This window comes from Bacillus sp. AFS040349 (assembly GCF_002577655.1).
In the GTDB taxonomy this organism is placed as follows: domain Bacteria; phylum Bacillota; class Bacilli; order Bacillales; family Bacillaceae; genus Metabacillus.
The window spans coordinates 1-45770 of sequence record NZ_NUMC01000019.1 but is presented as its reverse complement, the minus strand read 5'-3'; the positions used below and the strand labels follow the sequence as shown (position 1 = coordinate 45770).

Sequence of the window (45770 nt, the reverse complement as noted above, 5' to 3'; positions counted from 1 at the left end):
TATAGGGTACATTTTAATTGACAGTCTCCTTTTACATTATTATTCAGTTACTACCCCGCCTGGATTTTGATAAAGAGCTCGCGCTTCATCTGCTGAAATTGCTAATCCATCATAAACACGAACTTCATCCATAAATCCTTTAAAAGGAGTATCCCAATAGTTAACACCTAAACCGAATACTGCGTCTATTGAATTAAATACATTCGGGAAATTTCCACCTGTAAATTTTTCTTCTCCATTAATATAAAATATAGCATTCCCTTCTTTAACAGTAAAAGCTAGGTGACTCCACTCTCCTACTGGAATAGTTGTATCTGTCACAGCATCAAACCATTGGTCACCGTTATGTGCCCAAACCATCGTATTGCCCCAACCTGTTTTCGGAACAACGCTAATCCAATTATTTGATGTTTCCGCTCCAAAGAAAGAGGTTGTAAATTCAGTAATTTGTTCAGGCTTTAACCACAAGGACACAGAATAAGTGTCACCTGTAATTAATCCATCACCTAAACGCAGCCCTGAATTGCCATCAAATTTTGCAGCTTTACCTGCAACACCCTCTGCAAAAGTAATTTGTCCACCACTATTATCTAATCGATTTCCTGTAACAGATGCATGTCGATTATTAACTGTTTGATCTTCTAGCGTATCATTAAAATTGTAATAACCTGATAAACCACCTTCTTCTTCTGCAAGCACTGTAACAGAGATCGTTAAAGTATCTGTAGCATCACCAGATTCGATAGTCGCAGTTAAATCTACTATTGCATCTTCAGAATCAGAGCTTGGGCGTGTTACCACTCCATCTGCAGAGATCACCTCAGGATTAGACGATTTCCAAGTGATTTTCGCTCCTCTTGTTGCTTCTTTTGCTAGTGCTAAGTTGCTAATGACTGTTGTAGGTAAACTTGTGCTCAACTCTTGTTTGATGGCTTGAACTAATTCTTCATCAGTAGATTCCTCAGAATAACTTCCCCAAATCACGACTCCCTCATCAGACATTGCACTAATCGTCATAACCCAGCTTTGTGATGTAGGATCGTATTGACGTATAAATACGCCATCATACGTACCTTCTCCATCGATCTTTAATTGCGCTCTATACTTACCGTATAGTTTCCATTTTCCAGTTACAGCACCTGAAATAGTTCCATTTTTATTTAATTTAATCCAGCTTGACTCTGTTAATTCATTAGTGATTTCTTTTCCATGATTAATATATTTATAGTCACCAATCACATCTTTTCTAAAAACCTTTTCAATTGTTTCACCGGCATAGCGATATGGTGTTGGCACTGGCCATTTATCTTTATTTTTAAATGTTTGATGTACACGAACCTCATGCATCTCCCCTTGTTGTGGGAAGCGAGTATGAGTAACGATAAATTCTTTTCCTAATTCTTTATCGATTAGATATGAGTTATGTCCTGGAGATAAGTAACCTGTACCGATTCCGGTACCTGCTTCACCAAGATCTCTTTTAAATAAAAAGTTACCAATCATTTTATTTCCAATATCTTTATGATCATCATTTCCCGGGAAGTTTCCTACTCCAAGATCAAATGATTCAGGAAAAACAGCCGAGTTTCCTTTGGCATCAACATAAGGTCCATCTGGATTTTTTGATCTAAATTGTCTCATTTGATAACCGCCATCTGACGCTAAACCACCGTATGTGATATATAAGTAATAATAGCCTGTTTCCTTATCATATACAGCATAAGTTCCTTCAGCAGATCTTCCATAGCCTGATGCTATTTTTGTTCCGAAATATCGATCAATCATTCTTCCATCTTTTGTTTTTCCATCCTTACCAGGATACTTTGGCAAGCCTGTTTTTTTATCTAATTCTAAAATAAATGTCCCACCAGACCAAGATCCGTAGGTCATGTATAAATCACCATTTTTCCCTTCAAGGATATTGGCATCAATTGCATTCGTGTAGAGCTTATTATTGTACGTACCAGTTTCTGTAAACCAATTTGGATTTACTTCGTCAATAACACCATCTTCAATAAGATCTGAAAGATTTGTATTCTCCCAATGCTTATTCACTTCACTGTTTCGATCATAGGCCTCCATATTAGTAAAACCAGAATACATTATCGTATCAACATATTTAAATGGCCCTTCAATATTTTTTGATACGGCTATTCCTATGGCAGATCTAATATAAGTAGAAGATACACTATAATACATCATGTAAGCACCTTTCGAGCCATCTTCATTTACATAATGTTTATTCCAATAAATATCAGGAGCCCAAACTGCAAAGCCACCTCTGCTATCCGCATCATCTTCTCCAGCCCATTGAAATGACTCTGCTAGGTTTGCTGACAAATCGCCATACACCTTATTATTTGGAGTTGTGTATCCATTCGTAAAATTATCCCAATTGATTAAATCTGTTGATTTAGCTGCATCAATATGTGAGCCATACACATAGTAAGTGCCCGTTTTAGGATCTTTAATGATAGACGGATCATGTACTGAAGCATTTCTAAATTCAAGTGATTCACTATTGCTTTCTTTTTCATAGCCGAGGGTACTACTTGGTATGACTAATAACAAAAATAAAAAAACAGATAAAAATCTTTTAAGATTATTTTTCACCTTTTCTCCTCCTTTGTTCTCCATACAAAGCTCAGTATTCATTAGTGAGTATAAAATTATTAAAAGCATATACTGCACCACAAACTATACGTACAAGTTATTTTATTATCTATTACTCAACCTTACAATACCTCCCTTTCATTTATTATTTGTACTTACAACTTAGTATATAAAACGCTTACATCTATAACAATAATACTTATCTACTAATTCTTACCTACTTCTTTCTTGAGAAAATTAGGTGAATATTTACATTTATCTTACAATCCCTACAAATTTTAATTAAATATAATAATGTATTAACTATAAAAAGCTCTTTACTCTACACACAATAGAATTATTGATTTGTTAAATGAATCAATTTCATAATGTATCATTTGTTACCAAAAAACGTATGAATTTCACCTTTATTAGTATTTTTATCCGTGTATTGTTTATTAACAAGTTCCGGATGAAGAAAAATGTTCGTTTTTTGATTTAAGAGTTATTATTATGAAATTAACTCAAATAATTATCGAAAAATAATTTTACTAGTTAACCAGTACAGTAGGTCTAAAGTAACACATAAGACTTCATTGACGATTTGGTTTTTAATAAAAGTTAATCATAAAACCGCACCGTTTATGATGCAAACGGGTTCGGTTTCCGAATACAAAACCGAGAGTATAAATATGCGGAGTTTTTCCGGTTAAACTGAAAAATGAAACTCAGTTTGGGGATATAAGCGGAATTTTTCCGGTTTAGCACAGTAAAATGGTCCATTTGCCTCTTTTTCGATTAAATAGGCGAAATCTTTCCGTCTATTTAATCTATTTTTCATGCTATTTCCTCATTAAGAGGAATTTCTCCGCTTATTTCCTGACGATTCTTGAAGATTGGGAAAAGCTTAATCGGGTGCTTATCTTGGTATAAAAAATGCTTGGAGCATATATATCTCCAAGCATTTTTCTTTGCTGATTTACTTGCCAAATTGCTTTTTAATCTTAGTGTGAACTACTATATGAAAAGTAATGTAGCCGGTTATTATGATGCGGTAACCTTTTTACTTCTATTTAGTTATTAACAATGTGAGATGGAATCGTATGGTTCCCTACTTCTCCATTCTGAAGCTGCTGTTTTGCAAGTTTTCGATATAAATTATGATGTTCAACTAGCTCATGATGTGTGCCAACTCCTGTTATTCTTCCACCGTCTAACACAACGATTTGATCTGCGTCAACTACCGTTGAGATCCGATGTGCAATAACAAGTGTTGTTCTCCCCTTCATTAAATGCTGAAGAGCTTTTTGAACTAGGAGCTCTGAAGCACTGTCCAAGTTAGAAGTTGCTTCGTCTAATAAAAGAATCTTTGGACCACGTATTAAAGCTCGAGCAATCGCAATTCGTTGCCTTTGCCCACCAGATAATTTGATCCCTCGCTCCCCTACCTCGGTATTAAATCCTCCTGGAAGGCGGGAAATAAATTCTGAAGCATTGGCAAGTTCTGCTGCTGTTTTCATTTCTTCCTCAGAAACTTCTCTTTCCATACCGTATATAATATTTTCTCGAATTGTTCCTGACATCAATGGGCTTTCCTGAGATACATAGCTAAATTGACTACGCCATGATTTCAAATTAAAATCTTTTATATTTGTATTTCCAAATAAGATTTCCCCTGAGTTTGGAAGATAAAATCTTTCGAGTAAGGCAAATAATGTTGTTTTTCCACTTCCACTTGGACCAACAAATGCTGTTGTTTTTCCAGTAGGAATCGATAAAGTCATGTTGTTTAGAATAGAGTTGTCTTTTTTATATCCAAAGGTTACTCCTTTGAATTGGATATCTTGAGAAGGATTTGTTACATGAAGGTGTTCAGCATGTGATTCTTTATCAGAGGCCAAAATCTGCTGAACTCGCTCAGCTCCTCCCATCGCCTTTTGAAAGGCAGTAAAGAAGCCTGCCATTTGGCTAAAGGGGACAACAATTTGAAACATATAAATGATGATGGCAACCAGAGATCCGGCTGATAAAGCACCAGATGCGACACGAACACCACCATAGCCAATTAATAAGACGAGAACAAGCATCATCGTAAAAGACATTAAAGGAGTAATGATAGCAAGAATTCGCGCTTCCTTTAAGCCATATTGAAATAAATGATCGATGCGCTTATTTCCATTTGTTTGTTCTGTTGTTTCTGCTAGAAAGGCTTTAACAAGACGAATATCAGATAATACTCTCCCTAAGTTAGCAGAAAACCCTGCCATCTCATCTTGAGTTAGCTTGGAAACTTTATACATTTTTTGTCCAAGCGGCATGATGATCGCTATCGACACTGGAACAGCAATAAGCATAATTAATGTCATCTTCCAATCTATTATAATAAGAATGACAATAGAGCCAATGATCGTAATTAATCCAGTAATAAAGGTTATCAAATGCTGAGTAATTAACGTTTTAATTGTATTGGTATCCTGTGTAATCCGACTCATTGTATCTCCCGATTCATGTTGATCAAAATAAGGAATCGGAGAATGAAGCACATGCTGCCAAAGTCTTTTTCTAATAGAGGCGACAATAGATTCTCCTAAGTACGTCATAAAATAATAGGAAAAGCCAGATGAAACAGTTTGCACAACAAAAGCAAAACCTAACAAAAGGATAACTGATAATTCTAAGGCTGATTGTGAGAGCTGATCCACCAGTGACTTTGTAAATAAAGGAACAACTAGCCCAGCCCCTGTCTCGAGTAAGCTAAGAATAACAGCCACACATAATATTTTGACAGGTGGCTTCGAATCTTTAATTAAAAGCCAGAAAGTACGAATATGATCTCCTTTAGGAAGGTTCTTTTGTTCCGTTTCCATAACTTACATTCACACCTTTCTTTTTTAAATAAACATCAAAAGCCTTTGCCATCCATTCTTCCTCTTCGCTTGAGAATGGTGAATGAAACAGCCATCTATCATCTTCCACTTCTTTATCTGAAATCTCTTGAACAAACCCAAGATCATCACCTGTTAAATCTTTCACAAGATACATCATTTCATCAATCAGTTCTTGAACTTGACTATCCTCTGGAACAAGATTAGTTAATTTTTTTAACTCCGTTGATATTTCTACCCACTTTTTTTCTAGTTCCAACTGTTTGCTCTCAGGAACACTATATATTTCATCTACTAATTCTTCATCTATATAACCTTTTAGCCATTCTTTCTGCTCATTTTCCATTTGAACCGTATTGATGAGTGTTATAAAGATAGATGGGTCAATTTCCTTATGATCTTCTACAATATGAAGAGCACGATCTAATGCCTTAATCACATTTTCAATTTGTTCTTTCTTTTGAATCATCTCTTTTCTTTGAAAAGTAAGAGTATCCTTCAAGTCCCAAGTTTCTTTTTGGAAAAATCCCTTAATTTGCTCTAATGAATAACCTAAAAATTTAAGTGTAACAATTCTTTGTAAAGTAACAAAGTCTTTATTTGTATAGTAGCGTCTTCCCTTTTCTGTTACATATGAAGGCTTTAATAGACCAAGTTCATCATAATAGTGTAAAGTGCGGATTGTTGTTGCTGTTTTCTTAGAAAATTCACCTATGGAATATTTCTCCTCCATGAATGATCCCTCCCTTTAAGATTCTATAATCATCATAAAACCTCACGTAACGTGAGAAGCAAGTGAAAAATGCATGATCTTTTTTTTCATAACTTCATATTACATACTTTAAAATCGTAAATATATCCTATAGGAACAAGCAACTTTTTTCCTATTTACGAATAGACTTTGTAATATACATCTATTTTTTTACCAAAAAAAGGAAATAAAACACAACCACCCTTTATCAACTAGTTAAGCACAACAACAGGACGGGGGGAATGTATGTTTTTTAATAAAGGAAAGTCTAAAAGTAGGAAAAAATTCATATTCCAAGATACTACTGGAAAACGATGGAGGAAAATTTGGTTAGCCTTACTGATTTTACTGATGTTCTTTTCCTCGATACTCTCAATTATCGGCTTTAGTTTATTTAATAACCCAGCACTTCCTCAGGTTCATCTTGAGAAGAGCTCTAGCATTCAGCCAGTTAATGAACCTTTTAAGGAAACCAAAAAAGAATTCCAACTCCCCGATAGGAATCAACAGCAGCCTTACAAGATATTAAAAGAGGAAATATATGGATTTTATTTAGTTGGGGATAAGGTAAGTGAACAATCTTTTAAGAATAACATTGATTCCCTTGGAGTATTGGTTCCAAACTGGTATTGGCTGGATTCCGATAAAACTCTCAGCGTAGAAGATGAAGAAGAGATTATTGATTTAGCACGTGAACATAAGGTAAAGATAATGCCTACTTTTTCTTTAGCGAAGGATACAGATGAGGCTGTTCTGAATGAGCTACTCAACACAGAGAATACTCGTACAGTTTTAATAAACTCACTTTTTCAAAAGATTAGAGAAAACCAATTTACAGGGATCAATATTGATCTTAAAGAAATAAGTGTAGATAATACAAATTCGTTTACGATGTTTATGACCGAATTATATCAGAAATTTCATACCAGTGATCTTCAAGTCATGATAACAGTATCTCCTGAAAATGATGCCTATGATTATAGTAAACTTGCCGCTACTGCAGATCGAATTATAGTGAAGTTCTTTAAGCAGCTACATGAATTGAAGCAACCAGAACCTGTTGCACCCATTGATTGGTTTCAACAAAAACTAGAGCAATTGCCTATTCCTTCCGAGAAGTTAATCGTATCTTTAAGCAATGAAGGATATGAATGGGATATGGAGAGAAAGGCACTCGTTAACTGTTTGATGTTTCACGAGGTGATGGAGGCTGCTAACTCTTCAAATCTTAAAGCTCAATGGGACTCAAACAGCATGAATCCTTATATTAGATTTACAAAGAATAATGTCCCTCATACAATTTGGTTTTTAGACGCTGCTACTTCTTACAATCAAATAAAAGTTGCGTTAACACATGATGTAAAAGGAATTGCAATTGATCAGCTAGGATATGAAGATCCCGGCTTATGGAAATATGTTAGTAATACATTTACCATGGAATCAACTTCAGTAAATTTAGAGAATATTGAAAATCCAATACCGGTTATGACGAAAGGAAACGGAGAAATTATTCGCCTATCAGGTATTTCTCAAGAAGGAAAACGAAAGATCACATTAGATTCTGACGGTTTTATTAGCAATGAAGTTTATCACAAATATCCACTTCTACATTACATTGAAAAATACGGAGGATCTCCGGATAAAAAGATCGTTTTGTCCTTTGATGATGGTCCAGACCCAGCTTTCACACCAAAAATTTTAGATATATTAAGCAAAGAACAAGTTCGTGCTTCCTTTTTTATTGTAGGTCAAAAGGCCGCGCTTTACCCTGATATTCTTCAGCGTATTCATCGAGAGGGACATGAAATTGGTAATCATACCTTCAGTCACTCAGATATAACAGAAGATAGCCCAAAAATGCTGCAGGCAGAACTAAATTCAACGCAGCGGTTAATTCAACAAATAACCGGCCACTCTACAACTCTTTATCGACCACCTTATACAATAGATCTTGAGTCTGATAGCACCGAAGAGTTAGTGCCCTACTTACAATCTCAAGAAATGGGCTACACAATGGTAGGGGCCTATATTGATCCAAAAGATTGGAACGTAACTTCAAGCAAAGACATTCTAAATAACACACTAGATCATCTATCTGATGGTCATATCGTCCTGCTGCACGATTCAGGGGGAGATCGATCAGCTACGGTCGAAGCACTTCCAGAAATCATTAAAGCATTAAAAGATAAAGGTTATACGTTTGTTACTTCAGCAGATCTTATAAATAAAAGCAGACTAGAAATGATGCCTAAAGTAGAAGAAGAACCATTTCCATACGTATTCTTTTATAAAATTGCTAACACAATTTATATTTGGATCGTTCATATTTGTACAGTTATTTTTATGCTCGGCATTATTTTAGGTATATTGCGTTTACTGATTCTATTCCTTTTCAGCCTTAAACATAGCAAAAATCATTCACTTTCTAAAACCTCGCCAGGATATCAACCTTACGTCAGTATTGTCATCCCCGCATATAACGAAGAAACCGTTATTGAAAAAACCCTACAATCCATTCTTAGGAGCCATTATCCCTACTTTGAAATCATTGTTGTTAATGACGGATCAAAAGATAAAACATCTGAAATCGTTTGGAAAATAGCAAGGAAAAGTTCTAGACCTTTACATCAAATGTTAAAGCCAAATGAAGGTAAAACGGCAGCAATTAACCATGGAGTTTTAAAGGCCAGAGGAGAAATTATCGTGATGTTGGATGCTGATACATCAATTACTCCAGATACTATTTCTTTACTTGTTAACCATTTCAGCGAGAAAAAAGTGGCAGGCGTTTCTGGAAATGTACGAATCGGCAATATACGAAATCTTATCACTCTTTGGCAGCATGTAGAATATGTAACAGGATTTAATCTTGAAAAAAGAGCGTTTCATGAATTAAATTGTATAACTGTCGTTCCAGGAGCAATAGGTGCCTTCCGTAAAAGCGCCATTATTAAAGCAGGCTTTTTTGCTGGAGATACCTTGGCAGAAGACACAGATATTACGTTGAAATTACTCAGAATGGGTTATCGCATTCATTATGAGCCTGAAGCACTTGGATATACAGAAGCACCAGAAACTATTAGGAGTTTCATAAAACAGCGATTTAGATGGTGTTATGGAATATTTCAATGCTTATGGAAGCATTCAGGAGCTCTTTTTAATCCAAAACAAAAAGGACTTGGATTCATCGGACTTCCTTATATGTGGTCACAATATGCATTCCAATCGTTAACACCTCTTATTGATATTGTTTTCTTAATCGGCCTGTTCGGTGATACGCCAAGAATTGTCACTTATTATATCCTATTTTTCCTAGTCGATCTTCTCGTTACATTTTACGCATTTCGACTAGAAAAATTGAGTACAAAACCGCTTTTACTACTTGTTTTACAACGTATCGTTTACCGTCATTTATTAACTTATGCAGTATGGAAAGCATTAGCCTTTGCTGCAAAAGGAGTTTTAATTGGCTGGAATAAACTGAAACGCTCAGGGAATGTTCTACTACCCTAATCTCCTCGATTACAAAGCTATAAATGGTTAGAGAAATCTTGAGTTTTTAATTTAGCCCAAGGTTTCCTGCCATTTAGAAAGGAAGGTAAAGTGTGAGGAAAAAACTGGTCTTAATACAGTTTTCCCGGGCAATTGTTCCGATCCTTGTTATGCTTTTTCATGTATCAGCAAACATGAAAGGATATTGGGACTATAATGTACTAGGTTTAGCATCTCTCCCTATTTCTGGAGGCGTAAATTATTTCTTTGCTTTATCTGGTTTCATGCTTTTTTATATTTATCAGGAAAAGCTTGGACAGCCTAGTCAGTTACAATCCTATCTAATAAACAGATTTATTAGAATTTATCCATTGTATTGGATCCTAACATGCATCGCTATACCAGTGCTTATATTTTTTCCATTCCTCGGTCTTGGTAACGAGATAAACTACGATTCTATCGTTCATTCTTTTCTCCTTATACCACACCCTGAAGGAATGGAGCCTATACTTGATATTGCCTGGTCATTAGTTTATACAATTTATTTTTATATAATCTTCGCCTTATTATTTCTCAAAAACCAAGTTATCTCCAAAGTTATTTTATTTGTTTGGACTTTAGTAACACTTGGATTTTTAACGAATATTTTCTGGTCAGAAGATTCAATCTTTTATTTCCTTTTTTATGAATATAACCTTATTTTTATAGCAGGGATGTTTTGTGCATATTTAGTAAAAAGTACCACATTAAATTTACAGCTTGCCATAACAATTGCTGGAGTTGGTTTTCTTATTTTTCCATTAACATGGCTTAATGAGGTCCATAAAATTATAAACCTAAGCTTTGATGTTAGCACTGGTTTAGCATCAGCCTTAATCATTTTTGGCCTCGCCTCAATTGATCTTCAAAAAGATATCACCTTACCAAGATTTTTTAACTATTTAGGCAATGCGTCATTATCAATCTATTTAGCTCACAACCTGCCGTTAAATACTTTTTCCCATCTTTTCTATAAGATAGGATTGTTTGAGAAAATCGGTGGAGTAGCTACAACGATCATTCTCTTAGTAATGATTACATGTGTTGGATGCTTGGTTCATTCATATATTGAAAAACCTCTTGTTAAACATTTAAAAAGCCGTTTTTAATTGAAGTGTTTTTTCCTCAAAAATTAACTATGAAATAGAAAAGACAGGTATCCCTATTACCTGTCTTTTCTGACGATGTAATTATTATTTTAAATTTAAACCATTACCCGCGCGCCCATTTAGTAATAGCTTCTATATCCTCAGGCTTCGTTCTACAACAACCACCTATAATTTTCGCACCTGCATCAAACCAACGTTGAGTACTATAGGAAAATTGATTTGTAGATGATGTTTCATTCCATGTCTTGCTCATTGCATCATATTCCTCACCTGAATTAGGGTAAACAATAATTGGTTTAGAGGTTCTACCCTTTATTTCTTTAATTAGTGAGTCAATGAAGTTTGGAGATGAACAATTTATACCAATTGCCGCTACTTGCTCCTCTCCATCTAGCTCTTTTGCACAGTCAGTTATTTTATCTCCATTACTAATGTGTTTTTCATCCTTTGCACTAAAACTAATCCAAGCATAAACCCCTGGAAATTCCTTTAGTACTCTAATAATGGCTTTGGCCTCTAGAAGACATGGAATTGTTTCACAGGCAAGGATATCAGCACCTGCTTCTACCAAGATTTTAATTCTTCCTCTATGAAAGACAACCAATTCTTCTTCGCCTAATTCGTAATCCCCTCGATATTCGGAGCCATCTGCAAGAAATGCCCCATACGGACCAACAGAAGCGGCCACTAACGGCTTTGGTCGGTTTGAGGGCTGATTAACTTCTTCCCAAAACTCATCGCGAGCCTTCGTTGCAATTTGAACAGACTTTTTAATTAATTTGATTGCCTCTTCCTCAGTTAAGCCTCTTTCTATATATCCTTCAACTGTGGCTTGGTAACTTGCCGTTATGGCACAATCTGCACCTGCTTTAAAGTAATCAGTATGAACCTGTTTTATTAACTCTGGATTTTCTAATAATATCTTGGCTGACCATAAGCGATCATTTAAATTACACCCATAATTCTCGAGCTCTGTTGCCATAGCCCCATCAATAATCATAATTGGAAAATCACTTAAAATCTGTTCAATTGGGTTCATTTCATTCTTTTCCTTCCTATAGTAAAGCTACAAGAAGGAATCACATCATTACTTCTTTAATACTTTACTTAAAAATTTCTTCGTTCTTTCAACGCTAGGATTGCTGAAAATTTGTTCTGCTGTTCCCTCTTCAAGGATTGTTCCATCTTCCATAAAAACAACTCGGTCAGAAATCTCACGTGCGAAATTAAGCTCGTGTGTTACAATCAGCATTGTATTCCCTTCATTTGCAACAGCTTTTATCACTGATAAAACTTCATCAACTAGCTCTGGATCAAGAGAGGAGGTTGGCTCATCAAATAATAACACTTCTGGATTAAGTGCAAGTGCTCTTGCAATCCCTACCCTTTGCTGTTGTCCTCCTGAAAGCTGTGCTGGATAATGATTTAATCGATCTTTCAAGCCAACCTTTTCAAGAAGATCTTTTCCTATTTTATTAGCTTCAACTGGATTCATACGCTTTACACTTGTTAAGCCAATCATGACATTTTGTAGCACAGTTAAATTCTTAAATAAATTATACTGTTGAAAGACCATTCCTGTTGATGTTCTTAAAGCAAGAACATCTGCCTTGTTTGCTGACTCAACATCTACTCTCGTACCATTAATTTCAACAATTCCACTAGTAGGAGTCTCCAGGAAGTTTATACAACGTAATAGAGTTGATTTCCCTGATCCACTTGGCCCCAAAATAGAGACAACCTCTCCTTTATTAATAGAAAGATCAATCCCTCTTAACACATGCTGTTGATCAAAGTATTTATGGATATTTTCTAAATGAATCATGAGACTATCCCTCTTTCATATCTCCGGACACGCTTCTCTACTAAAATAAGTAATCTCTCAATTAAGATACATAGAATCCAATAAATGATAGAAACAGCTATGTAAACTTCAAAAAAGGCCAACCCACGTGAGCCCATAATTTTGGCTTGTCCCATAATATCAATAACACCAATAATAAATACAAGTGAAGTGTCCTTAATTGTACTGATAAACATATTTCCCAAATTAGGGATTGCAACTGCTAAAGCCTGTGGGAAAATAATTTTTAACATCATCTGCGATGGACTCATCCCTATAGCCTTAGCTGCTTCAAACTGACCTCGATCAACAGATTCTATGGCTGATCTGATTGTTTCAGACAAATAGGCACCCAAGTTAATAGAAAATGCTAATAATGCATAAACTTCAGGAGCAATAATGTTTACATCTACATTTTGAAGCAAACCATATTCTGTTTGAAACAAGTAAATGACTTTTGGAATTCCATAAAAAACAAGATAAAGCTGCACCAACAATGGTGTGCCTCTTATAAAAGATACATAAAAAGAAGAGATTGTCTTCAATACTGGAACTTGATATATCTTTATAAGTGCGGTAGCAAGTCCAATAACTAAACTTATAATTAATGAACCTACGGCAATTCCAATTGTAATAGGTAACCTTGCAACGATAGCAGGAAAGCTTTCTATTAAAAAACTAATATCTAGTAAATTCTCCATTTTGTATTTCCTTCTCCAACCCTATTCAGGGATATATTCTCCACCAGTCCACTTTTTCGAAAGCTCAGCTAATGTTCCATCTTCTTTCAGTTCTTTAATAACGGGGTCGACCAGTGCTTTTAAATCTTCACCCTGCTTCTCAGCTTTAAATACAATTCCCATGTCATCTTGAACGATTGGCTGCCCAACAACTTCTACATCAAGATCATACTTTTCCATAACGGTGCTAATCATGATTGGATCATTAACATAGGCATCAATACGCCCGTTTTGTACATCTTGTAAAATCTCTGAAGGAGTACCACTTTCGCTATATTTTAAAATAATGTCATTCTCAGCCTTCTTATTATGTTCTTCTAGCAAAAGCGTATAAGAATCACCAGCCAATACTCCTACCTTCTTACCCTCTAAATCCTCTATTGATTTAATATCAGTTCGACCCGATTTCACAACAATAACTGTTTCTGCAGCAAAATAAGATTCGTCTGTAAATAAGTATTTCTCTTCACGTTCTGGTGTTTTGGCAATTTGATCAGCAACTGCTTGAATTTTATTTGATTCTAGTGCAAGAAACATACTATCCCAAGGTGTTGCAACAAATTCAAACGTATAACCATCTAGCTTTTTATCAATTTCCTTCACTACGTCAATATCATATCCTGTAAGGTCATTGTTCTCATCAGCAAAAGCAAATGGTGGATAATCATTTTGTGTTCCAACTAAAATGACTTTATCGCCTGTATCTTCATTTGCTGTTTCTTTTGATGAACAACCACTTACTATTCCAGCTAGTCCTATTAGTGCAATTATTGGTACAAGTAAACGAGATTTTCTTTTCATTTTCATTCATTGACTCCTTTTTTAATAGATTATGATGTCATTGTTTAATTCTTACTAAAATCATAGGAATAATATTGTTATTATAACGAATAGAATCGGCATTGCAATATTTATTTTTAATTTTATGTAAATTTCGAATTATCATATATAATAATCACAAGTTCCAAAAACTTAATAAAAAAAGCCTCCTTCAATCAGAAAGAGGCTTTACTATCTAAACCTTATCTCTCAGAATGAAACACTCTGCAGGAATTAGCACCTTTCATAAAAAATGATGGTTGCTGGACGTCGTCGGGCCTGTCCCTCAGTCTCTCGTGATAAGATATTCAGTTTTTAATATATTATGATATTATTTAATATTAAGACTATTGTCAAACAAAATTTCTACTAACTCCCATTTCATGGTTTAAAACATACATATAAGTTCCAAGCAAACAATAAAATTTTATTATCTATAAGGAGACATATAATTTGGAAACGAATAATATTTTTGACGTAGCAATCATTGGTGCAGGTACGATGGGAATGGCAGCTGGTGCCTTTTTAGCTCAACAGAAAGTAAAGACTGTTTTAATAGACGCCTTTGATCCACCACATAATCGCGGAAGTCACCATGGAGATACTCGGATGATTCGGCATGCCTATGGTGAAGGCAGACAGTATGTAAGTTTGGTAAAACGCGCTCAACAATTATGGGAGGAGTTAGAATCACAGACTGGCTATAAGATTTTTGAAAAAACAGGTGTTATTGGACTCGGACCAAAAGACTCTCCATTTCTTCAGGAAACAATAGCTGCTGCAAACAAATACGAATTGCCTATAGAGGTCCTTACTAGTAATGAAATAAAAAAAAGATGGCCCGGATTTTCTGTTCCAGAACATTTTATAGGGTGCTTTGAAGCAGAATCAGGGTTAATCTACAGTGAGAATGCTATTAAAGCCTATAAAGAAATTGCTATTAATAATGGAGCACAGCTTGAGACAAATACTCCTGTTCAGCAAATTGAAACAGATGGCAAATCTGTTGTCAAAATTATAACTGAAAGTAAGGTATTTTGGGCTAAAAAGGTCATTGTTACTGTTGGTGCATGGGCTTCTAAACTATTACCAGATCTAGCACTTCCTATTCAACCAACACGTAAAGCCTTCGGTTGGTTTGACGCACCTGCTGACCTGTATGATGTTGCTTACTTCCCATCTTTTTATATAGAGGATAAGGAAAATATGTGTTATGGATTCCCAAACATAGATGGGGCAGGTCTTAAAATTGGAAGATCAGATGGTGGACAAGATATAGATCCTAACAAGCATACTCAGAATTTTGGACTATTTGATACAGATGAAGACGAACTCCGTTTTTTCCTTAAAAACTACATGCCCGAAGCAAACGGATTACTAAATCAAGGTAAAACTTGTTTATATACAATTTCAAGGGACAATCATTTTATTATCGATCACCATCCTAAGCATGATCACATTATTTTTGCATGTGGTTTCTCTGGACATGGTTTTAAATTTGCGAGCGTAATGGGAGAAGTATTAAGCGAGTTAGCAGTGAACGGACAAAGCAAGTTTGATCTTTCAATATTTTCACTCAAGAGGTTTGGTTTGTGATTTTTTTCTATATTAATTATGCCTGTTATGGAATAGATTTTAAGGATGATCTAAAGAGTACCATCATAAAGTAAAAAAATTTATTTTACTAGTTTTCTATAATCATCATCCTTCCTTAAGTCAACGAATATCATAAATACGATTAGCAAAACATTCATAGGAGTGATCGTAATGCCTATCGTTGATGGTACTTCTTTTGTTTACACGGTTAAACAAGGAGACACCGTGTATTCCATAGCCTCGAGAATTGGAGGAACTGTTCCTCTTCTAGTAGAAGCAAATGCGATCTACCCTCCTGTTACAGATCCATATCTCATCTTTCCTGGTGAGGTATTAGTTATCTCAACACCTGGTAATAGACAGGTGAATCACATTGTTAGTACTGATGAATCATTAAATAGGATCGCTCAACGATATTCAACATATGTCGATTTACTTCAAGGGGTAAATACACAAATTGTTAACCCTAACGTTATCTATCAGAATCAAGTTCTTCGTGTTCCTGCTCTTGTTTATTTAGTTGAACAAGGAGACACATTAAACAAACTTGCCAAACGCTTTGGCATTTCTTTATCAACACTACTTAATGCCAATCGCCAGCGACTAGGTATCTCACCTGATGTTATTTACCCTGGGTATCAACTTATTATCCCGCTTCCAACGTCTAAAAATATTGTTGTTTTTCAACCATTACCTGGGACAGTTATTCGTGCTGGACAGCAGCTATCAGGATTTGCCCGTGCCTTTGAAGGAGTCATTCTCTATCGTATTGTTGATGATAATGGTCAAGTTGTAACCCAGGAAGCACCGATCCAAACAACAGCAGGTGCCCCTGCATATGGATCCTTCTCCATTCCAATCACATTTAATCAGCAACCGACTGCTCGGTCTGGAGAGCTATGGATTTACACTCGAAGTCCACGAGATGGTAGGATTGAAGATTTGGTTCAGGTGCTTGTGAGGTTTTAAGGAGACCTTAAAAATAATTCGTTATCTAGTTGTAAGAAGACAGGTTACTTAAACCTGTCTTCTTTTTTAATGCACGATCATAGTTACTTGTATGGTTAAATCTTCATACATTCGTCATCACTTTTAATTGCTCGACAAGATCCTCTTTTGATAAGAGTAGCATTCACCTTCTCTACAATCCCCTGTTGCTGTTCTTTCTCAATTGATTCAATAAGAAGGGTTGTTGCTTTTTTAGCGATATCTGAAAATGAAATTTCGACTGTTGTTAGTGGTGGATTTAGATAAGATGAAAAAAATGAGTTATCGAATCCAATGATTGAAATATCTTCCGGAATGCGTAACCCTAATTCACTTATTGCTTTATAGGCACCGATTACCATCGTATCATTGCTTACAAAAATGGCTGTTGGTGGATTAGGCCCTCTAAGGAGATATTTTACACCTTCGTATCCACTTCTCTCCGTAAAATCACCATGGTAAATAGCATCCTTTGTCATCTCTATTCCGTGTTGCATTAGCGTTGTTTTGAATCCTGCTAGCCTTTCTTTTGCAGACAATTTATTTAAATTTCCGGTAATAATGCCAATAGAAGTATGTCCAAGTTCCAATAAGTACGATACCGCCTTAACGCTACCTTCATAGTTATCCGCATTAATATAGATCGCATTGTGATTTTTGTTATAAACCTCACTCGTATCTATCATAGCAATGAAATGTTTTTGTTCTATCAAATTAAATATAAGATCGTTTTCTGCTTCCTGCGTCCCTACAAAAATGGCTCCATCAATTATCTTTTGATAAAAAATACTTTGGACTTTTTTTAAATCTTCTTTTGAATATGCAATAGAGATAAGAACATAATAATCCATTTTATTTGCTTGGTCACTGACTGCACTAACAATTGGAGAAAAAAACGGGTTATCATGTATTAAAGTATCATCCGTTGATTTGATATGATGAGGTTCCTCACTATCTTTTACATCTAATAAAATGATTGCAATCATTTTATTTTTTATGCCAGCTAACTTTTGTGCTGAAGCATTGGGAGCGTAATTGTATTCTTCAATAGCCTTCCAAACTCTATCTCTTGTGGATTGTGGTATATCTGGGTAATTATTAATAACTCTTGATATTGTACTTCTAGATAATCCTAAAAGTTTAGCTAAGTCCTCACTGCGCATAAAGTCTCCACCTAATCAATGATATGTATCATATTATATCAGAAAATATATTTGGTGATTTATTCCATATTTAAATTCATTATTTTAAAATAAAGAGAGGCTTCCATAAGGTCATAGACCTAATTTAATTAGTGGGAATTAAATATTAAAGACACTGGGAATTTTTTCATTCAAAGTGATTGAAATTTTCTGATTTATCGTTTAATATCGTTATTGAAAGCGTTTTCTGTTACTGTTGGCAAATACATAACTGTGATTAATGTTTTTTTTTACACTTTTACTAACACGCGTTAGTAGGTGCGGAATTACTTTCTTAATAAGGAGATAACTAGATTAAATTTTAACCATTTCACTTTGAAATAGTTTCAAGTAATATATGAATATTTTATACAATCTATAGAAACCGGTTTCTTTAAAGGTGGTGATTACTTTTAACAAACATTTAGCAATAAAATTCTAATAATATGGAGGTTAATGATGAATTTTAGAAAATTGGTTATCCTTTCAATTGCAGTTATTCTATTTAGTTCAAGCTTTCCCTTTAAAAGTATTGTTTCAGCTGCTGAAAACCCATCAAATGGTACAAGCTCAGCTTCACAAGATTGGGAATTAATTTGGTCTGACGAATTTAATGGCAACGATATAAACATGAAAAACTGGAGTTATGATGTTCCTACAAATGGTAGATATAACGGAGAAATACAATCGTATACAGAAAATAATGCCTTTGTTAAAGATGGATCTCTTATTCTTGAGGCTAGGAAAGAAGACATTACAGAGGCAGATGGAAAAACATATAATTACTCATCTGCTAAACTCATTTCCAAAGGTAAACAAAAATGGACGTATGGAAAAGTTGAAGTAAAAGCGAAGATGCCTTCAGGACAAGGAATCTGGCCTGCAATTTGGATGATGCCAGAGGATGAACCATTCTATGGTACATGGCCAGTTAGTGGAGAAATTGACATTATGGAACTGTTAGGACATGAACCTGGTACAATCCATGGAACGATCCACTTCGGTAATCCGCATCAACAACGACAAGGACATTATTATTTACCTAAGGGTCAATCTTTTGCTGATGATTACCATATTTACAGCATTGAATGGGAACCTGGTGAAATTAGATGGTACCTTGATGGAAATTTATATCACACTGCAAATGACTGGTTCAATAAAAGTGATTCTAATGCCGATAACTATACCTATCCAGCACCATTTGATCAAGATTTCTTCTTAATTATGAACATTTCAGTAGGTGGCGGCTGGCCAGGCAATCCTGATGAAACTACGGTATTCCCTCAACAAATGGCAGTTGATTATGTAAAAGTCTATCAAAAAGATGAGTACCCTGTGCGTGATAAGCCTATAAGTGAGAAAGAAGACGATGTTAGAGCTCCTCTTGAGGATGGTAACTACGTTTACAATGGTAGCTTTGATATAGATGACTCTGATGTAGACGGTGTAGAAGGTGTTAAATACTCTGATTATTGGACATTCTCTAAAGATGGTGGCGCAATGGCTAATCTTGCACCAAATAACGGTGCAATGGATGTACAAATTCAATCTGGCGGTAATGTCGAGCACGGAGTTCAATTGCTTCAAGCACCAATTCATCTTATAAAAGGAGCTAAGTATAAAGCTTCCTTTAAAGCAAAAGCAGAGGCTGAAAGACAAGTAAAAGTTAAAATAGGTGGAGATGGAGATCGAAGTTGGAAAGATTATGCTGGTCAAGATCCCTTCACTCTAACAACCTCTTGGAAAGATTATTCATTTGAATTTACTATGAATGATGAAACAGATATTAAAGCTCGATATGAATTCAATATGGGACTAAACGACGGTGATATTTCACTTGATGATGTAAAATTAGAGAAAATTGCCGATGCACCTCCTGTTGATCCATCAAAAATTGTAAGAGATCCACTTCCAACTGGAAATTACATCTATAACGGTACTTTTGACCAAGGTACTGAGAGAATGGGTTATTGGGAATTTAGAACAGACGAATCAGCAAAAGCAACTAAATATATCGGAAGTGCAGTTAATGAAAGAAGATTTGAAGCACTAATTAGCAATGGTGGTAACAATAAAAATTCAGTACAATTAGCTCAAAATGGCTTTAACCTAGAAAATGAAAAACCATATCAATTAACCTTCGAGGCAAGTGCAGAAGCAGAAAGAAATATTCAGGTAGCTATAACGAACTCAAAATCTGAAATAATACATGAAGAAACAGTTAACTTAACACCAACTACACAAAAATACACATTAGATTTTACAAATAATCTTGCAACGGATAATAGATCTGAGCTCCAATTTAATATTGGTGGTAATCAAAACGATGTGTACATTGATAATGTATTCATGAAAAGACTACCATTGGAGCAGGTAGAAGATAACCTTGTTAAAAATGGAATCTTTGACGGCTTAGCTGGTTGGAGTGCAGAAGCATATAATCCTGGTAAAGCAACTTTTGCAGTTAACGAAGATGGACAATTTAAAGCAGGTATTACTGATATTGGTACTGCTGATTGGAACATTCAATTATTCCAACATGGAATGAATATCGAAAAAGATGCTACTTATGAGGTATCTTTTGATGCAAAGTCTACTGTGGAACGACCATTACGTGTACAAATTCAACATAATGGTGAAGAAGACAACAATTGGACAGGATACTTTGATCAAGCGGTAGATTTAACAGATACATTACAGACATTTACCTACAAGTTTAAAATGACTGAACCAACAGATCCATCAGCCAAATTTGGTTTTGCTTTAGGAAAAGATGCTGATGGATTAACACCAGCAGAAATACAGGATGTATTTATTGACAATGTTATTATTAGGAAAGTAGAAGACAATAGTAATCCAGAAAATCCTCCAGGCACTGAAGATCCGGACACTGAGAATCCAGGCATTGATGATCCAGACACTAAAGATCCGGGTACTAAAGATTCGGGTACTAAAGATCCGGGCACTAAAGATCCGGAAAAACAGGTTGAAAATTCTGGAGATAAACAAAAATTACCCAACACTGCAACTAGCACGTTTAACCTACTAGCTTTAGGATTATTAGTAGTCATTTTAGGCTCAGTTTTAGCTATTAAAGTTCGTAGAAAAAAATTCATTTAACAGTCAATAGCACTATTCCCTTTGAGAAATAGTGCTATTTTTTTATAAAATAAATAAACGTTTGTTAAAGAGATTAAGCACTCACACTCCAATTGGTAAAATGTGTCCAAAGGATATTCTCTCCAGCCCTTTTCTGTTTTCATATGATAATCATTTTAGGTATTCATTGCTTCTATTTTCCCGCCTTATTAAAGCCTCTAAAAATGAGAATCTCATACCTTTGTTCGTTTTTTTAACCTGTACTGAACTCTGAATATTCTATTGACAATTTCTCAATTAAGATATACATTAATGATAATGATAATTATTATCAAACAAACTTAAATTAAGGAAGGATATACAAATGAACGTAAAACGAAATACTTCATTAATTACTACATTATTAATTGCAACGCTCCTGATTGTACTTGCTGGTTGTTCAAGTGAGCAAAAAAATGCAAAATCTGAACCAGCCCCGAATGAAGAGTCTACAACGGAAACTTCTGAAACCGAAGAAGCAGCAACTGAATATCCAATCGTGATTGAACACGCATTTGGTGAAACAACTATTGAAGAAAAACCTGAACGCGTTGCTACGATTGCATGGTCAAACCATGACGTCGCTCTTGCTCTTGGTGTTGTGCCTGTAGGTTTCTCAGCTGCAAACTATGGTGTTCAAGATGATAGCGGTATGTTACCTTGGACTTCAGAAAAGTTAAAAGAACTTAATGCAGAAACGCCAACTATCTTTCAAGATACTGACGGTTTAGATTTTGAAGCAATTGCAGATGTTAATCCTGATGTTATTCTTGCAGCATACTCTGGTATTACTCAAGAAGAATATGATACATTAAGTGAAATCGCTCCAGTTGTTGCCTATCAAACGAGCCCTTGGGTAGCTTCATGGCGTGAACAAGTCACATTCAATGCTATGGGTATGGGAATGGAAGAAGAAGGTAAACAACTTATTGCTGACACAGAGAAATTAATTGAAGAAAAAGCTAGTGAACATGCTGAAATTAAAGGGAAAAAGGCTGCATTTGTAAGTATTAGTGCCGAAGATTTATCTAAGTTCTACATCTACTCACCAGGAGATCCACGTGGAGCTTTCCTTACTGAGCTAGGAATGGAATATCCTGAAAGTATTACAAGTCAAATGACTGATCCTAATAGTTTCTATATAGAAGTAAGTGCTGAAAATGCAGACATGCTTAATGATGCTGAAATTTTAGTATCATATGGTGATGAAAATACACTTGCAGCTCTACAGGCTGATCCAATCCTTGGAAAAATACCAGCGATCGAGAGAGGGTCTGTTGTTATTATTGGAGATAACACTCCACTTGCAGCAGCAGGTACTCCAAGCCCACTTTCAATTGAGTACTCAATTGATGAGTATTTAACATTACTCTCAGAAGCTGTAAGCAAAGTGAAATAAAATGGATCATACATCCGTTTCAGAAAATAAGCAGTTACTTATACCGAAAAATTTTATGAAAGTACTTATACTTTCTATCGTTTTACTCGGTATATGTGTATTGGCTTCTCTTGCCTTTGGATCTCGCATAGTTGGATGGAATGAGCTGATTGACGGCTTATTCCATCCTGATGTGGATTCGCATGGAGCAAATGTTGTTCGCCAAAGAATTGCTAGAACCGTATTTAGTTTTATGTGTGGTGCTGCATTAGGAGTTTCTGGTGCTCTTATGCAATCGGTTACTCGTAATCCTATTGCAGACCCTAGCATATTAGGAGTTAACACAGGGGCAGCACTATTCGTCGTATGTGGAATTTCTTTTTTAAATATTAGTAGTGCTAGTCAATATATTTGGCTTGCATTAGCAGGAGCAATTCTAACTGCCATTTTTGTATTCGGAATTGGTTCAATGGGGAGTGGCGGAGCCACGCCCCTTAAACTCGTTTTAGCAGGTGCTGCTACAAGTGCTGCATTATCCTCTCTTGTAATGGCCATCATGATTCCTCGCTCAAACGTTATGGATCAGTTTAGATTTTGGCAGGTTGGTAGTGTCGGCGCAGGAAATTGGAGCTCAATCTCTCTTTTTATTCCTTTTCTTATTGTTGGAATCCTAATAGCCATCTTTACTGCCCCAGCACTAAATGCATTAGCATTAGGTGATGAAGCTGCTACTGGATTAGGTGTACGTACAGGAACACTTAGGCTTATTGCTGCTTTTGGTGGAGTACTATTGTGTGGTGTAGCAACTGCACTCGCAGGTCCTATTGGCTTTATTGGTTTATTAGCAACACATGTGATTCGACTTTTGATTGGTCCTGATTTGCGATATGTTATCCCAATGTCTGCTCTTTCAGGTGCCATTATCCTAACAATATCAGATGTTTTCGGTCGAATTTTAGGAAGTCCTGGTGAGCTTGAAGTTGGTGTTGTTACAGCATTTATTGGGGCTCCTATCTTAATCTTAATAACTATGAAAGCGAAAATGCGTGCACTATGATGAATGAATCAATGAATCTTATTATGGTAGGTAGAATAAAAAGACGTCGTCGTTTTGTCCTTGTAACTTCTTTACTTGCACTCATCGCCTTTGCACTTTGCTGCACAATGCTTATGCTAGGAAACACCATTTATCCTGTTTCAGATGTCATAAGTGTCCTACTAGGTGAGAAAGTAAAAGGTGCATCATTTGCAGTAGGAACAATTCGTTTTCCAAGAATGGTTGCAGGTGTTTTTGCTGGATTTGCTTTTGGTGTTGCTGGATATGTTTTTCAAACGATGCTTCGTAATCCCCTAGCAAATCCTAATGTGATCGGAATAACAGCTGGTTCAAGTGCTGCAGCTGTTTTTTGTATCATTGTTCTTCATGCAAGTAATACCTTTGTTTCAATTGCTTCTATTATTGGTGGACTTGCTACAGTAATCGTTATTTTTCTCTTATCAAAAGGTACTTCTTTTTCAATTGGTAGATTAATATTAATAGGAATTGGTATTCAAGCCATGCTAAATGCTGTTGTATCTTACTTATTACTGATTGGTCAGCAGCATGATCTTCCAACTGCAATGAGATGGCTAAGTGGTAGTCTAAATGGAGCTAAAATGGAGGAACTATATCCTCTTATGATCACAGTTCTTATCTTTGCCCCAATTATTATCGCGTTCGGAAAACGATTAGATATGTTAGAACTTGGGGAGCAAGCTGCTACTTCACTTGGAGTGGATACAAATAAGACACGATTTGTCCTTATTATCAGTTCGGTGCTTATTATTTCGTTAGCTACCGCTACAACTGGACCTATTGCTTTTATTGCGTTCCTTTCTGGACCTATCGCAAAAAGACTAGTTGGTGTTGGATTTTCAGGTGTGATCCCAGCAGGTCTTGTTGGCATCATTTTAGTTTTAGCATCAGATCTTATAGGGCAATTCGCATTTGTTGCTAGATACCCTGTTGGTGTGATTACAGGCATACTTGGAGCACCATACTTGATCTACTTGCTAATCCGAATGAATCGAAAGGGAGATTTATAATGAAACCAACACATGCTTTTCAAGCTGAAGGAATCACTGCCGGATACGATAATAAAACGATTTTACATGATGTAAGTATCAGCATTCCAAGCAATAAAATAAGCATTATTATCGGTGCAAATGGTTGTGGTAAATCTACCCTTCTTAAAACAATGGCTAGACTGATTAAACCTACTTCCGGCCAAGTTACCTTAGGTGGAAAATCAATTCATAGCATTCCACCAAAACAGTTAGCCCGTGTAGTAGGATTACTTCCACAATCCCCTATTGTCCCTGAGGGAATAACCGTTTCAGACTTAGTTGGACGAGGTAGATTTCCACACCAGTCATTTTTAAAGGGCTGGACAAAAAAGGACTATGAAGCTGTTGCTGAAGCAATGGAAATGATGAAAATCACTGAATTTGCAGATCGACATATTGATGAACTTTCAGGTGGTCAAAGGCAGCGTGTATGGATTGCCATGGCTCTAGCACAACAAACAGACATCCTGTTTCTTGATGAACCAACAACCTATTTAGACATCACCTATCAAGTTGAAATTCTCGACCTGCTAACAGACCTTAACCAAAAATACGGAACAACCATTGTCATGGTTCTTCATGATATCAACCTGTCCGCACGATATGCAGACCATATTTTTGCTCTTTATAAAGGAAAGCTAGTTGCAGAGGGTGCACCAAAAGAGGTTATTACAAGTGAATTGATTGAGGATATTTTTGGGTTACATTGTACTGTTGTGGAGGATCCGGTTTCTGGTTCTCCTTCGGTGGTGCCGATTGGGCGGCATCATGTGAAAAATATAGCTAATAAGGAATTGACTTTTAGTTAAAGAGTTGTAGCGATGTTCTTTATAGGTTGCGGATAGTCCTTTATGAGGGGTTGTCCGCAACCTTTTTGTTGTAGTTAGTAATAAAAATAAGTAAAATAAGCGGAAATTCTCCGGTTAAATCAAGCAATGAGCTTGTTTTGAAGAATATAAGGGGAAATTTCCCGTTTATTCAAACTAAAATTCGCTATTTTCATACATTTTGGGTTAATAATCGGAGTATCTCCGTCTATTTAAGCTATTTTTCATATAAATAGCAATTTAAGCGGAATTTTTCCGTCTGTTATTAAATCAGGTGCTTAACTTGATTCCCCAACCTATAAGAACGAACCCTTGTAACTCCAGATGCGGGAATCAGCACCTTTTTATCGACTAGTTGAGAAAGGACTTTTTTTACCGTCTTGTCACTTAGCTTCAAATGATTCTGCAATTCTATTGGGAAAATGGCTTCTCCTTTTCGAATGGCAAACCGTAGTACTTCCTTCTCAACAAAGGACAGAGAGATCTGGTCCAGATCTTCACCTAGCCAACGGCCAACCACTTGCTGAATAACCTGCTGACATCGTCGTGGTTTCTCTTTAACTTGGTCATAAGAAAAGCGGATCACGGTCCATCCGTCAATCACCAACTGATTTTGACGTTCTAGATTGTCAGAAAATTTCCATCTGCTTATATTCCTTAAGTGAGGGCCATACCCGTCGACCTCGAAACAAATCCGGATGGCTGGACGAATATAAGCAAAATCCAAATATCTATTGTCTTCCTTGAAATCATTAACCTCATACTCTGGATGTAGCTATTGAAAATGATAAAATGAGGGCCACCACACTTGTTCCAAAAACAATTTTTCAGCTTGGTTGTGGCCTTCTTGTAATCGTCGTAATCTTTCTCCGTTTCTTGCTTGCAAGTGAGCATTCATAAAGACCTGATAATCTTCTTCAAATCCCAATGCATCCTTCCTCCTACCCAATAAATCCTCCATCCTCAACTCTTCTTCAAATTATCTTCAAAGACTAATGCTATTCCTCAATCGGAATCATAAAGTCATAGTCAGAAGCCCCATACTTCGCAAACATCTTTTCACAATATTCTTCAAACGACAAATAGAAATTTTCAGGCGGGTTCCCGAATAGTATGGTAAATATTCCGTTTTCGTAAGTAACTAAGTAACTCTTTTTCCCGTTAACATTCTCTCCCCTGAGAGCATTCTTTAACTCTTTTAATTGTTCATTTGTGAGACTACGGTTCAAAGATACTTTTTCCCGACTTCCGTCTTTATTTTCTAGTATAAATATTCCATGTCCTCCGCTTTTCTCTTCCTTGTATTCAATAGTGTCCATCGTTGACTTTTTAATTGTTTTAGCATAATAATATCTGCATCTCATACAAAAAGTATACTGCTCATCAGTTTTGTAATAAAAATCTTCAAATGCAGAACGTCCACAACATAAGCATTTAACAGCATACATATTTGATGCCACGAAACAATCATCTCCTTTATATATTTAAGTATTTTAAAAATTAGCTGGTATAAATGTGAAGTGAAAAATAAGAAATGTAATTTAGAAGAAAATATAAGTGTGTTAAAAATTATAATGATAACTTTAACAGGAAGTATAGAAGATTTTATTGCAGAAGAATCTGAGGATAGAGTCAATTATAGTTTAAAAGGTTCCCTAAATTTGTCAATTGTTTTATCTTATATTTCTCAATTAAAGTTAATTTACTTATGGTAGATACTTCTGCATTTGTTAAGGCTTTATTTTTAAAAAAGATCGTAAAAAACGGTAAGACACAATTATTCTCCTCAAACTCTATATCCAAAGCCAGACCTACTCCCTCATAACGAACATCCTTGTAAGTTCCCAATTTGGAAAGGAAGCAGTGGTACCATCTCTTTGCTTTCCAAGGAAATAAATGGGGTGTTGATAAGTCCTGCATGTTTATTTAAAATCTAAGTTTAGAGCTCAAGCAACTTTCATTCAATACCCTCATTTAAGAAGGGATTAACTTCAATTTCAAGCGAAAATCGAATTACATTTTGCAAGTTGTAATAAATTCATGATAGAAAATCTAGTCAGAATTTAGTAAGATATCCACATGTGATATTAGATAAGGGGTTAAAAAAATGAGCGTATTAAATGTACAAAAGTTAAGTCATGGTTTCGGTGATCGTGCAATTTTTAATGATGTGTCTTTTCGACTTTTAAAAGGCGAACACGTTGGACTAGTTGGTGCTAATGGTGAGGGTAAATCTACCTTCATGAACATTGTTACTGGGAAGTTGCAACCCGACGAAGGGAAAGTGGAGTGGTCACGAAAAGTTCGTGTTGGTTATTTAGATCAGCATGCTGTACTTCAAAAAGGCACTACAATGCGTGATGCTTTAAGTACTGCTTTTCAATATCTTTTTGATGCTGAATCAGAGATTAATGCACTTTATGCAAAAATGGGTGAAGAAGGTGCAGATATCGATGCATTACTTGCAGAAGTTGGAGAGCTACAAGAAACGTTAGATAGTAATGATTTCTATCAAATCAATTCAAAAGTTGAGGAAGTTGCTCGTGGTCTGGGATTAGACGATGTTGGACTTGATCGAGATGTAAATGATCTTAGCGGTGGGCAACGTACGAAAGTTTTGCTAGCTAAGCTCTTGTTAGAAAAACCTGAAATCCTATTACTAGACGAGCCTACGAACTATTTGGATGAACAGCATATCGAATGGTTAAAGCGATATTTACAGGAATATGAGAATGCATTTATCTTAATTTCACATGATATTCCATTCTTGAACAATGTTGTTAACTTGATCTATCACATGGAAAATCAAGAGTTGAACCGCTATGTTGGTGACTATGATAACTTCTTGAAAATATATGAAATGAAAAAGCAACAGCTAGAGTCTGCTTACAAGCGTCAACAACAAGAAATTGCTGATTTAAAGGATTTCGTTGCTCGTAACAAGGCAAGTGTTGCGACTCGTAATATGGCGATGTCTCGTCAAAAGAAGCTCGACAAAATGGAAGTTATTGAATTGGGGAAAGAGAAACCAAAACCTGAGTTTCATTTCAAAGAAGCTCGCACAGCTAGTCGCTGGATTTTCGAGACTAAAGATCTTGTTATTGGTTACAATGAACCACTTTCTCGTCCTCTAAATCTGAAAATGGAACGCGGGCAAAAAATTGCTTTCGTTGGTGCAAACGGTATCGGGAAGTCTACCCTGTTAAAAAGTATTCTTGGGTTGATAAATCCGATTTCGGGTGAAGTGGAACGCGGTGAGCATCAACATATCGGGTACTTCGAGCAGGAAGTTAAACAATCTAACTACAACACTTGTATTGAAGAAATTTGGAGCACGTTCCCAAGCATGAATCAGGCTGAAGTCCGTGCTGCTCTTGCAAAATGTGGATTAACAACGAAACATATTGAAAGTAAAGTCGAAGTCCTTTCAGGTGGCGAAAAAGCCAAAGTTAGATTGTGTAAAATTCTTAACACAGAAACGAATTTATTAATTCTAGATGAACCTACCAATCACTTAGATGTAGATGCAAAAGAAGAATTGAAGCGTGCTCTAAAGGAATATCGCGGAAGTATCTTAATGGTATCACACGAACCTGATTTCTATCGTGAAATTGCGACTGATATTTGGAATTGTGAGGATTGGACTACAAAAGTATTCTAAAAATACAGATTAAGGGTACCTCAGTAAAATCTGGGGTACCCTTTTCTATCTATACTCGTAATGGGTTAGCCACACATTCAATGTGTGTTGTGTACTTTTAACAGACAAAAAAAACAATATTGGTGACTATACTACTTAACCTGTGGGGCGGTAAACATGAACCGCTCCATTTAATTTTAGAACTAAAAGACATCAAACTCACCTTTATAACCATACCCACTACCGAATGAATTGGTTATTTTCTAATCAATAACCGTAACCCTTGTTCCCTCCGCACCAAATTTTTACAAACTTGTTCTGTACGTCATCCCCTCACTATCTCAGTTAAAACCTTTAAAATAGGTGTCCCTTTTCTCTTCTATTCATTTTTTTCCAACTATCCTTTTTTGTTCCGCTAGTATCTATAAAGAAATATGCTTAGATACCTTCATTCTTCTTTATAAAATACCTACATTCGCCCTGCCCCAACGCCTAAAATATATTTTCTTATGACGTACAACTGACCTTATCAAGGCTAATTTTATCAGAATTAGGAAAATATATTCCGTTTTACGTACTTTGTTAGATTTTTTTATTTCTTTCTTATATTGATATTGAAGAAATAAAACTAGGAAGGTGAATTATTATGAAAATTCTAACCGTAAGCGAAGTCGCTGAACTACTCAAACTATCAAAATGTAAAGTCTATGCACTTGCTAAAAGCGGAGAAATTCCAACTAAAAAAGTTGGTGGGTCTATCAGAGTTGTTCAGGAAGAACTAGAGAACTTTTTAAAAGGTGGTGAGGTTAAATGACTATAAAAAATTTATCTCATACTCTTACCCTTGAACAAGCTGCGAGAGTTCTTGAGAAGTTTAGGATTGTTTTCACTGTCGAGGGGGTTAAGACAAAGATACAACTACAACAACTGACCGCCATTTCTAAACCATATGAGGATAGGAGATATTCAGGCTATCCTTATTTAGTTCTAATCAGTTCTTTAGTAGATTACCTGAAAGATAAAGGCTATACAGATGAGGATATAATGGACGCTTTACCTGATGGTATAGAAATCTAATCTCCCACCCTTTCGGTGGGTTTTTTTATGCAACAACTAGGACTCATGCAACGATTACTAAAAGGACTTCGACAATCACAGGAGGTTTTTGAAATGAGTATTCCAATGATAAACACAATTACAGGTGAGACGGTTAACGTAGCGACTTATTTGACAGAAGAAGGTAAAAGGGAAAGGGAGGAAAGACAAAGAAAAACCGCTTATAGGAATAATAAAGTTATTCCTTTTGTAGCATGTTATCTTGACCCTATCAAAGAGGTTACGCAACATCTATCATTAATCGAAGGTGGAGCGGTTATGAAACTTCTTCACTATTTAAAGCAAAATGGGAAAGGAAAGCTATCTAGAGAAGGTAAACTCTTAAATCAAAAAGACCTACAAACAATACTAGGTAGGGGAGCAACGCAGACAAAACAAATAGTAAAAAGGCTTGAATACCTTTCTATACTAATTCCAATAAAAGAAGGACGTTCCAAAGTCTTTTACATTAATGAAAACTTCCATTGTATGGGTAAACTATTAAATAAGCCCTTTACAAAGCTACTTAAAGGGCGGTTAAGTACGATTGTTGATAGGTTACCACTAAATCAATTAGGTTTTCTTTATAAGATTTTGCCCTATTTCCACTTTGAAAAATGCTTTCTTTGTCATAACCCTAACGAAGAGGACTTTAGTGTCATCAGGAAAATGAACAGAAGTGATTTAGCTAAAGCTATTAACCACGACCCTGATGAACTTACTAAAATTGTAAAGAGCCTGGCAAAAGAAGGGTTGATTATGACTACTGAAAGTCGTGGTAGTTTAATGTATTATGTACATCCTGACCTAATGTATAGAAAGGATAGTGACGGACAGGACGACTATACAAGCTGTTTAAGGGGAATGTTTGAGGAACATTTTAAAAATGAATAACCCTATAAAACAGGGTTCTGTACGTACGAGGAAAACCGACTGTATTAGGCATTCTATACAGGAAAAACCGCCCCTATTAAACTATGTAAAAACGTTTATTTGACCTAGAGCCACAAGGGGTTCTAGGTTTTTCTTTTTAACATAGACTCTTAATTCTTAGAAGGATAAAGGTAATAGGTTAAACTTGTGTGTATCCCTCCGCTTTGCTACGTGGATACACACCAATAATTAACAGGGTCGCTCCGCTCCCCTAATAATAAAGACTATTTTATTTTTCATATAGATAAAATAATTAGGGCACGAACGTAGTGAGTGACCTGTGCACCTTGACCGTAGCGTAGCGGAGGGGAAGTGCACCAATTAAAATTGAGTATATTTTTTACGTATACTTTCTATGTACATGCTCACTTTTTCATCATAATTAGGATATTTAAAACCAAATGTTTCTGCAATAAAGTGGGATGTTTCTCTAAATAATTCAATACTAGTATTAAGTGCTTCCCACATTTTTTTATAAGAGCCCATATCGTAAGTAGATAAAACTTTATTCCACATGTCTTCAGAAATATATTCTTTCAAGAACTTATCAGATTTTCCTATGCTTAAAGAAAAACCTGTTTCCATTCCAACTTTCCAACGCAACATGGTGTGCAAACTTGGACGAAATGCATTATTCATGATATCAATAGCAAAGAGAATTTCCCTTCTCGCAAGACCTTTTACAACATATGTAGATGTCATCCAAAACTCATTACAACAGTCATCAAATGATTGTTCGCTTGGTTTTTGAATGTGGTACATGCTATCTGTCGGAATAACTGAATTTTGAATTAGATTATCTTTATCCAATAACACTTCAACTAGTCCATCGCTATTTTTGAAATAGTCTTCATATTCATTAAGTGGAATAAGTGTTAGGTCAATTTTCGTACCGTCTTCAAAAATCATTAGATACGAGTACCAATTACCTAGTTCTGGAGGATACAATTCCATTGCTTCTGGTTTTTGCATAATTATCCTTTCACCAAAAGAACTTAACCAATCGTCACTTTTTTTGAAATAATCCATATCTGTAACAAAATAACTAAAATCATAATCTTGAAATTCGTCCTTCGGAATATTTGTATTTGTTAGTGAACCCTCAAGAGTAAAGAGTCTAATTTTTTCACAATTAAGAGCAAAATTCATTCCTAAGTCCATCATTTCTTTCTTACTTCTCAATATAATCACCTCAATAGATTGTTATTAAAATTATAATGCATTAAAAAAATTTATCGCAACTCTTTCAACCCATAGAACGATTGCTAGGGCGAAAGGAGAGATAACAATGAACATTCAAAGAGTGTATAAAGGGACACAAGACTTTAAATCTTTAATCATTAGCCAATTAGAAAAAGAAATTGAAAAACTGGTGGCTGCCGCTTACAATGATAGACAAGTAGATATAGTCGCCATTAATAATGGAGGGCGACAATAATGAAAATAGCGGGATACATTCGTGTTTCAACTAACAATGAGGGTCAAAAAGAGTCACCTGAAAACCAAAGGCATATGATTTTAGACTATATTACTGAAAATCAACATGACCTATATGACTTCTACACGGATATTCAAACAGGAACTACTGACAATCGTGAGGGGTTAAAAAGACTCATACAAGACGCTGAAAACAGGGAATTTGATGTCATTGTAGCAAAGGAATTAAGTAGATTAGGTCGTAATGTAGAGTTACTTTATCAACTAAAGCGAGTTGCCGACACTAAAGGAGTTCGCTTAATCACTTTAGATGGGAAAGTTGATACACAAGACTACTCAAAACAAGCAATGTTCGGACTTTATGCTTGGATTTATGAAAGTGAAAGTCAACGAATTAGTGACCGTATAAAGTCTGTTTATCGAATGAAATACAAGAGTGGAAAATTCATGGGGAGTATTGCCCCATATGGTTACATCCTTCATAAGAATAAGTTACTTCTTAGAGATGACTACACTGTAGATATTGTACGTGACATCTTTGACAAGTATTTAGAAGGTTGGGGGCATGACAAAATAGCAAGGTATCTCACAAATAGAGATATTCCGACACCTTCCAAACTAATAGAGAAAGCTAATGCAGGTCTATATTGGCAAGGTTCTACTGTTAAGAAAATATTAAAGAACCCCCACTATGTAGGAGACCTTGTACAGGGCAGGGAAACCACTATGAACGTGACTAATAAGACACGTAAAGTAAACGACCAAAGCGAATGGATAACCATTTCTGACGCTCACGAGCCTATCATTTCAAGAGATATGTTTGAACAAGTACAAAAGTTACTTGTTCAAAAAGCTAAAAGAGGTCGGGGCGGTACTAGAAAGAAAAAGCACCTTTTCACTAATATCGCTTACTGCTCTGAATGTGGTAACGGAATGTGGTATCGTGCCAACCGTAAAGGTTATATTTGTGGTACTTATGCCAAGCATGGTAATAAAGCATGTACTAACCATGCAGTTAAGGAACTAGAACTAACTGAAATAATCCTTGATGACCTCAAAAACATGTCTAATAGTTTAGACCATCCGAACCTAGAAAATAAGATTGAAAAAAAGGTCAAGGCTACCGCAAAAAAGAACGAGTCTAGACTAGAGTCTATTGAAAAACAAGTTCAGAAACAAGTGGAACTAAAGCGGAATGCCTTACAAAAGTTTATTAGCGAGGATATATCTAAACAGGATTATGATGACTTTGTAAGTATGGTACAGGAAAAGCTGCAACAACTAGAATTAGAAAAAATAGAGATAAAAAAGGAGATGGCAGAAAGTCAAGAAACAAGTAAAATCTCTGCCATCATAGAACAACTCAAAGGGTTTTTACAGTTCAACAAGTTAACATCCGAGATGTTACTACGTTTCGTTGATAAAATCGAAGTAACCGAAAACAAAGATGTTAAGATTTACTACAAGTTTGCACAGGTTGAGGGGTTATAATCCCCCTCAATCATTTTTTAAAACTAACTGTGAAATGCACTCCACATGGCTTGTGTGTGGTTAGTCACTACTTTTAATGGAAGGTATTTTAAGATTTTCTAACTTAACTAATTACATTAAATCAGCGCTATTAGTACATGCCAGAATGTATATGATTTTATTAAAAGGAGATTGTTGAAGCATATATGTACATACTGCTATCAGTGATCACATCAACGATACTGGCAACGGATATTAATGGTAAAAATGCTGTCATATCAACAATTAACAAAAAAGTATCAGATGTTTAAGGCTACTCTGATACGTTTTCATTTCATAGAATGTTATCACGGCTATATATAGGATTAGTCAAAAGCCTTTCAAGAATTGTTTTTCTATCCTTTATCTGATGAGAGATAGCTACCTTCTTTTAACATTATTATGAAAAGGTAGGAGCAGGGAATTCATCAATTCTCATACGAAGTAAACTATATGGTTTTTCCCGCAGGTCTCTTCCATAATGAAATCTCGCCTGCCGATGTAATTGATTCACAATGACATATAAGTATTGATCGGGGCCAATCGAAAAAGTATCCGGCCATAAAATTCTCGGGTCATGTGCAATGGTTTCCATTGCGCCATTCGGCAATATCTTCCGGATACTGTTGTTTTCATAGTCTCCCGCATAAACGGTTCCTTTTGCGCCGGTAATCATTCCATCAGACGCACCTTTTTCCCCCCAATACTGCACATATTGGGATAAATTCATGTCCTGTATCTGTCTGTCTCTTAGGGCTTCTGTTGAGATTGAGAACAGTTGACGGCTGGTTAGAGGAGCATAAAATAAAACCTTTCCATCAGGAGAAATCGCTAAACTATCGGAAGCCAATCTAAATGGGAAAGTCGAGCCGTCCGGGTTTCGATTCATCAAAATTTCACCTTCTACTTTCGGTAAAAAATAGGGATCAGGTGAAGTTGATATTGCCCCATTTAACCGTCTAAACGCGTTCCCATTTTCTAAATCTACGACGATAATAGCCCCTGGCCCTCTGGTAGAAGAATCCGTTATATATGCATATCCTGCTCTTCCAACCCGAAAATCCAAACGGACATCATTCAGATAAGTTGTTGGCAAGACAACATCTTCTGTAAAGGTATATACTCTCCTTATTGTATTCGTGCTTAAATCAACAGCAACTAATTTTGCTCCCCCTTTAATAGGTACAGAAAAATTTGGTGCCCCTGTATCTAGTACCCAAAGTGTTCCTCTTCCATCAGCAACGATACTTTGGACACTTACGAAAGACATTGTAATATTACCATAATTAATCAAATTTATTTCTAAATTGGGATAAGGCTGCAATTCACCCTCAACAATTTCCGCCACAGTAAATTGAACGTCGTCTCCCCATTTCGGAAAGCAGACAAAAATACGACCGGTTTCGGAAACGCTGACACCTGTAGGCATAGCCCCATAAAAAGCATGCACCAGTTCAAACTGACCAAAATATTTTTCCATAGGTAAAATAGGTTGCATGAATGATATCCTCCTCATCAAATCCGAACGGATATCAACTATATATGATGAAAATTTTTTGTAGTGCCTGGTTCTTGATAAATTTTTCTATCGTAATGGATGCTGTGGGTTTCAACTTCCCATTTTTAAAAATGTTGGTTTTATTAACGCTAGAATGAAATTATTTATGAACCTCATTTACTTATGATACGGTTCACCGTAACGCATCTAAATGAGGTTTTATCCTTTATTTTCATTTACCAAATTGAACTTAATAGGAATTCCATGAGAAATAATATTGTTAAAAGTAAAGGTACTGATAAAAACGCAACTGTTCTTTTTAAATACTTCCATCGTTTATAAACTTTTATCTTTTCATCTGCCATCTTAACTTTTAATGCATTTTCTTCCTCTTCCCTTTTAACTGCCCTCCAGTAGTCAATATCATCATGGTTATCGGATTGAGTAAGTAGAGAAGCGTACCTGTTTGAGAACTTTCTATAATCCTCATTAACTATTTCTAATTCTTCGTCACTGTCTTTTTTATAGGAAGTATTTGCAAGTTGTATATCTGCAAGTAACCTTGTCAACTCCATATAGTTAGATTGAAATCTCCCTACTTTTTCCCCCGCATTTTTAATCGATACGTACATAGTGAATAAAGTAACAAAAACTGACATCACTAAAAGTAATATTGAGAGTTTTTGATTGCCACTGGTCTCCAAAGTGTCCAGACCAAATGCAAATCTAATTGAAATGACCGTAACAATAATTGAGTAAAAAATTGTTATAAATCGGTAAAAGTTATCATCTTCCTTATACCTTTTTGAAGCCTCGATTCTGGCACTTCTAATTATTTTACTCCTTCTTTCTAACTCTTTCATAAGATGGTAAACATCAGTAACTTCTCTCAACGTAAAGACCTCTTTTTGATTTAGATTTAAAGTTCTTCATATCCATGTTCGCTAAATAATGAGTCTAGCTGTTGCATGATAAAATCATGGGCTATTTCTGTAATCTGTAAATGTGACTTCTGTCTATGAGTATAAATAATTTCACTAAAGTTAGACTTGGGATTAGGGTAAAGATTTCCCTGAAGCTCACGTGCTAACTCCCTTAAAGTGATTCCATTTTTTATAGGAGCTTTTAGAAATTTTCCACTTAACAGTTCAACATAATACGGATACCTATTTCTATCAGCATTAGATGAAATCTTATCGTTGATTACATTATTCTCTTTAAAGCCGGAAGTTATTGCATATCCTACAATTATTGGAGTTCCTTTATCCTCTTTATCTGTACTTACCATGGTCATAAACAATAATTGACCCTCTTTTATTCCGGAAGGTGGTTTTGGAAAGAATGTACGTTTCCTATGTTCTTTTTTCCTTCTTTCAAAATAGGTTAGTTGGTTAGGAATACGGTTCTCACTATTGCCTTCAAACTTCAGCCATATTCCAGTGTTTCTTTTTCGAATTTGCTTTTCATCTTCTTCCTTTAGAATTTCCTCTAAAATATCCTTTTCGTCTTTAATATCTGATGGAGAATTTTCATTTAAATCGAGTTTTGCCCCCCACTTAACTTGGTTTGGCTGTATTATAACTGGCGACTCATTTTTTCTAGGCTTCTTTTGTGAGTGGGCTCTCCCTGTAACAGCATCATCACAATAAGGTTTTTCTTTGGCAATACGGTCTAGGGTTATCTCCCAATCATCATCATTCTTAATGTCATTAAGTAAACCTTCAAAATAATTATTACACTCCTTTGAAAACTCAGGCTCATCTTCCATGAAAATACCAAACTCATGATTTTTATAGAAACCATTGAAGGTGAAATTAGCAGACCCCATTATTACAGACTCACTGTCAAATATATAAAGCTTGGTATGAAGACCTTGCAGTGCATACATTTTTACACCAGCCTTTTTAAGACACTCTAAACCCGCAATGCTGCTAACTCCTTTTATGAAATCCTCTCTATCAAAGCGTGTAATTAATACACAGTCTAGTTCATCTTCAGTCTGCTCAATAAAGTTAACTAAGGCTAACGCTGTTTTATAACCAATAAATGGAGAAATAAGTCTAATCTGTTTCTTAGTTGAATCTAATAATGAGAAAAACGCACTTCCAAAATTCTTGTCTAAGAAGCTAATTGGCATTAAAATTCCCCCTTAATCTTCATTTATACCATTATATTAATAACTTTTTATCGCATAGTTCAGTTGTATATCTTCTTCGCAATTTAAACCAATTCTGATGACAGTAACGCTGTTTAGCTCGACCTCTTCTACAAACTCTACGTCTAAAGTACGACTCAAAATTTTATTAATCTCTTCATCCTCCTCCAATATTACCATATTTTGATAATCAGGTAGTATGAAGTCCTCTAGTTTTTCACCATTGTTAAGATATTCATAAAGACCGGAAAATTCCTCCTCTAAATACTGCATTAAATCCCTTTGCAATTCCTGCTTTAGTGCTAATAATTCCTTTAACTGCTGGATTTTTTTCATATCAAAGACCTCCAATTATTTTTTGGTATGTTCTGTTACTATACAGACTACAATTCCAACCACAGTTCCTAATAAGAAATATGGCAATATAATCACCTTCTTCCAGGCTTTTAATCCCTTATTCTTTAAATCCTTTAAGCTCGCAATTTTTCATCATTAAACCCGTTTTTTAGCTAATGCATAAATAGTTAATCCAAACATAACTCCTGCTTTAAATAAATTAATCGGTGACATTAATTCACCTCCTTTACCGTAAAATCACGCACGAAAAAAGAGACGACAACTCTTTTAGAGCCAACCTCTCCGACTTGTTATCATTTTCAGTCGTGCTTTATTTGCATCTTCCAGTTCTTCACACAAAGCTAATAGGCTTTACAAGTACACCATCTTTTAAGAGACCTATTCCAATGTCCTGTAAACCCTGTTTATCCTGTAACAAGTAAACAACATTCGATGCACCGCCATCATAGAAGAATACCCAACATGTTAGTTCCCCCTTAATTTCATTTGGAATACTAGCCTTAAGCTCCTCGTTCTTTATATCATCCGCCAATAAGACCCTAACATCTACTTTCCAATCTTTCCAAGCTAGATGTGGGTGGTGCTCCTCCATGTAGTTCCTAAATACGTTAATAACGCTCATATCTTGTTCGTTCCTTTCTATAAGTCGATTAAAATAGAAAAAGGAGAAGAGAAATCATCTTCATTAGACGATTTCTCTTCTCCTTTTTTTGTGAAGTGCCGAACCACTTCATTATTAAGTTGGATTTGAATTGAATGGATTTCTCGACTTTCTCCAATTTTGATTTCTCGTATGAGTAAGTGCAATAATCGTTTCTTTTGCTCGGTTGATATTGTATTTCTATAGTTTGATACAAAGTTAGACATCACCTCCTTAACCAATCCGTAATCAACGTTTATATAATTTTGCCCTGATAGCTGCAGCTCTAAAGGTGACAATCGCTCTTGCATTAGCCTTTTTTCTTCATTTAACTTCTCAAGCCTTTCAACTAAATCAACCTTTTCTATTACACCATCTTCATATAACCCAAGAACTTTATCCTTTTTAGATTGGATTTCACTTAGGGATTTTTTTAATACTCCATATTCTTTTTGCAATGGAGACGTTTTCTCCTTCAGTCCACCGTTAATTCTTGCAACTATATCTTTAATCAGTTGGTCACTGGTTGCTAGTCCGCTAATTTTGTTTAACACATACTTATCGGCATACTCAGTTCTAATTCCATTAGAGCGACAAACCGCTGTTCCTTTGTTTTTCCATGCACCACAAACATAATACTCGAGGATACGTTTACTACCATCCTTATTTCTATTAGTAGTTCTTCCCAAGACCATGCCTGCTCCACATGCTGGACATTTCATTACACCAGTTAGGGGATATTCTCCGCTGTGAACACGATTAGGCGTTTTACTCCTACTCTTTAGTATTGCTTGTGACTTTTCCCATGTTTCTTCTGATATGATTGGCTCATGCTGCCCTTTTTCAATTACAGGATTGGGATTGATATTGTTTCTTCTTTTTTCACTCCAATCTTGTCTTACGTTATATCTAATGAAGCCTACATAAATAGGATTTGTAAGTATAGTCCTAATCGCATTAATAGAAAATGAGTTTCCCTTTTTGCTGCGATGCCCTTCTTTATTAACCTTATTTGCTATTGCTTTGTATCCGTGTCCTCCTGTATAAAGCTCAAATATCCGTCTAACTGTTTGGGCTTCTTTCTCGTTTATAACTAGCTTGGATATTTTTCTTTTCCTATTATCACTAGGAATACTCACTACATCATAACCAAGGACTTGTCCACCATTCCACGAACCTTCTCGGGCTCGTGCTAACATACCCATTTTGACATTTTCAGCAATATTAGCACGTTCAAATTCGGCAATTGCAGCCATCATTTGAAATTGTAATCTTCCTGATGGAGTTTCCGTTTCATATCGTTCTGTATAGGAACGAAAGCCAATCCCTTTATTCTGTAATTTTTCTACAATTGTGAGAAGGTCAACACTTTTTCTTGAAAGTCGATTCATTTTCCACACTAATACAACATCAAAACATTTTTGATTTGCATCATGAAGAAGTTCTTGAATAGCTGGTCTACCTTTAATGTTTTTACCGCTTATTCCTCGGTCAACGTATTCTTTATAGACAACGTATCCCTCTCGCTCACACCATTGTCGTATGACGTTTATCTGCTCATCAATACTGTAACCTTCCTCAGCCTGCTCTACTGTAGAAACACGAGCATATATAGAAGCTCGTTTCTGTGTTCCAGCTTGATTACTTTGGTCAAGCTGGTTGATTAGATTCATTGCATAATTTTGCATTTTCAACTCCTCCATTCTTTTTTGGATTAGTAGTCATATAGTTTTTTACCATTTCCGCTAAAATATCTATTAGAGTTTGATATTGGTATTCTGCTGTTTCTTCCATATTCATGCTGTTTTCCCTCTCATCTGATTTATGATATATATTTTATTTTGCTTATGACTTTAGAAAAGGGGGGGAGGGGGGTGAATAAAATAAAAACTTTTCATTTGATTAGTTTTCTCCAATTCTTTTCCCACCCATTTTTAGTTTTTGCATCCCCCCTAGCCCCCCTAAAACTGAATGAATTCCGTGTCCATTGTTGGTACTTGGAGATTGTCTAATCCTACGATTTCCATTCCATCAAAGGAAACCGTTCCTTTGACCTTCTTTTCTACAATTGGAATGCATTCATTTTCAAGGACGACTTTGAAATACTTCCAAAAGATTTGTCTGGACTTTGTCCTTTTGTCATCAATTCCTTGCATATTCAACCACCGTAAATATTTATCGTAAAAATCAGACCGTTTTGTCCGAGTTCCTTCCTTTAGAACGACATGTTCGAGGAAAAATTCTCTTACAGGATTCTGCTCGGCATAATAGGTACGATGACACTCTTCGATTACTCTACACTGGCTAAATTGGTAGTTATTTTCCCTTAACCGTTTTAGCCCTTTAATCGCCCAGTTCAAAATCCCAGGAAGTTCTTTTAATAATTCTTGTAAAAGATTTACGTTTCGTTCATTCGGCTTGAATGTCCGATTAAATGGTACAATGATTAGCTTTCTAAAAAAGCCATTCGTTACATCCATTGAATCGGGTAAGGCATTGACGACAAAGACGAGTTTACAATGTGGTTTATAGCTTATAGCGGGGTGGTATTTGATATTAATGGTAATCGTGTCACCACTAACTATAGCTTTAAAGTTTTCTGTCTTTAACGCTTTTCCACCCAATTCATTTTCAGCAGCAATATTTACTGTTTTATTGATTAAACCTTCAAGCCCAAACTGTTGACCGAATTCAGTCAACGGTATACTACTCATATTCTCTTTTCCTACCAATTGGGTAATGATGGCGGTAAGAACACTCTTGCCGTTTGCACCGCTACCGTAAAAAAAGAATGCCTTTTCCGCTTTTGTTTCAGCCGATAAGAGATAGCCTAAAATTTCTTGATGAACCCGAATGAGTTCTTCGTCATCTATTGTAATTTCCCTTATAAATTGCATAAAAGTTGGAGCAACAGCTTCTGGGTCGTAGTCAATTGGCAATTGCACCGTTGATAAATAGCTTGGATGGTGGGGAAGGAGCTCAAATCTATCCAAACTCAACATCCCATTTTTTAGATTGATGAAGTTTCGCATAGTGTTCATCTCATCAACTGTGTCTGATTCTCGCAACAATGCCTTAACTACTTCTGCTTCTGACTTACTATTCCAACTACTCCAACGCCCTTCATGCATCAGAGTTCGAATCACTTTACCTAATTCCACCTCTGTCGGTTCTTCATAAACACCTTTACTATGGTAAAGGAATAGTCGTCCATCCTTTGTAGAACGAATATGACAACGGCTAATGAAGTGCTTAGCAAAAACATTCGCATTGAAGGAATAGCTATTCTTTTTTTCATCGTAAATAAAGCCATGTTCTTCCGCTTTGCTAATATTTATCAACTGTTGCAGTTCCTCCAACAGTTCATCAGGAATCATTGCTTCCACAATTTGTTCAGCTGATTCAAATATCTTTGCAGATTCATAGTGAGGAGTATGGTTAAGACCATAAAGTAATGCCTTAAAATACTGAAGGCTTTCTGAACCAACAATCATACCCAAAGCCGTTACTAACATCGAAAGTTGCTCTTTCGTATGAATGCCTTCTAGTAGTTTTCTAGTTCTTTCACTTCCTTCAAGCAATCTCACTTTGCGAACTTTATAAGGGGAGAGGTAGGGTGATGTGACCTTCTGTATAACTTCTTTTCTCTGTTTCATTAATATCGGCTCCTTTATAACAGGAGGGAATTATCCCTCCCATTATTATGTATTAGGGTTTTCAACATTCAAAATTTCAATCTTTTCAAAGACATTCCCAGCTTCTGAAACCACATGATGGATTCTTGCTTGTCCAGTCATTCCAATCAAATGTCCCATCGTTATTCTTTGCCCTTTGAATACTTCTTTAAAGGCTCCAAGAAACATCATAAGAGCGGATTGTTGATTGGATGAAATATTGTAAGGTAGTGATAACTTTGTAACTTGTTCGGTAACTTCACTATAAAGGGAAAATGTAATCACATACTGGTCTTTCAAACCGTATTGGGTTTGTACATTTTCACGAACGTTAATTTCATCAATGTTGTAATCATATATGCCTTCAGGAACTTTTGCCGTCCGCTGCATTGAAACAGAATCATCACCAAATGAGATGATTCTTTCCATAGCAGGACTACCTTGGATAGTGTTTGAAAGTGTTTCAGAGAGTCGTTCATTCATATTTTCGTTACTATTAGTGTTATGTTGGTTCATAGAAAGTTCTTCCCTTCCGTTTTTGTTTGCTTCTTGTTCTAGTTCTTTGTTGTTATCTTCACTTGGTTTATTTATTACTGGACGTCTTACCTTTTTGAGAGCCATTATGCAACCTCCCTATTTTCATTTAGTTACAATTAATAATTTCAATAGACTCGTTATCTCTTAAGCCAAAGCAACTTGAGTTGAATTCTGGGAAAAAATTGACCATATCATTACTGACACTTCTAACTGAATCCTCTGGGTCATCACCAAAGTATCCATCCTGTATTAATAGGTTTTGTATTGGTGCCTTGTTCAAAAACTCAGCAAATTCAAGTAGCAGTCCTACATACTGTCCTCGGTTCATGACCATCTGATAACCTTTCGTATACCAGTCGATTTCAATCAAGTCATCATGAATAAAGATGCGGTTAGGACGTACACTCAAATTAGAAAGGTCTTTCACAAGTTTTTGTAGCAGTCGTTCTAACCCATCCCCGCAAGTTCCTTCAGGAATTTTCACACATGCTGGTAATCGGTAAATTGCATTGATTCCATCATAGTGGTCACTACGAACGCCAGTTAAGCCTGCAACAGCAATTTGAAAGTTATTTTTGTAACGAAGCATTTTTCATTCCTCCAATCAATTTCGCTTGCAAAATGAATATAACCCATTTTATTCATACTTGTGAAGGTAAAAATGCTGATTTAAACGGAGTTGATTAAACCTTGTTATTCATATAGAATATAATTATTCATATTTTTATTCATTATTGTTGTGGAACAAGTTATATTTCAGACAAATACCATTAGTCATCTATCGTATGGAGCTTTATTCATTCAAAAGCAATAGGAGACTAATAAAAAATGCACAATTACCGTAAATGTGACAAATTTGTGAACAACCGACTTTTAGGGGGAAATATCATGGAAGCTAATATTCATTCAAATAACAATGAACGCTTATTGGAAAAGAAAAAACGTCATCAAGCTATTCACCTTTTGTTAGGGGAAATGGATTTACGAACTCACGAGGACATTGTTCTTGAATTGCAGAAACAAGGGATTAAAACAAGCCAATCTACCGTACATCGTGATTTAGAGCATCTTGGTATCAAGAAAAACAATGATGGGTACTTTAAACTATCACATGATGTGCAAAAAAAATTTCATCTTGATATCCTTTATGACCTACTAATAAGCAGTGATTCAAGTACATCTAGAAATGTCCAGACCTATTTCATCAAAACTGAAAAAGGAAAAGCACAGCAAATTGCCTTTCATCTTGAACAGGCATTTAATGACATCGTCTTAAAAACAATCATTGATTTAGACAGTGTTTTGGTTTTTGCAGATGGGGATGAAGCGTCGGATGAATTTCTGAAGGTTTTTGAAGGAGAGGATGAATGAGGGTGGCTATTACCGCCATTCCTTATTCATCCTTCCAATCAATAATCCTTGGGGAACAACATTGTTTGGTATCTTTCGTCATCTATAATCCAAACAGTAGTATTTTTAGCCCCTTTGACTTTGTTATTAATGACAAACTTCGTTTGTAGCGGTGGTACTTCCTGCCTATTTGTTATTGTTAAAGTATTTTCACATACTTCAATTTCAAACACTTGTAGGTAATCCATTTGCTCCTTTCGTTTTTGATTAATTTCATCGTAAAATTGCCACAAGACAGCTTGTAGTTCAATTTCTAATTCTTCACTAATTGCCTTTGTCATATAGCGTGATTTGTTAGTCATATTCATATTCATTTTCCTCTCCCTATCCAATCAATACATTTTCATACACTTTTTCTTCATCTTTCAAACAAACTAAAAAGAGTGGATTATTGGTCTTTGCTTCTAAGGCAATTCCAATAATCCACTCTGATTCTTCCTCGTATATAAATGTGTGAAATAAAACTGGATTCGGTAATATTTGCAACACATACTCTGAAATGAGTTTCTCGTCTAGTTCTTCATGATATAGAAGTACCGTTTCCTCTCCTACCGCATTTGATTCAACTGCTACACCGAATTTCTCTTCCATAAAATCTTTCAATTGCTCGATACCAAACATGGCGTGACTCCTTTCATATATATTATTGGTTTACATTATGGCTATCGTCATACGGAACTAATTTCCACTGATGTTTTAGAGCGGGATAGAGAGGATGGAAACCTTTCCGACCATAATTTGCTTCTATTTGAAGAATATTTGCTTTCTTATCCAACAATATGGCTAAAATCATGTTTAACCGTTCAATAGCCTTCTTGTTTTTCTCTACTCCTTTTCCAACCGCAATTATGACATCATCTACTCTAGCAATAGCTTCTTGGATACATTTCAAATTTTCAGTAACAGACTCTTTCGTTTCATCTCCTTCAATAGACGGAAATAAGTTCACAATTTCTGCAACACCATATTCCAATTTAGAAAGGTTATTAATGACGTACATCGTTGTTTGGTCTTGCACAACTTCATCTGCCTCACCTGCGTTTTTCATGATGACAAGTGCTTTTTTCTTGTTCTTGTTCCACTCTTTCCTAATAAGATACTTATTTTTCATTTCGTCATCATAAGTGACTTCTGTTTTTATCGTGCTTTTTGTTATTTTCACTGTTATTTTACTCCTTTCAGATATAGCCTTTTTCTTTCAAGGAAGTATACCTGTTATCACCAACAATAATATGGTCTAATAACTCAATTCCCATTAACTTTCCTGCTTCAACTAACCTCTTTGTCACTTCAATATCTTCTTTACTAGGTTCAGTCAATCCAGATGGATGGTTATGACCTACAATAATAGAAGCAGCATTACTTAAGATTGCTGACTTCATGTAGGGTAAGAACCCGGCGC

At 35.7% G+C, this 45770-nt stretch carries 42 protein-coding genes and 1 riboswitch; of the genes, 16 read left to right on the top strand and 26 right to left on the bottom strand.

The window, feature by feature from the left end:
* Window positions 1–39 precede the first annotated feature (39 nt).
* The 3 genes from COD11_RS05575 to COD11_RS05565 all read right to left on the bottom strand — a co-directional run bounded on the left by COD11_RS05575 (window position 40) and on the right by COD11_RS05565 (window position 6210).
* On the bottom strand, window positions 40–2637 hold the full coding sequence (locus COD11_RS05575; protein WP_176550989.1) for a lipocalin-like domain-containing protein: 2598 nt from the start codon (window positions 2635–2637) through the stop codon (window positions 40–42).
* Between the two features lie 1028 nt (window positions 2638–3665).
* Window positions 3666–5459, bottom strand: coding sequence for an ABC transporter ATP-binding protein (locus tag COD11_RS05570; RefSeq protein WP_098795771.1), 1794 nt, complete (start codon window positions 5457–5459; stop codon window positions 3666–3668).
* Window positions 5431–6210 (bottom strand): MerR family transcriptional regulator, encoded by a 780-nt coding sequence (locus COD11_RS05565; RefSeq protein ID WP_098795770.1) that lies wholly within the window; start codon window positions 6208–6210, stop codon window positions 5431–5433. The genes COD11_RS05570 and COD11_RS05565 overlap by 29 nt, the downstream gene beginning before the upstream one ends.
* Before the next feature lie 264 nt (window positions 6211–6474).
* Between COD11_RS05565 and COD11_RS05560 the strand changes: the two genes are divergently transcribed.
* Entirely contained in the window at window positions 6475–9741 is a 3267-nt protein-coding gene (locus COD11_RS05560; protein WP_098795769.1) for a trifunctional glycoside hydrolase family 18/polysaccharide deacetylase/glycosyltransferase family 2 protein, read from the top strand.
* 92 nt (window positions 9742–9833) lie between these two features.
* Entirely contained in the window at window positions 9834–10868 is a 1035-nt protein-coding gene (locus COD11_RS05555) for an acyltransferase family protein (protein WP_098795768.1), read from the top strand.
* 103 nt (window positions 10869–10971) lie between these two features.
* Here COD11_RS05555 and mmuM read toward each other — a convergent pair whose 3' ends face one another.
* The 4 genes from mmuM to COD11_RS05535 are packed head-to-tail and all read right to left on the bottom strand — an operon-like array spanning window position 10972 to window position 14258.
* Window positions 10972–11907 carry a homocysteine S-methyltransferase gene (gene mmuM / locus COD11_RS05550; RefSeq protein WP_098795767.1) on the bottom strand — a complete coding sequence of 312 codons (936 nt, stop codon included), beginning with the start codon at window positions 11905–11907 and terminating at the stop codon, window positions 10972–10974.
* A 48-nt stretch (window positions 11908–11955) separates the two neighbouring features.
* Entirely contained in the window at window positions 11956–12693 is a 738-nt protein-coding gene (locus COD11_RS05545) for an amino acid ABC transporter ATP-binding protein (RefSeq protein WP_098795766.1), read from the bottom strand.
* Window positions 12690–13412 (bottom strand): amino acid ABC transporter permease, encoded by a 723-nt coding sequence (locus COD11_RS05540; protein ID WP_098795765.1) that lies wholly within the window; start codon window positions 13410–13412, stop codon window positions 12690–12692. Before COD11_RS05540 ends, COD11_RS05545 begins: the two co-directional genes overlap by 4 nt.
* 21 nt (window positions 13413–13433) lie before the next feature.
* Window positions 13434–14258 (bottom strand): transporter substrate-binding domain-containing protein, encoded by an 825-nt coding sequence (locus tag COD11_RS05535; RefSeq protein ID WP_255301543.1) that lies wholly within the window; start codon window positions 14256–14258, stop codon window positions 13434–13436.
* A gap of 212 nt (window positions 14259–14470) precedes the next feature.
* Window positions 14471–14576, bottom strand: a riboswitch (SAM riboswitch).
* Window positions 14577–14723: 147 nt separating this feature from the next.
* Here COD11_RS05535 and solA point away from each other — a divergent pair.
* Complete coding sequence (gene solA, locus COD11_RS05530) at window positions 14724–15866, top strand: N-methyl-L-tryptophan oxidase (RefSeq protein ID WP_255301542.1); 1143 nt, start codon at window positions 14724–14726, stop codon at window positions 15864–15866.
* 171 nt (window positions 15867–16037) lie between these two features.
* The gene (locus COD11_RS05525) at window positions 16038–16835 is read left to right on the top strand and encodes a LysM peptidoglycan-binding domain-containing protein (RefSeq protein ID WP_098795764.1); all 798 of its coding nucleotides are present in this window, start codon (window positions 16038–16040) and stop codon (window positions 16833–16835) included.
* 95 nt (window positions 16836–16930) lie between these two features.
* Here COD11_RS05525 and COD11_RS05520 read toward each other — a convergent pair whose 3' ends face one another.
* A complete protein-coding gene (locus COD11_RS05520) occupies window positions 16931–18016 on the bottom strand; it encodes a LacI family DNA-binding transcriptional regulator (protein WP_098795763.1) in 1086 nt (361 codons plus the stop codon).
* 477 nt (window positions 18017–18493) lie between these two features.
* Between COD11_RS05520 and COD11_RS05515 the strand changes: the two genes are divergently transcribed.
* The 5 genes from COD11_RS05515 (at window position 18494) to COD11_RS05495 (ending at window position 25465) form a co-directional block, all read left to right on the top strand.
* The gene (locus COD11_RS05515; RefSeq protein WP_098795762.1) at window positions 18494–21154 is read left to right on the top strand and encodes a carbohydrate binding domain-containing protein; all 2661 of its coding nucleotides are present in this window, start codon (window positions 18494–18496) and stop codon (window positions 21152–21154) included.
* A 343-nt stretch (window positions 21155–21497) separates the two neighbouring features.
* Window positions 21498–22571: an iron-siderophore ABC transporter substrate-binding protein gene (locus tag COD11_RS05510; RefSeq protein WP_098795761.1), complete on the top strand. Its 1074-nt coding sequence runs from the start codon at window positions 21498–21500 to the stop codon at window positions 22569–22571.
* Window position 22572: 1 nt separating this feature from the next.
* The gene (locus COD11_RS05505; protein ID WP_098795760.1) at window positions 22573–23607 is read left to right on the top strand and encodes a FecCD family ABC transporter permease; all 1035 of its coding nucleotides are present in this window, start codon (window positions 22573–22575) and stop codon (window positions 23605–23607) included.
* Window positions 23604–24635 carry a FecCD family ABC transporter permease gene (locus tag COD11_RS05500; protein WP_098795759.1) on the top strand — a complete coding sequence of 344 codons (1032 nt, stop codon included), beginning with the start codon at window positions 23604–23606 and terminating at the stop codon, window positions 24633–24635. Before COD11_RS05505 ends, COD11_RS05500 begins: the two co-directional genes overlap by 4 nt.
* Complete coding sequence (locus COD11_RS05495; RefSeq protein ID WP_098795758.1) at window positions 24635–25465, top strand: ABC transporter ATP-binding protein; 831 nt, start codon at window positions 24635–24637, stop codon at window positions 25463–25465. The genes COD11_RS05500 and COD11_RS05495 overlap by 1 nt, the downstream gene beginning before the upstream one ends.
* A gap of 283 nt (window positions 25466–25748) precedes the next feature.
* Here the strand turns inward: COD11_RS05495 and COD11_RS05490 are convergent, their stop codons facing one another.
* The 3 genes from COD11_RS05490 to COD11_RS05485 are packed head-to-tail and all read right to left on the bottom strand — an operon-like array spanning window position 25749 to window position 26943.
* Window positions 25749–26210: a DNA-binding response regulator gene (locus COD11_RS05490; protein ID WP_231308718.1), complete on the bottom strand. Its 462-nt coding sequence runs from the start codon at window positions 26208–26210 to the stop codon at window positions 25749–25751.
* A 48-nt stretch (window positions 26211–26258) separates the two neighbouring features.
* On the bottom strand, window positions 26259–26432 hold the full coding sequence (locus COD11_RS27945; protein WP_369689262.1) for a hypothetical protein: 174 nt from the start codon (window positions 26430–26432) through the stop codon (window positions 26259–26261).
* 49 nt (window positions 26433–26481) lie between these two features.
* Window positions 26482–26943, bottom strand: a complete 462-nt coding sequence (locus COD11_RS05485) for a hypothetical protein (RefSeq protein ID WP_098795757.1) — start codon at window positions 26941–26943, stop codon at window positions 26482–26484.
* Between the two features lie 647 nt (window positions 26944–27590).
* Between COD11_RS05485 and COD11_RS05480 the strand changes: the two genes are divergently transcribed.
* The 4 genes from COD11_RS05480 (at window position 27591) to COD11_RS05465 (ending at window position 31112) form a co-directional block, all read left to right on the top strand.
* On the top strand, window positions 27591–29144 hold the full coding sequence (locus tag COD11_RS05480) for an ABC-F family ATP-binding cassette domain-containing protein (protein WP_098795756.1): 1554 nt from the start codon (window positions 27591–27593) through the stop codon (window positions 29142–29144).
* Between the two features lie 625 nt (window positions 29145–29769).
* Window positions 29770–29937 (top strand): helix-turn-helix domain-containing protein, encoded by a 168-nt coding sequence (locus tag COD11_RS05475; protein WP_009790653.1) that lies wholly within the window; start codon window positions 29770–29772, stop codon window positions 29935–29937.
* A complete protein-coding gene (locus tag COD11_RS05470) occupies window positions 29934–30200 on the top strand; it encodes a hypothetical protein (RefSeq protein WP_009790652.1) in 267 nt (88 codons plus the stop codon). The genes COD11_RS05475 and COD11_RS05470 overlap by 4 nt, the downstream gene beginning before the upstream one ends.
* A 27-nt stretch (window positions 30201–30227) precedes the next feature.
* Entirely contained in the window at window positions 30228–31112 is an 885-nt protein-coding gene (locus COD11_RS05465; RefSeq protein ID WP_009790651.1) for a hypothetical protein, read from the top strand.
* Window positions 31113–31472: 360 nt separating this feature from the next.
* On the opposite strand, the gene ant(6) is transcribed toward COD11_RS05465, so the two are convergent.
* A complete protein-coding gene (gene ant(6) / locus COD11_RS05460) occupies window positions 31473–32333 on the bottom strand; it encodes an aminoglycoside 6-adenylyltransferase (RefSeq protein ID WP_035400726.1) in 861 nt (286 codons plus the stop codon).
* A gap of 106 nt (window positions 32334–32439) precedes the next feature.
* Between ant(6) and COD11_RS26710 the strand changes: the two genes are divergently transcribed.
* Together COD11_RS26710 and COD11_RS05455 are read left to right on the top strand one after the other, a co-directional pair.
* Entirely contained in the window at window positions 32440–32589 is a 150-nt protein-coding gene (locus COD11_RS26710; protein ID WP_009790649.1) for a hypothetical protein, read from the top strand.
* The gene (locus COD11_RS05455; RefSeq protein ID WP_098795755.1) at window positions 32589–34079 is read left to right on the top strand and encodes a recombinase family protein; all 1491 of its coding nucleotides are present in this window, start codon (window positions 32589–32591) and stop codon (window positions 34077–34079) included. The genes COD11_RS26710 and COD11_RS05455 overlap by 1 nt, the downstream gene beginning before the upstream one ends.
* 418 nt (window positions 34080–34497) lie before the next feature.
* Here COD11_RS05455 and COD11_RS05450 read toward each other — a convergent pair whose 3' ends face one another.
* The 10 genes from COD11_RS05450 to COD11_RS05410 all read right to left on the bottom strand — a co-directional run bounded on the left by COD11_RS05450 (window position 34498) and on the right by COD11_RS05410 (window position 43547).
* Entirely contained in the window at window positions 34498–35595 is a 1098-nt protein-coding gene (locus COD11_RS05450; protein WP_098795754.1) for an L-dopachrome tautomerase-related protein, read from the bottom strand.
* Window positions 35596–35831: 236 nt separating this feature from the next.
* The gene (locus COD11_RS05445; RefSeq protein WP_098795753.1) at window positions 35832–36488 is read right to left on the bottom strand and encodes an SLATT domain-containing protein; all 657 of its coding nucleotides are present in this window, start codon (window positions 36486–36488) and stop codon (window positions 35832–35834) included.
* A 26-nt stretch (window positions 36489–36514) separates the two neighbouring features.
* Window positions 36515–37732: a phospholipase D family protein gene (locus COD11_RS05440; RefSeq protein WP_098795752.1), complete on the bottom strand. Its 1218-nt coding sequence runs from the start codon at window positions 37730–37732 to the stop codon at window positions 36515–36517.
* 36 nt (window positions 37733–37768) lie between these two features.
* A complete protein-coding gene (locus tag COD11_RS05435) occupies window positions 37769–38086 on the bottom strand; it encodes a hypothetical protein (protein ID WP_098795751.1) in 318 nt (105 codons plus the stop codon).
* 352 nt (window positions 38087–38438) lie between these two features.
* Complete coding sequence (locus tag COD11_RS05430; protein WP_098795750.1) at window positions 38439–38729, bottom strand: hypothetical protein; 291 nt, start codon at window positions 38727–38729, stop codon at window positions 38439–38441.
* A gap of 17 nt (window positions 38730–38746) precedes the next feature.
* Window positions 38747–40435, bottom strand: coding sequence for a recombinase family protein (locus COD11_RS05425; protein ID WP_098795749.1), 1689 nt, complete (start codon window positions 40433–40435; stop codon window positions 38747–38749).
* Window positions 40398–40547 (bottom strand): hypothetical protein, encoded by a 150-nt coding sequence (locus COD11_RS26705; protein WP_176550988.1) that lies wholly within the window; start codon window positions 40545–40547, stop codon window positions 40398–40400. The genes COD11_RS05425 and COD11_RS26705 overlap by 38 nt, the downstream gene beginning before the upstream one ends.
* Window positions 40548–40708: 161 nt before the next feature.
* Window positions 40709–42403: a DNA primase family protein gene (locus tag COD11_RS05420; RefSeq protein WP_098795748.1), complete on the bottom strand. Its 1695-nt coding sequence runs from the start codon at window positions 42401–42403 to the stop codon at window positions 40709–40711.
* 45 nt (window positions 42404–42448) lie between these two features.
* A complete protein-coding gene (locus COD11_RS05415; protein WP_098795747.1) occupies window positions 42449–43042 on the bottom strand; it encodes a hypothetical protein in 594 nt (197 codons plus the stop codon).
* A 22-nt stretch (window positions 43043–43064) separates the two neighbouring features.
* Complete coding sequence (locus COD11_RS05410; RefSeq protein ID WP_098795746.1) at window positions 43065–43547, bottom strand: hypothetical protein; 483 nt, start codon at window positions 43545–43547, stop codon at window positions 43065–43067.
* Window positions 43548–43846: 299 nt separating this feature from the next.
* Here COD11_RS05410 and COD11_RS05405 point away from each other — a divergent pair, with 299 nt between their 5' ends.
* A complete protein-coding gene (locus tag COD11_RS05405; RefSeq protein ID WP_176550987.1) occupies window positions 43847–44329 on the top strand; it encodes an arginine repressor in 483 nt (160 codons plus the stop codon).
* 38 nt (window positions 44330–44367) lie between these two features.
* Here COD11_RS05405 and COD11_RS05400 read toward each other — a convergent pair whose 3' ends face one another.
* From COD11_RS05400 to COD11_RS05385, 4 genes are all read right to left on the bottom strand, one after another.
* The gene (locus COD11_RS05400; RefSeq protein WP_176550986.1) at window positions 44368–44676 is read right to left on the bottom strand and encodes a DUF960 family protein; all 309 of its coding nucleotides are present in this window, start codon (window positions 44674–44676) and stop codon (window positions 44368–44370) included.
* Window positions 44677–44692: 16 nt separating this feature from the next.
* Window positions 44693–44989 (bottom strand): hypothetical protein, encoded by a 297-nt coding sequence (locus tag COD11_RS05395; RefSeq protein ID WP_098795743.1) that lies wholly within the window; start codon window positions 44987–44989, stop codon window positions 44693–44695.
* A gap of 22 nt (window positions 44990–45011) precedes the next feature.
* Window positions 45012–45530 (bottom strand): DUF1643 domain-containing protein, encoded by a 519-nt coding sequence (locus COD11_RS05390; RefSeq protein WP_098795742.1) that lies wholly within the window; start codon window positions 45528–45530, stop codon window positions 45012–45014.
* A gap of 16 nt (window positions 45531–45546) precedes the next feature.
* The coding region (locus COD11_RS05385; RefSeq protein ID WP_304362975.1) for a JAB domain-containing protein at window positions 45547–45770 on the bottom strand (224 nt) is incomplete at its 5' end.

Bases quoted from the DNA above. Each gene is read 5' to 3' on its own strand.
- COD11_RS05470 (WP_009790652.1), top strand. From the start codon at position 29,934: ATGACTATAAAAAATTTATCTCATACTCTTACCCTTGAACAAGCTGCG.
- COD11_RS05560 (WP_098795769.1), top strand. From the start codon at position 6,475: ATGTTTTTTAATAAAGGAAAGTCTAAAAGTAGGAAAAAATTCATATTC.
- COD11_RS05545 (WP_098795766.1), bottom strand. From the start codon at position 12,693: ATGATTCATTTAGAAAATATCCATAAATACTTTGATCAACAGCATGTG.
- COD11_RS05450 (WP_098795754.1), bottom strand. From the start codon at position 35,595: ATGCAACCTATTTTACCTATGGAAAAATATTTTGGTCAGTTTGAACTG.
- COD11_RS05395 (WP_098795743.1), bottom strand. From the start codon at position 44,989: ATGTTTGGTATCGAGCAATTGAAAGATTTTATGGAAGAGAAATTCGGT.
- COD11_RS05430 (WP_098795750.1), bottom strand. From the start codon at position 38,729: ATGAGCGTTATTAACGTATTTAGGAACTACATGGAGGAGCACCACCCA.
- COD11_RS05575 (WP_176550989.1), bottom strand. From the start codon at position 2,637: ATGGAGAACAAAGGAGGAGAAAAGGTGAAAAATAATCTTAAAAGATTT.
- COD11_RS05465 (WP_009790651.1), top strand. From the start codon at position 30,228: ATGCAACAACTAGGACTCATGCAACGATTACTAAAAGGACTTCGACAA.
- COD11_RS05540 (WP_098795765.1), bottom strand. From the start codon at position 13,412: ATGGAGAATTTACTAGATATTAGTTTTTTAATAGAAAGCTTTCCTGCT.
- COD11_RS05515 (WP_098795762.1), top strand. From the start codon at position 18,494: ATGAATTTTAGAAAATTGGTTATCCTTTCAATTGCAGTTATTCTATTT.
- COD11_RS05405 (WP_176550987.1), top strand. From the start codon at position 43,847: ATGGAAGCTAATATTCATTCAAATAACAATGAACGCTTATTGGAAAAG.
- COD11_RS05455 (WP_098795755.1), top strand. From the start codon at position 32,589: ATGAAAATAGCGGGATACATTCGTGTTTCAACTAACAATGAGGGTCAA.
- COD11_RS05475 (WP_009790653.1), top strand. From the start codon at position 29,770: ATGAAAATTCTAACCGTAAGCGAAGTCGCTGAACTACTCAAACTATCA.
- COD11_RS05535 (WP_255301543.1), bottom strand. From the start codon at position 14,258: ATGAAAATGAAAAGAAAATCTCGTTTACTTGTACCAATAATTGCACTA.
- COD11_RS05510 (WP_098795761.1), top strand. From the start codon at position 21,498: ATGAACGTAAAACGAAATACTTCATTAATTACTACATTATTAATTGCA.
- COD11_RS05400 (WP_176550986.1), bottom strand. From the start codon at position 44,676: ATGAATATGACTAACAAATCACGCTATATGACAAAGGCAATTAGTGAA.
- COD11_RS05420 (WP_098795748.1), bottom strand. From the start codon at position 42,403: ATGAAACAGAGAAAAGAAGTTATACAGAAGGTCACATCACCCTACCTC.
- COD11_RS26705 (WP_176550988.1), bottom strand. From the start codon at position 40,547: ATGAATATGGAAGAAACAGCAGAATACCAATATCAAACTCTAATAGAT.
- COD11_RS05440 (WP_098795752.1), bottom strand. From the start codon at position 37,732: ATGCCAATTAGCTTCTTAGACAAGAATTTTGGAAGTGCGTTTTTCTCA.
- COD11_RS05495 (WP_098795758.1), top strand. From the start codon at position 24,635: ATGAAACCAACACATGCTTTTCAAGCTGAAGGAATCACTGCCGGATAC.
- COD11_RS05480 (WP_098795756.1), top strand. From the start codon at position 27,591: ATGAGCGTATTAAATGTACAAAAGTTAAGTCATGGTTTCGGTGATCGT.
- COD11_RS26710 (WP_009790649.1), top strand. From the start codon at position 32,440: ATGAACATTCAAAGAGTGTATAAAGGGACACAAGACTTTAAATCTTTA.
- COD11_RS05565 (WP_098795770.1), bottom strand. From the start codon at position 6,210: ATGGAGGAGAAATATTCCATAGGTGAATTTTCTAAGAAAACAGCAACA.
- COD11_RS05410 (WP_098795746.1), bottom strand. From the start codon at position 43,547: ATGCTTCGTTACAAAAATAACTTTCAAATTGCTGTTGCAGGCTTAACT.
- COD11_RS05500 (WP_098795759.1), top strand. From the start codon at position 23,604: ATGATGAATGAATCAATGAATCTTATTATGGTAGGTAGAATAAAAAGA.
- COD11_RS05520 (WP_098795763.1), bottom strand. From the start codon at position 18,016: ATGCGCAGTGAGGACTTAGCTAAACTTTTAGGATTATCTAGAAGTACA.
- COD11_RS05570 (WP_098795771.1), bottom strand. From the start codon at position 5,459: ATGGAAACGGAACAAAAGAACCTTCCTAAAGGAGATCATATTCGTACT.
- COD11_RS05525 (WP_098795764.1), top strand. From the start codon at position 16,038: ATGCCTATCGTTGATGGTACTTCTTTTGTTTACACGGTTAAACAAGGA.
- COD11_RS05435 (WP_098795751.1), bottom strand. From the start codon at position 38,086: ATGAAAAAAATCCAGCAGTTAAAGGAATTATTAGCACTAAAGCAGGAA.
- mmuM (WP_098795767.1), bottom strand. From the start codon at position 11,907: ATGAACCCAATTGAACAGATTTTAAGTGATTTTCCAATTATGATTATT.
- COD11_RS05415 (WP_098795747.1), bottom strand. From the start codon at position 43,042: ATGGCTCTCAAAAAGGTAAGACGTCCAGTAATAAATAAACCAAGTGAA.
- COD11_RS05505 (WP_098795760.1), top strand. From the start codon at position 22,573: ATGGATCATACATCCGTTTCAGAAAATAAGCAGTTACTTATACCGAAA.
- COD11_RS05425 (WP_098795749.1), bottom strand. From the start codon at position 40,435: ATGCAAAATTATGCAATGAATCTAATCAACCAGCTTGACCAAAGTAAT.